41 protein-coding genes (1 of these 41 running past the window's edge) are annotated in these 57,671 nt (G+C 70.1%); 14 read left to right on the forward strand and 27 right to left on the reverse strand.

Annotated elements, in window-relative coordinates:
- Nucleotides 1–63: 63 nt before the first annotated feature.
- Entirely contained in the window at nt 64–690 is a 627-nt protein-coding gene (locus ACFVXA_RS32515; RefSeq protein WP_362033382.1) for a TetR/AcrR family transcriptional regulator, read from the reverse strand.
- A 278-nt stretch (nt 691–968) separates the two neighbouring features.
- On the opposite strand from ACFVXA_RS32515, the gene ACFVXA_RS32520 reads away from it, so the two are divergent.
- From ACFVXA_RS32520 to ACFVXA_RS32535, 4 genes are all read left to right on the forward strand, one after another.
- Nucleotides 969–1,952, forward strand: coding sequence for a tetratricopeptide repeat protein (locus ACFVXA_RS32520; protein WP_362033379.1), 984 nt, complete (start codon nt 969–971; stop codon nt 1,950–1,952).
- Nucleotides 1,953–2,610: 658 nt separating this feature from the next.
- Nucleotides 2,611–3,243, forward strand: coding sequence for a DUF6230 family protein (locus ACFVXA_RS32525; RefSeq protein ID WP_362033376.1), 633 nt, complete (start codon nt 2,611–2,613; stop codon nt 3,241–3,243).
- A 117-nt stretch (nt 3,244–3,360) separates the two neighbouring features.
- Nucleotides 3,361–3,936 (forward strand): DUF6114 domain-containing protein, encoded by a 576-nt coding sequence (locus tag ACFVXA_RS32530; protein WP_362033373.1) that lies wholly within the window; start codon nt 3,361–3,363, stop codon nt 3,934–3,936.
- Nucleotides 3,926–5,254, forward strand: coding sequence for a hypothetical protein (locus tag ACFVXA_RS32535; protein ID WP_362033370.1), 1,329 nt, complete (start codon nt 3,926–3,928; stop codon nt 5,252–5,254). Before ACFVXA_RS32530 ends, ACFVXA_RS32535 begins: the two co-directional genes overlap by 11 nt.
- 92 nt (nt 5,255–5,346) lie before the next feature.
- Here ACFVXA_RS32535 and pyk read toward each other — a convergent pair whose 3' ends face one another.
- The 3 genes from pyk to pta all read right to left on the reverse strand — a co-directional run bounded on the left by pyk (nt 5,347) and on the right by pta (nt 10,170).
- On the reverse strand, nt 5,347–6,777 hold the full coding sequence (gene pyk / locus ACFVXA_RS32540) for a pyruvate kinase (RefSeq protein WP_362033367.1): 1,431 nt from the start codon (nt 6,775–6,777) through the stop codon (nt 5,347–5,349).
- A 73-nt stretch (nt 6,778–6,850) separates the two neighbouring features.
- A complete protein-coding gene (locus ACFVXA_RS32545; protein WP_390028051.1) occupies nt 6,851–8,083 on the reverse strand; it encodes an acetate kinase in 1,233 nt (410 codons plus the stop codon).
- Nucleotides 8,080–10,170: a phosphate acetyltransferase gene (gene pta, locus ACFVXA_RS32550; RefSeq protein WP_362033361.1), complete on the reverse strand. Its 2,091-nt coding sequence runs from the start codon at nt 10,168–10,170 to the stop codon at nt 8,080–8,082. Before pta ends, ACFVXA_RS32545 begins: the two co-directional genes overlap by 4 nt.
- A gap of 382 nt (nt 10,171–10,552) precedes the next feature.
- Here pta and ACFVXA_RS32555 point away from each other — a divergent pair, with 382 nt between their 5' ends.
- Nucleotides 10,553–11,578 (forward strand): ATP-dependent 6-phosphofructokinase, encoded by a 1,026-nt coding sequence (locus tag ACFVXA_RS32555; protein ID WP_362033358.1) that lies wholly within the window; start codon nt 10,553–10,555, stop codon nt 11,576–11,578.
- A gap of 73 nt (nt 11,579–11,651) precedes the next feature.
- Here ACFVXA_RS32555 and ACFVXA_RS32560 read toward each other — a convergent pair whose 3' ends face one another.
- The 5 genes from ACFVXA_RS32560 to ACFVXA_RS32580 form a co-directional block, all read right to left on the reverse strand.
- The gene (locus tag ACFVXA_RS32560) at nt 11,652–12,281 is read right to left on the reverse strand and encodes an XRE family transcriptional regulator (RefSeq protein ID WP_383747648.1); all 630 of its coding nucleotides are present in this window, start codon (nt 12,279–12,281) and stop codon (nt 11,652–11,654) included.
- A 227-nt stretch (nt 12,282–12,508) separates the two neighbouring features.
- Complete coding sequence (locus tag ACFVXA_RS32565; protein ID WP_383747632.1) at nt 12,509–13,354, reverse strand: carbohydrate ABC transporter permease; 846 nt, start codon at nt 13,352–13,354, stop codon at nt 12,509–12,511.
- A 1-nt stretch (nt 13,355) separates the two neighbouring features.
- Nucleotides 13,356–14,249: a sugar ABC transporter permease gene (locus ACFVXA_RS32570; RefSeq protein WP_362033352.1), complete on the reverse strand. Its 894-nt coding sequence runs from the start codon at nt 14,247–14,249 to the stop codon at nt 13,356–13,358.
- A gap of 35 nt (nt 14,250–14,284) precedes the next feature.
- The gene (locus ACFVXA_RS32575; protein ID WP_390028052.1) at nt 14,285–15,655 is read right to left on the reverse strand and encodes an extracellular solute-binding protein; all 1,371 of its coding nucleotides are present in this window, start codon (nt 15,653–15,655) and stop codon (nt 14,285–14,287) included.
- 74 nt (nt 15,656–15,729) lie between these two features.
- Complete coding sequence (locus ACFVXA_RS32580) at nt 15,730–18,678, reverse strand: tetratricopeptide repeat protein (RefSeq protein ID WP_390028053.1); 2,949 nt, start codon at nt 18,676–18,678, stop codon at nt 15,730–15,732.
- Nucleotides 18,679–18,743: 65 nt separating this feature from the next.
- On the opposite strand from ACFVXA_RS32580, the gene ACFVXA_RS32585 reads away from it, so the two are divergent.
- Together ACFVXA_RS32585 and ACFVXA_RS32590 are read left to right on the forward strand one after the other, a co-directional pair.
- Entirely contained in the window at nt 18,744–19,304 is a 561-nt protein-coding gene (locus tag ACFVXA_RS32585; protein WP_362033346.1) for a hypothetical protein, read from the forward strand.
- Nucleotides 19,305–19,351: 47 nt separating this feature from the next.
- Nucleotides 19,352–19,792, forward strand: a complete 441-nt coding sequence (locus tag ACFVXA_RS32590) for a hypothetical protein (RefSeq protein WP_362033343.1) — start codon at nt 19,352–19,354, stop codon at nt 19,790–19,792.
- Nucleotides 19,793–19,926: 134 nt separating this feature from the next.
- Here ACFVXA_RS32590 and ACFVXA_RS32595 read toward each other — a convergent pair whose 3' ends face one another.
- Both ACFVXA_RS32595 and ACFVXA_RS32600 read right to left on the reverse strand, forming a co-directional pair.
- Nucleotides 19,927–20,610 carry a response regulator gene (locus ACFVXA_RS32595; protein WP_362033340.1) on the reverse strand — a complete coding sequence of 228 codons (684 nt, stop codon included), beginning with the start codon at nt 20,608–20,610 and terminating at the stop codon, nt 19,927–19,929.
- Nucleotides 20,607–22,310 carry an ATP-binding protein gene (locus tag ACFVXA_RS32600; RefSeq protein WP_384400877.1) on the reverse strand — a complete coding sequence of 568 codons (1,704 nt, stop codon included), beginning with the start codon at nt 22,308–22,310 and terminating at the stop codon, nt 20,607–20,609. The genes ACFVXA_RS32595 and ACFVXA_RS32600 overlap by 4 nt, the downstream gene beginning before the upstream one ends.
- Nucleotides 22,311–22,579: 269 nt before the next feature.
- On the opposite strand from ACFVXA_RS32600, the gene ACFVXA_RS32605 reads away from it, so the two are divergent.
- Nucleotides 22,580–23,944, forward strand: a complete 1,365-nt coding sequence (locus ACFVXA_RS32605; RefSeq protein WP_383747646.1) for a cation:dicarboxylate symporter family transporter — start codon at nt 22,580–22,582, stop codon at nt 23,942–23,944.
- Between the two features lie 357 nt (nt 23,945–24,301).
- On the opposite strand, the gene ACFVXA_RS32610 is transcribed toward ACFVXA_RS32605, so the two are convergent.
- Complete coding sequence (locus ACFVXA_RS32610) at nt 24,302–24,919, reverse strand: TetR/AcrR family transcriptional regulator (protein WP_390028054.1); 618 nt, start codon at nt 24,917–24,919, stop codon at nt 24,302–24,304.
- Nucleotides 24,920–25,213: 294 nt separating this feature from the next.
- On the opposite strand from ACFVXA_RS32610, the gene ACFVXA_RS32615 reads away from it, so the two are divergent.
- Nucleotides 25,214–25,984: a DUF2127 domain-containing protein gene (locus ACFVXA_RS32615; protein WP_362033331.1), complete on the forward strand. Its 771-nt coding sequence runs from the start codon at nt 25,214–25,216 to the stop codon at nt 25,982–25,984.
- A gap of 127 nt (nt 25,985–26,111) precedes the next feature.
- On the opposite strand, the gene ACFVXA_RS32620 is transcribed toward ACFVXA_RS32615, so the two are convergent.
- On the reverse strand, nt 26,112–27,044 hold the full coding sequence (locus tag ACFVXA_RS32620) for an aldo/keto reductase (protein ID WP_390028055.1): 933 nt from the start codon (nt 27,042–27,044) through the stop codon (nt 26,112–26,114).
- A 1-nt stretch (nt 27,045) separates the two neighbouring features.
- A complete protein-coding gene (locus ACFVXA_RS32625) occupies nt 27,046–27,948 on the reverse strand; it encodes an NAD-dependent epimerase/dehydratase family protein (RefSeq protein WP_390028056.1) in 903 nt (300 codons plus the stop codon).
- A gap of 87 nt (nt 27,949–28,035) precedes the next feature.
- On the opposite strand from ACFVXA_RS32625, the gene ACFVXA_RS32630 reads away from it, so the two are divergent.
- The 4 genes from ACFVXA_RS32630 to ACFVXA_RS32645 all read left to right on the forward strand — a co-directional run bounded on the left by ACFVXA_RS32630 (nt 28,036) and on the right by ACFVXA_RS32645 (nt 31,824).
- Nucleotides 28,036–28,551, forward strand: coding sequence for an Lrp/AsnC family transcriptional regulator (locus tag ACFVXA_RS32630; RefSeq protein WP_362033322.1), 516 nt, complete (start codon nt 28,036–28,038; stop codon nt 28,549–28,551).
- A gap of 46 nt (nt 28,552–28,597) precedes the next feature.
- Nucleotides 28,598–29,026, forward strand: a complete 429-nt coding sequence (locus ACFVXA_RS32635) for a MerR family transcriptional regulator (RefSeq protein ID WP_383747612.1) — start codon at nt 28,598–28,600, stop codon at nt 29,024–29,026.
- Nucleotides 29,023–29,355, forward strand: a complete 333-nt coding sequence (locus ACFVXA_RS32640; RefSeq protein WP_362033316.1) for a thioredoxin domain-containing protein — start codon at nt 29,023–29,025, stop codon at nt 29,353–29,355. The genes ACFVXA_RS32635 and ACFVXA_RS32640 overlap by 4 nt, the downstream gene beginning before the upstream one ends.
- A 141-nt stretch (nt 29,356–29,496) precedes the next feature.
- A complete protein-coding gene (locus ACFVXA_RS32645) occupies nt 29,497–31,824 on the forward strand; it encodes a HelD family protein (RefSeq protein WP_383747644.1) in 2,328 nt (775 codons plus the stop codon).
- A gap of 96 nt (nt 31,825–31,920) precedes the next feature.
- Here the strand turns inward: ACFVXA_RS32645 and glgB are convergent, their stop codons facing one another.
- From glgB to ACFVXA_RS32670, 5 genes are all read right to left on the reverse strand, one after another.
- Nucleotides 31,921–34,374, reverse strand: a complete 2,454-nt coding sequence (glgB, locus tag ACFVXA_RS32650; RefSeq protein WP_390028057.1) for a 1,4-alpha-glucan branching enzyme — start codon at nt 34,372–34,374, stop codon at nt 31,921–31,923.
- 66 nt (nt 34,375–34,440) lie between these two features.
- On the reverse strand, nt 34,441–35,982 hold the full coding sequence (locus ACFVXA_RS32655; protein ID WP_390028058.1) for a maltokinase: 1,542 nt from the start codon (nt 35,980–35,982) through the stop codon (nt 34,441–34,443).
- Between the two features lie 100 nt (nt 35,983–36,082).
- Complete coding sequence (gene treS / locus ACFVXA_RS32660; RefSeq protein WP_384400892.1) at nt 36,083–37,783, reverse strand: maltose alpha-D-glucosyltransferase; 1,701 nt, start codon at nt 37,781–37,783, stop codon at nt 36,083–36,085.
- A complete protein-coding gene (locus tag ACFVXA_RS32665; protein ID WP_390028093.1) occupies nt 37,780–39,777 on the reverse strand; it encodes an alpha-1,4-glucan--maltose-1-phosphate maltosyltransferase in 1,998 nt (665 codons plus the stop codon). The genes treS and ACFVXA_RS32665 overlap by 4 nt, the downstream gene beginning before the upstream one ends.
- 503 nt (nt 39,778–40,280) lie before the next feature.
- Entirely contained in the window at nt 40,281–41,477 is a 1,197-nt protein-coding gene (locus ACFVXA_RS32670) for a S8 family peptidase (protein WP_390028060.1), read from the reverse strand.
- A 596-nt stretch (nt 41,478–42,073) separates the two neighbouring features.
- Between ACFVXA_RS32670 and glgP the strand changes: the two genes are divergently transcribed.
- The gene (gene glgP, locus ACFVXA_RS32675) at nt 42,074–44,701 is read left to right on the forward strand and encodes an alpha-glucan family phosphorylase (RefSeq protein WP_362031093.1); all 2,628 of its coding nucleotides are present in this window, start codon (nt 42,074–42,076) and stop codon (nt 44,699–44,701) included.
- 13 nt (nt 44,702–44,714) lie between these two features.
- On the opposite strand, the gene ACFVXA_RS32680 is transcribed toward glgP, so the two are convergent.
- The 8 genes from ACFVXA_RS32680 to ACFVXA_RS32715 all read right to left on the reverse strand — a co-directional run.
- Nucleotides 44,715–45,215 (reverse strand): DUF1990 domain-containing protein, encoded by a 501-nt coding sequence (locus ACFVXA_RS32680; protein WP_362031091.1) that lies wholly within the window; start codon nt 45,213–45,215, stop codon nt 44,715–44,717.
- 71 nt (nt 45,216–45,286) lie between these two features.
- On the reverse strand, nt 45,287–46,945 hold the full coding sequence (locus ACFVXA_RS32685) for a M4 family metallopeptidase (protein ID WP_390028061.1): 1,659 nt from the start codon (nt 46,943–46,945) through the stop codon (nt 45,287–45,289).
- A 311-nt stretch (nt 46,946–47,256) separates the two neighbouring features.
- Nucleotides 47,257–49,302, reverse strand: coding sequence for a M4 family metallopeptidase (locus tag ACFVXA_RS32690; RefSeq protein WP_390028063.1), 2,046 nt, complete (start codon nt 49,300–49,302; stop codon nt 47,257–47,259).
- 281 nt (nt 49,303–49,583) lie between these two features.
- Nucleotides 49,584–50,828, reverse strand: a complete 1,245-nt coding sequence (locus tag ACFVXA_RS32695) for a hypothetical protein (RefSeq protein ID WP_390028064.1) — start codon at nt 50,826–50,828, stop codon at nt 49,584–49,586.
- An 88-nt stretch (nt 50,829–50,916) separates the two neighbouring features.
- The gene (locus ACFVXA_RS32700; protein WP_390028066.1) at nt 50,917–52,713 is read right to left on the reverse strand and encodes an ABC transporter ATP-binding protein; all 1,797 of its coding nucleotides are present in this window, start codon (nt 52,711–52,713) and stop codon (nt 50,917–50,919) included.
- Nucleotides 52,710–54,455, reverse strand: coding sequence for an ABC transporter ATP-binding protein (locus ACFVXA_RS32705; RefSeq protein WP_390028067.1), 1,746 nt, complete (start codon nt 54,453–54,455; stop codon nt 52,710–52,712). Before ACFVXA_RS32705 ends, ACFVXA_RS32700 begins: the two co-directional genes overlap by 4 nt.
- Nucleotides 54,456–54,636: 181 nt before the next feature.
- Nucleotides 54,637–56,601, reverse strand: a complete 1,965-nt coding sequence (locus ACFVXA_RS32710; protein ID WP_390028069.1) for an ABC transporter ATP-binding protein — start codon at nt 56,599–56,601, stop codon at nt 54,637–54,639.
- A protein-coding gene (locus tag ACFVXA_RS32715) for an ABC transporter ATP-binding protein (protein ID WP_384024717.1) crosses the window boundary here: on the reverse strand, nt 56,598–57,671 show its 3' portion. Its footprint extends 909 nt past the window's final position; the window shows 1,074 of its 1,983 coding nt (coding positions 910–1,983); its start codon lies off the right edge, out of view — the gene reads right to left on this strand; its stop codon occupies nt 56,598–56,600. Before ACFVXA_RS32715 ends, ACFVXA_RS32710 begins: the two co-directional genes overlap by 4 nt.

A 57,671-nucleotide genomic window follows, 5' to 3' on the forward strand; every position in this document is an offset into this window, starting at 1 on the left:
CCGTTCTCGAAAGCCGGAGAGGCTGAGTATTAAGCCACTACCGCGTTCGAGGAGCGGGGGCGTTCAGGCCTCGGCCGTCGCGCCCCTCAGGCCCAGCAGGAGGACTTGGGTGAAGGCGCGGACCCACTCCTCGTCCGCGGGTTCGGCGCTGACGAGGGTGCGGTGGACGACCGCTCCCGCGACCATGTCGAAGATCAGGTCGGCGGTGCGCGCGGCGGCGGCCGGGTCGGACTCCGGCGGGAGTTCGCCGCGGGCCGTGGCGCGCGCCCGGCCCTCCAGGACCAGGCACTTCTGACGGTCGACGATCGACGTACGGATGCGTTCGCGCAGCGGCTCGTCGCGGGTGGATTCCGCCACCACCGCCATCAGGGCCGTCTTCGCCTCCGGGCGGCCCAGGATCGCCGCGAACTGGAGCACCACGCCCTCGATGTCGGCGGCCAGACTGCCCCGGTCGGGGAGCTCCAGCTCGTCGAAGAGGACCGCCACCGCGTCCACCACGAGCTCGTTCTTGCCCGCCCAGCGCCGGTAGAGGGTCGTTTTGGCGACCCCGGCGCGGGTCGCGACATCCCCCAACGTCAGCTTGGACCAGCCCAGTTCGACCAGTGCCGCGCGGGTCGCCTCCAGGATCGCGGCGTCCGCGGCGGCACTGCGCGGGCGCCCCGGACGGGGGGCGGAAGTGCGACTCTGCATTCAGCGACCCTATCCGGCCATGTCTGAGGTGGCTCGGCGGCCATATCCGGCGGTTCTGTGAAGCCGTGAGGGAGATCACCGGGGGATGGCACACGGGGATGCCCCGAGGCAGTTACGCTACGACCCGTAGCGAAAGCTCGTGCACCCTGACCCGTGCGCGAGCGACAACCACTGGCGCCAGGTGGGGACCCGGCGCCGAACATCACGCATCACGTCGTAAAACGCCTGGCTTTCGGAACACTTTTCACGCGCGCGCACAGAAGGGGGAGGATGTACTCATGCAGCCACGGAACATGTCCATGAGCGGAGTCGTCGACCTCGCCGCGGTGAAGGCGGCCCAGGAGGCCAAGGCGAAGGCGGAGCAGGCGCGCGCCGAAGCGGCCAGGCAGGGCGGCGGGGACGGGAGCGGGGCCGTGTCTCCCGCCAGCCTCGTGATCGACGTCGACGAAGCCGGTTTCGAGCGCGACGTCCTTCAGCGCTCCACCGAGGTACCGGTCGTCATCGACTTCTGGGCCGAGTGGTGCGAGCCGTGCAAGCAGCTGAGCCCGGTACTGGAGCGGCTGGCCCTTGAGTACAACGGGCGGTTCGTCCTGGCCAAGGTGGACGTCGACGCCAATCAGATGCTGATGCAGCAGTTCGGGATCCAGGGGATCCCGGCCGTCTTCGCCGTTGTCGCGGGGCAGGCTCTGCCGCTCTTCCAGGGGGCCGCCGGCGAGGCCCAGATCCGCGGGACCCTCGACCAGTTGATCGAGGTCGCCGAGCAGCGCTTCGGCCTCACCGGCCTCGTCGTCGACCCCGACGCCGAGCCCGGCAGCGCCCCCGCGGCGCCCGAGGTGCCGGCCGGCCCGTACGACGCGCTCCTCGAGGCCGCCGTTCAGGCCCTGGACGCGGGTGACTTGGGCGGTGCCGTCCAGGCGTACAAGAACGTACTGAGCGACGACCCGGGCAACACGGAGGCCAAACTGGGACTCGCCCAGGCCGAGTTGCTCCAGCGGGTGCAGAGCGTCGATCCGCAGCAGGTGCGCAAGGACGCCGCCGAGAAGCCCGGCGACGTACCGGCGCAGATCACCGCCGCCGACCTGGACCTGGTGGGCGGCCACGTCGAAGACGCGTTCGGACGGCTCATCGACACGGTGCGGCGGACGGCGGGCGACGACCGTGACGCCGTACGACTGCGGCTGCTCGAGCTCTTCGAGGTGGTCGGGGCCGACGATCCGCGGGTGATCGCGGCACGCCGGGCGCTCGCCAGGGCCCTGTTCTGACCGGTGCCCTGATCGGCGCCGCGACCGGTGTCCTGACCAGTTCCTAAACGCCGGGGCTTGTGATGCCCAGGTGAAAGATTGGCAGACGAGGCGACATGTGGCCGCGCTTTACCAAAACTTGGTAAACGCGGCCGCTGTTACTTGGAGTAAGTCAGAGGCGTCGATCTGTCGGATTCCGTCCAAAGATCAATGTTTTTGTCCACCGGGGTGCTGCCACCCTGCGTCGCCGACCGATACCGCCGGGTCGTTGTTCGGTTATCCGGCCGTTACTAGCGAGTAACGAACCCCCTTGTGCGGGCGGCGAGAATGCACCACGATCGGCGACGCTCGGTCCATTCCCCCCTACTCCGACAGCCAATCGGGTCAAGGGGTTTTCTGGGTCCCCACCGAGTAGAGCCGACGGCAGTGGCGTCGGCTCTTGGGCAGGGGGGTCTTTGCCGTTCGGCAGAGCCTGTCCAGCAGGTTGTGCGTGATGCGTGTCAGGCGCGACCAGTGGTTGTCGCTCGGGGGTGATCGCCGGTGATTCGGGTGCTCTTAGCGCCTCCGAGTACGGGCGCTCTCCTTCCCGAGGACGTAGCACTTCTCCCATCCCTGCCCGGCTGAGCCGCCGTCATGGGGCAGTCAGGGCCAGGAGATGTACGTCCGAGAAGGAGGAAATATGGAGTCCCAGGTGCGTGGCGGGACCAGATGGAAGCGGTTCGCCGTCGTGATGGTGCCCAGCGTGGCCGCCACGGCAGCGATAGGTGTCGCCCTCGCGCAGGGCGCTCTCGCCGCGTCGTTCAGCGTTTCCGGTCAGTCGTTCAAGGTGACGGCGGACCAGCTCCACGGCGAAGGTTTCTCGCAGTACGGAGCCATCGACTCGGGGTACACCCTCGACGGTAAGAAGACGGCTCACCCCGTCGCGGTCTCGGCGTTCAAGTCCGCGTCGATCACCAACATGTGCCAGTCGGTGGTCACCCCGGACATCCCGCTGCTCGGATCGGTCAGCCTGATCCTGAAGGCGGGCGGCGGTGGTACGCCGGTCCAGGCCGAGAACCTGTACATCGACGTCGAGGACCTCGAGGCCAACGCGACGTTCCACAACATCGACATCGGTGTTGCGGCCAAGGACGCCAGCAAGGGTCCGGGCATCGCCAAGGGTGACGCGGCCAACCCGTACGGGTTCGCCCAGCAGGCCGACTCGGCCGACCTGAGCAACGTCAAGCAGACGGCGTGGGCGACCACCGCCGGCACGTTCAAGCTCAGCGGCCTGAAGATGTCGCTGTCCAAGGGCGTCAAGGAGTGCTACTAGGCACTCCAGGGGCGGGCGAGGGGGCCCCGGCTGCTTCGCCCGCCCCGCTCCTTACCTCCGTACGCACACGCCTTACGCGTACTTCTCACAGCAAGCCGTTCCAGGGAGCTGTTTTCCATGAGCGCCGAGACTCCTGCCGCGCCCGGCCAGAACGAGCACTACCTCCGGGTCTTCCGGCGGAACTTCCGAACCTGGAGGGGTGAACGCCCGTTCTGGGCCGGTCTGTTCGTTCTGCTCGGCGGTGGACCCATTGCCTACTTCCCGTATGCGAACCTCCAGATCGGCCATCTGACGCTCGCGATGGCCACCACCGCGGGCGCGGGTTCCCTGATCATCGGCGTGCTGCTCGTCGTGCTGGGCATCAGTCTCTGGTTCCAGAAGCACGTACGGACCTTCGCCGGGGTCGCGGCGATTCTGCTGGCTCTGGTGTCCATCCCGGTGGCCAACCTCGGTGGCTTCCTCATCGGCTTCCTGTTCGCCATGATCGGCGGCGCGATGGCCGTCTCCTGGGTGCCGGCTGATCCCGCCGAGGAGCAGGCCGCGCCCGAGCCCGTCGGCAAGGGTGAGCCCTACCCGAGCGTGGACAGCGCGGCGGCCGGGCCTGCGGCGGCCGCGAACGGTCCGGCTGAGCCGAACGATCTGTCAGGAACGAGCCCGAGCAACGGGGCGAACGGGAGGCACAGTGCCGGCTGACGAGGTGACCCACGGGACTGATGTGGACGAGTCCCGTGTGAGAACCGGGCCGCGCCACGCGGCCCCCAGGAAGCCGCTGTTCACCAGATTCCACGTGCCGGCCGGCAAGGCGATCGCCCTTGCCGCCATGCCCACCGCGGTCCTGATGGGGATGGGCCTCACCCCGACGCTCGCGCAGGCCGAGGACCACCCGACCTCCAAGAGCCTCACGGCCGACGAGTACCAGAAGTGCGTCGAGGCCGTGGACGGCGCGAACGCGTCGGACTCGGCGTCGCCCTCCGCCTCCGCTTCCGACTCGGCCTCACCGAGCGCGAGCGAGTCCACCGACAAGGCCACGCCGACCCCCTCGGCGTCCTCGGGCACGTCCTCTTCGTCGGATTCAGGTTCCGACGACAAGGCCGAGCCCACGCCGTCGGCCTCCTCGTCCTCCGCGAGCACGTCGGACAAGTCGTCGGACAAGTCCTCCGGCAGCGGTACGTCGTCCACGCCGGCCCCCTCGGCGTCCGCGAGCAGCGGCAACGTCCTGGACACCATCGGCGACGCGATCGGCGGCATCCTCACGGGCGGCGGCTCTTCTAAGAGCTCCTCCAGCCCGACGCCGTCCGCGTCCGCCTCCGCGTCCGCCTCCGCTTCGCCGAGCGCGAGCAAGGGCAGCTCCGGCAGCGCCTCCGACACCGTCAAGGACACGACCGACAAGGTCACCGAGACGGTCAAGGACACGGTGAAGGACACCACCGACACCGCGTCCAAGGCGGCCTCGGACGCCACCAAGAAGGTGAAGGCGGCAGCCGACGCGGCCACCGCGTCCCCGAGCCCCTCCGCGAGCTCCGGCACGGACGCCTCGGGGTGCCCGGTCGCCACCGACGACCAGGGCGGCGTCGACAACCCGGTGACGCTGCCCGACGACCCCTGGTACCTGGACGCCAGCTCGCTGCTGCTCAAGGGCGCCGACTACCAGGGCGTCGTGAAGGTCAAGACGGCCAACGGGTCGACCAAGAAGGTCCTGAAGTACGTGATCTCCGGTGGCACGGACATCGGTGACCTGCACCAGACGGTGAAGGACAAGCAGTCCGGCAAGACCTACCACGTGCAGGCGGCCAGTGGCTCGACGTCCACCATCCGCGACGGCGACACGGTCATGTACACGGAGAGCATCTCCGGGAACCTGTTCGGTCTGATCCCGATCACGTTCAGCCCGGACAACCCTCCGCCGCTGAACATCCCGTTGATCTACTTCACCAAGGTGAAGGTCGTCCAGGCCGGCCAGTTCGGCGGGTCTCTGACCGTACCCGGGCTGCACTCGTACCAGACCGACTGAGCGCCCCAGAGCCCGTCCGGGAGCCGCAACACGCTGAGGGCGCCCCCTGCAAGCAGGGGGCGCCCTCAGCGGCGTACGAGGACCGCGCGGGGTCAGGGGCGGCCGCTCTCGCCCAGGTGGTGCACCCGGACCATGTTGGTCGTGCCGGGGACGCCGGGAGGCGAACCGGCGGTCATGACGACGACGTCGCCCTCGTTGAAGCGCTTGAGCTTCTGGAGCTCGTGGTCGACCAGGTCGACCATCTCGTCGGTGCTGTTCACGAACGGCACGACGTGGGACTCGACGCCCCAGCTCAGCGTCAGCTGGTTGCGGGTGCCCTCGTCCGTGGTGAAGGCCAGGATCGGCTGGAGCGCGCGGTAGCGGGACAGCCGGCGGGCGGTGTCACCGGACTTGGTGAAGGCCACCAGGCCCTTGCCGCCGAGGAAGTCGGCGATCTCGCAGGCGGCGCGGGCGACCGAACCGCCCTGCGTGCGCGGCTTCTTGCCGGGGACCAGCGGCTGCAGGCCCTTGGAGAGGAGCTCCTCCTCGGCCGCCACGACGATCCTCGACATCGTCTTGACCGTCTCGACCGGGTACGCGCCCACGGACGACTCGGCGGACAGCATGACCGCGTCGGCGCCGTCGAGGATCGCGTTGGCGACGTCGGACGCCTCGGCGCGCGTGGGGCGGGAGTTGGTGATCATCGACTCCATCATCTGGGTCGCGACGATCACCGGCTTGGCGTTGCGGCGGCACAGCTCCACGAGGCGCTTCTGCACCATCGGGACCTTCTCCAGCGGGTACTCGACGGCCAGGTCGCCACGGGCCACCATGACGGAGTCGAAGGCCGCGACGACGCCCTCCATGTTGTCGACCGCCTGCGGCTTCTCCACCTTGGCGATGACGGGGACCCGGCGGCCCTCCTCGTCCATCACCTTGTGGACGTCGTTCACGTCGTTGGCGTCGCGGACGAAGGACAGCGCGACCATGTCGCAGCCCATCTTCAGGGCGAAGCGGAGGTCCTCGATGTCCTTCTCGGACAGCGCCGGCACGTTCACGGCCGCGCCGGGCAGGTTGATGCCCTTGTGGTCGGAGATCACGCCGCCCTCGATGACGACCGTCTTGACCCGGGGGCCGTCGACCTCGACGACCTTCAGCTCGACGTTGCCGTCGTTGATCAGGATCGGGTCGCCCTTGGAGACGTCACCGGGCAGACCCTTGTAGGTCGTGCCGCAGATGGTCTTGTCGCCGGGCACGTCCTCGGTGGTGATGGTGAACTCGTCACCACGCTCCAGCTCGACGGGGCCCTCGGCGAAGGTCTCCAGCCGGATCTTCGGGCCCTGGAGGTCGGCGAGCACACCGATGGCCTTGCCGGTCTCGGCCGAGGCGGCCCGGACGCGGTCGTACCGCCCCTGGTGCTCGGCGTGCGTGCCGTGGCTGAAGTTGAAGCGGGCCACATTCATGCCGGCTTCGATCAGCGCGATGAGCTTTTCGTGGGAGTCGACCGCGGGGCCGAGAGTACAGACGATTTTCGAACGGCGCATGGGGCGATCCTATCGGTTTGTTTCGCTGCGGAATATTCCGTCTGGTGGAAAATACAAATGGGCGGCCGTGCGCTCAGGCGTGGCTCTTTCCGGCGTTCTTTCCGACCAGCGCATACGTCTGTGTGGCGATCTCCAGTTCCTCGTCCGTCGGCACCACCGCGACCGCGACCCGCGCGTACGGCGGCGAGATGAGCCGCGGCTCGTCGCCGCGTACGGCGTTCAGGTCGCCGTCGACCGCGAGGCCCAGTTCCTCCAGGCCGGCGATCGCGGCCTCGCGCACCGGGGCGGCGTTCTCCCCGACTCCGGCGGTGAAGGCGATGGCGTCCACCCGGCCGAGGACCGCGTAGTAGGCGCCGATGTACTTCTTCAAGCGGTGAATGTAGATGTCGAAGGCGAGCTGTGCCTGCTCGTCACCCTCATCGACACGACGGCGGATCTCGCGCATGTCGTTGTCGCCGCACAGGCCGATCAGGCCGCTCTTCTTGTTGAGAAGAGTGTCGATCTCGTCGGTGGACATTCCGCCAACACGCATCAAATGGAAGATGACCGCCGGATCCATGTCACCGGAGCGCGTACCCATCACGAGCCCTTCCAAGGGCGTGAGCCCCATGGAGGTGTCCACGCAACGTCCGCCCCGTACGGCCGTCGCGGACGCTCCGTTGCCCAGGTGCAGCACGATGAGGTTCACGTCCTGCGGGGCCTTGCCCAGCAGCTGGGCGGTCGCCCGGGACACATACGCGTGCGAGGTGCCGTGGAACCCGTACCGCCTGATCCGGTGCTCGTCGGCGGTCTTCACGTCGATCGCGTAGCGCGCGGCCGACTCCGGCATCGTCGTGTGGAAGGCGGTGTCGAAGACGGCGACCTGGGGGAGGTCAGGGCGCAGCGCCATCGCGGTGCGGATGCCGGTGAGGTTCGCCGGGTTGTGCAGCGGCGCCACCGGGATCAGCCGCTCGATCTCGGCGAGGACGGCGTCGTCGACGACGGTGGGGTCGGTGAAGTACTTCCCGCCGTGCACGACCCGGTGGCCGATCGCCGCCAGCTCGGGGGAGTCCAGACCGAGACCGTCCGCGGCCAGCTCCGTCGCCACGGCCTTCAGGGCGGCCCCGTGGTCGGCGATCGGGCCGATCTGCTCGCGGGACGGACCGCCGGTCAGCGGCGTGTGTTTCAGCCGGGAGGTCTCCTCGCCGATCCGCTCCACCAGACCGACCGCGAGCCGGGAGCTGTCGCGCATGTCGAGCAGCTGGTACTTCACCGACGAGGAACCGGAGTTGAGGACGAGGACGCGGGTGGCGGAGGTGGCGCTCACTGCTGGGAGGCTTTCTGGTCGGGGGTCTGGGACTGGATCGCCGTGATGGCCACGGTGTTGACGATGTCCTGGACGAGTGCGCCGCGGGACAGGTCGTTGACGGGCTTGCGCAGGCCCTGGAGGACCGGGCCGACGGCGATCGCGCCGGCCGAGCGCTGCACGGCCTTGTAGGTGTTGTTGCCGGTGTTGAGGTCCGGGAAGATCAGCACGGACGCCTGTCCGGCGACCTCCGAGTCCGGCAGCTTGGTCGCCGCGACGGAGGGCTCGACGGCGGCGTCGTACTGGATCGGCCCCTCGATCTGCAGGTCGCCGCGGCGCAGTCGCACCAGCTCGGTCGCCTCGCGCACCTTGTCGACGTCGGCGCCGGAACCGGACGTACCCGTCGAGTACGACAGCATCGCGATCCGGGGTTCGACGCCGAACTGCTCGGCGGTGGCGGCCGACTGGATGGCGATGTCGCAGAGCTGCTCGGCGTTCGGGTCGGGGTTCACGGCGCAGTCGCCGTAGACGAGGACCTTGTCGGCGAGGCACATGAAGAAGACGGACGACACGATCTTGGAGTCCGGCTTGGTCTTGATGATCTCGAAGGCGGGCCGGATGGTGGCGGCCGTGGAGTGCACCGAACCCGACACCATGCCGTCGGCGAGACCCTCCTGGACCATCAGCGTGCCGAAGTAGTTCACGTCGGCGACGACGTCGTACGCCAGCTCGACCGTGACCCCCTTGTGGGCGCGCAGCTGGGCGTACTTCTCGGCGAAGGAATCCCGCAGTTCGGAGGTCTGCGGGTCGATGAGCTGGGTGGCGCCGAGGTCGATGCCGAGGTCGGCGGCCTTCTTGCGGATCCGGTCGACGGGCCCGAGCAGCGTCAGGTCGCAGACGCCCCGGCGCAGCAGCACCTCGGCGGCGTGCAGGACGCGCTCCTCGGTGCCCTCGGGGAGGACGACACGGCGCTTGTCGGAGCGGGCCTGCTCCAGGAGCTTGTGCTCGAACATCATCGGGGTGAGCCGGCCGCTGCTGGGCGCCGAGACCCGCTTGAGGAGGTCACCGGTGTCCACGTACCGCTCGAAGAGGCCGAGGGCCGTCTCCGCCTTGCGGGGCGTGGCGGCGTTCAACTTCCCTTCGAGGCCGAACAGCTCGGCCGCGGTCGGGAAGGAGTTCCCGGCCACCGAGACGACCGGGGTGCCGGGGGCGAGGCGGGCGGCGAGGGTGAGGATCTCGTCGCTCGGCGTCTCGTTCAGGGTGAGCAGGACGCCGGCTATGGGCGGGGTGCCCGCGCTGTGCGCGGCGAGCGAGCCGACGACGAGGTCGGCGCGGTCGCCCGGGGTGACCACGAGACATCCCGGGGTCAGGGCGTTCAGGAAGTTCGGCAGCATCGCGCCGCCGAAGACGAAGTCGAGCGCGTCCCGGGCCAGGCCCGCGTCGTCGCCGAGGATCACCTTGCCGCCCAGGGCGTGGGTGATCTGCGCGACCGTGGGCGCGGAGAGCGCGGGCTCGTCGGGCAGCACGTAACAGGGCACGGGGAGCCGGGAGTCGAACCGCTCGAGGATTCCGGCGCGGTCGGCCGCCGCCACCCGGTTCACGATCATGGCGAGCACGTCGCAGCCCAGACCGTCGTACGCACGGTAGGCGTTGCGGGTCTCGGCGCGGACGGACTCGGCGGTCTGGCCCCGGCCGCCGACCACCGGGATGACCGACGCGCCGAACTCGTTCGCCAGCCGGGCGTTGAGCGCCAGCTCGTCGGGGAACTGGGTGTCGGCGTAGTCGGTGCCGAGCACGAGGACGACGTCGTAGTCCCGGGCGACCGCGTGGAAGCGGTTCACCAGGGAGGAGACCAGCTCGTCCGCCCCCTGCTCGGCCTGGAGCGCGGACGCCTCGTGGTAGTCCATGCCGTCCACCGTCGCCGGGTCCTGCGCCAGCCGGTAGCGGGCGCGGAGCAGCTCGAAGAGCCGGTCGGGGCCGTCGTGCACGAGCGGACGGAACACCCCCACCCGGTCGACCTGGCGGGTCAGGAGCTCCATGACCCCCAGCTCGACGACCTGGCGGCCGTCGCCGCGGTCGATCCCGGTCACGTACACGCTGCGCGTCACGCGTGCTCTCCATCCGTTTCGTCGCTGGGGTTGCCTGGGTGTTCCTGGCGGCTGTGCCGCCGTGCCGGTGTGCTCGTGGCGGCCGGGTTCTTCGAAGGCGTTCCTGCGGACGTTCTTGTGGGCGTTCTTGTGGGGCGTTGTTCTGGGCTCTTCGTGGGGTCTTCGTGGGCTCTTTGTGGCGCGAAAAAATAGCCCGCCGGGGTGAGCAGAACCCTCTTGACAATACCTCTGCGGGTAGCTAGGGCGCCCGCCAGGACAAACGCCCTGGTGGGGCGGAGGGAGGCGGCGGTGCCCCGCGGACAGGGAAACAGCGGCGCCCCGCGGGCCGTGAAACAATCGGATCGGCTCACCGGTCCCAACAGCGAGCAGGAGACACAGCACGATGCGCATCGGAGTTCTCACCGCAGGCGGCGACTGCCCGGGCCTGAACGCAGTGATCCGATCGGTCGTGCACCGAGCGGTCACCAACTTCGGGGACGAGGTCATCGGCTTCGAGGACGGCTACGCCGGACTGCTCGAAGGCCGCTTCCGTACCCTCGACCTCGACGCGGTCAGCGGCATCCTCGCCCGCGGCGGCACCATCCTCGGCTCCTCCCGTCTGCAGCGCGACCGGCTTCGCGAGGCCTGCGAGAACGCCCAGGACATGGCCCGCGAATTCGGCATCGACGTGCTCATCCCGATCGGCGGCGAGGGCACGCTGACGGCGGCACGCATGCTGTCCGACGCGGGTCTCCCGGTCGTCGGTGTCCCCAAGACGATCGACAACGACATCTCGTCCACGGACCGCACCTTCGGCTTCGACACGGCGGTGGGCGTGGCCACGGAGGCCATGGACCGTCTGAAGACGACGGCCGAATCCCACCAGCGCGTGATGGTCGTCGAGGTCATGGGCCGGCACGCCGGCTGGATCGCCCTGGAGTCCGGGATGTCCGCCGGCGCCCACGGCATCTGCCTGCCCGAGCGCCCCTTCGACCCGTCCGACCTGGTGGCGATGGTCGAGGAGCGCTTCGCCCGCGGCAAGAAGTTCGCGGTCATCTGCGTCGCCGAGGGCGCCCACCCCATCGAGGGCACCATGGACTACGGCCACGGCGCGATCGACCAGTTCGGCCACGAGCGCTTCCAGGGCATCGGCGCGGCCCTCGCGTACGAGCTGGAGCGCCGCCTCGGCAAGGAGGCCAAGCCGGTCATCCTCGGCCACATCCAGCGCGGCGGCACGCCGACGGCGTACGACCGGGTGCTGGCGACGCGGTTCGGATGGCACGCGGTGGAGGCGGCCCACCGGGCCGAATTCGGCAAGATGACGGCGCTGCGCGGCACGGACATCAAGATGGTGCCGCTCCACGAGGCCGTCACCGAGCTGAAGACGGTGCCGAAGGACCGGATGGACGAGGCGGAGTCGGTGTTCTGACCCCGGCCGGCTGTGGGTCACTCCTCCGAATCCTTTGAATCCTTCAGTACGTACTTCACTTTCCTACGAATCCTCAGTTCGTACTCTTCTGGACCATCGACCAGAAGTGATCGACGATCCGGTCGAGGAACTCCCGGCCGGAGTCGCTGGAGTCGGTGGCGGCCGAGCCGCCGCCCCAGCTCAGACTGGCGACCATCTGCCCCTGATAGTCCGTGTGCATCTCCTGGAGGACGTCCTCCAGGAGGTGGCGGTCCAGGGGAACCATCCTCCCGACCGGCCGCACATACGCCTGCCAGCGCGTCGTCATCGCGCTGCGCAGCAGCTCCGCGAGCTTGTCGTCGCGTCCCGTCACGGTGATGAAGTCGGGCAGCGAGAGTTCGAGGATGTCGGCGAGCGCGGCCGACTGCCGCTCGTTGCCGCGCCACTGGTCCGTCTCCTCCATCCGCTGGTACGCGAGGAGCTCCAGGCCGACGGCGCGGGCGACGTCCTCCTGGGCGAGGCCGCGGGAGATGCGGTGTTCGCGCAGCGTGCGGGGCGCGCCGATGAGCTCGCCGGGCGAGCACCACAGCACGCCGGCGAGGGCGGTGAGCTCGGGCGCGCTCGGCGAGGTGATCCCGCGCTCCCAGGCGGCGACGAGGTCGGGAGTGACGTACGGCAGCCCGTACGAGGCTCTCATCCCGTACGCGACATGCTCGGGCCCCATTCCGAGCGCCGCCCGCAGTCTGCGGGCGGCCGGGGCGTTGAAGGGCGGGGTGGGCTGTTGGGCCTGCGGTCGGTGCACGCGCACAAAGTATGGGTCCGAGACAGCGCTGACTACGGTCTGCTCAGCCACAATCACAGATTGTAGGAACATACGGTTTCAGCCACGGGCCCCGGTGGCGGGAGCGTACGGAGCGACACGTGACCCGGGCCCCACAGCCCCCGGGCTTCTCATCCCTTGACGGCCCCACCCAGGGCGAACCCCCCACCCAACCGCCTCGCCACCAGCACATACAGAACCAGCACCGGCGTCGAATAGATCACCGAGAACGCCGCCAGCTGCCCGTACACCACCATCCCCCGATTTCCGAAGAACTCATTGATGCTCACGGACGCCGGCATCTGGTCCGGAGTGAGCAGCAGCATGAACGGGACGAAGAAGTTCCCCCACATCATCACGAACGAGAAGACCGTCACCACGGCCACGCCCGGCCCCATCAGCGGCAGCACGATCCGCATCAGCGACTGGAACGACGACGCTCCGTCCGTCCAGGCCGCCTCCTCCAGCTCCTTCGGGACGCCGTCCATGAAGTTCTTCATCAGCCAGATGGCGAAGGGAAGCTGAGAAGCCGCGAAGAAGAAGATCGTGCCCTGCATGGTGTCGATCAGATTGACCTGTACGAACAGCGCGTACACCGGGACCATGATCGCGGTGATCGGCAGACTCGTCGCGAAGAGGATCGTCAGCAGGAAAGGGCGGTTGAGACGCGAGCGGAAGCGGGACAGCGGATACGCCGCCAGCGCCGCGCACACCACCGTGAGCAGCGTTCCGCCCCCGCACAGGATCAGGCTGTTGAGGAGCGGGGTGAACGTGATGTCCGGCTTCAGTACGGCGTCGAAGTTGGCCAGGGTGACACCGTCCGGCACCTTCACCTTCAGGTCGGCGTGCGCGTCCAGCGACGACAGGACCACCCAGGCGAGCGGCAGTGCGAACGCGGCCGCCACCACGAGGAGCCCGGCGTCGGCGGCGAGCCGGCGCTGGGTGCGGCGGGACCTCGGAGTCGTACGTCCCGACATGTCAGACCTCCGTCCGCAGCAGCCGCATGTACACCGCCGAGAACAGCGAGCCGACGACCAGCAGCAGGAGCGCCACCGCAGTCCCGTACCCGATCATGCTCTTCTGAAAGGCCTGCTCGTACATGAAGAGAGGGAGGGTCTGGCTGCGATTTCCCGGCCCGCCGCGCGTCATCACCCAGATCAGGCCGAAGACGGACAGGGTCTGCAGGGTGTTCAGCATCAGGTTCGTGCCGATGGAGCGGCGAATCATCGGCAGGGTGATGTGCCACATCCGTCGCCAGCCGCCTGCCCCGTCCACCTCCGCCGCCTCCGTGATCTCCTTCGGGATCTCGTTCAGCGCCGCCGAATAGACCAGCATCGAGAAGGCCGTCCCCCGCCACACGTTCGCGAACGACACCGCCAGGATCGGCAGCGTGAACATCCAGTTCTGGGAGGGGAGATGGAGCCAGTCGAGGATGGCGTTCAAAGTGCCTTCGCGGCGGAAGAAGGCGTACAGCAGGAAGCCCGCGACCACCTCCGGCAGGACCCACGCCGTGATCACGATTCCGCCGACCAGCGTGCGGACCGGCTTCGACGCGCGCTGCATCAGCGCGGCCAGTGCCAGCCCCAGGGTGTTCTGGCCGACCAGTGACGACAGCACCGTGAACACCAGGGTCAGCCAGACGGCGTTGAGGAACGCGTCGTCCTTGAACGCGGCCCGGAAGTTGTCGAAGCCGACGAAGGACGAGTGGGCCTGGCCCGTCAACTGCAGGTCCGTGAAGGCGATGTACGCGCAGTAGGCGATCGGGCCCGCGAGGAAGAGGAGCAGGAGAACCACGGCCGGGGCGAGCGGGAGCGCGCGGGTCAGGGAGCGCAGGTGGCCTCCCCGGCGCGGCGGAGCGACCTTCGTACCCACCGGGCGGACCGGAGAAGCCGCCCGCGTACCCACGCTCACTTCTTGATCACTTGGTTGTCGGTGGCCGTCTTCAGTTCCTCGTCGTAGCCGCTCGCCGCCTTGTCGACCGAGCTGTCGCCCGTCGTCACGCCCTCCATCGCCTCCTGGATGGCGGTCGAGACCTTCGGGTACGCCGGGTACGCGGGCCGGTAGTGCGTGCTCGCGACCAGGTCCGTGAAGAACTTGATGCCGGGCTGCGCCTGCACGTACGCGGGATCGGCGGCCACGTCCTTGCGCACCGCGATACCGGAGTTGGCGATGTACCACTTCTGGGCGTTCGCCTTGGTCTGCATCGTCTCGATGAACTTGAAGGCCAGGTCGGGGTTGGCCGCTTTGGCGGGGATCGACCAGGTCCAGCCGCCGGACATGCTCACCTTGCCGCGGGCCTGGCCGTGCTGGGTGGGCATGGAGGCGAGGCCGAGCTTTTGCGACCACTCGGGCCATTCGTGGCCGGAGCCCTTCAGCCAGTCCTGCGGGAGCCAGCTGCCGTCGAGGTTGATGCCGAGCTTGCCCTGGGGCAGCAGCTCACCGCGGATGCGCGTCTGGATGTTGGGGTCCAGGGCGTCGGCGACATCGAGGCCGAGCTTCTCCTTGTAGACCGTCTCCACGAAGGTGAGGGCGTCCTTGAAGCCCTGGCTCCCGGCGATCCACTTCTTCGATGCCGTGTCGTACAGGGGGTCCGTCGTCCCGTCGCCCGTCCCGTACAGCAGCATCTCGAAGCCCTGCATGGTGGCGGCCTCGCCGGCGGGCTTGCCGGTGTAGACGTTCAGGGGCGTGACACCGGGGACCTTCGCCTTGATGGCGCGCGCGGCGCTCAGCACGTCGTCCCATGTCTTCGGCTGCCAGTCGCTCGGCAGGCCCGCCTTCTTGAAGATCGCCTTGTCGAACCAGAGCCCCCGCGTGTCCGTCCCGTCCGGAACTCCGTACGTCTTCCCGTCCTGCGCCTTGGCCGCGGACTTCGCCGTGTCGATGAACTGACCCCAGTCCGGCCACTTGTCGAGGTAGGAGTCGAGCGGCTTCAAATACCCGCTGGTGATGTCCGAGTTGATCAGGAACGTGTCCTCGTAGACCAGATCGGGCGCCGTCTTGGGCGACCTCAGCATCTGCTGGAGCTTCGTGTAGTACTCGGAGTCCGGAGCCTTGATCGGGACGAGTTCGACCTTCTTCCCCGGGTTCGCCTTCTCGAACTCCTTCTTCATCTGGCCCAGGTAGGTGTCCATCACCCTGATCGAGTTGTCCGTGGACTGTTTGAAGGAGATCTTCACGGTGTCCGGATCGCTCCCGGATCCCGAACCGCAGGCGGTGAGCGCGGTGGCGGTGAGCAGAGTCGCGAGAAAAAGTGGGGCGGCGGTGGGGCGCACGGGCACGACCTCCTACTGACCGACATCGTTGTCGGCCGAGCCGAGTTGTCTGCTCGGTGAACCTAAGAGGTGTGCGGATGTCAGGTCAATGACTCTGCAGTGACTTGGACCTGGGCAGCCTGCGACGAAGCCCCCGCCCGGTTGAACGCCTCGACCGCCTCGAGCCAGGCGACGCGGGCCTCGGTGGGGCGGCCCGCGGAATCGTGGATTCTGCCGAGAGCGGTCAGCGTCTGTCCCGCGCCGTACCAGTCGGAGAACTCCCTGCAGATCTCGAGGTCCTTTCTGTAGGCCTCGATGGCTTCCTCGGTCCGGCCCGTCTCCTGCAGAGCCAGGCCCACGTGGTACCAGGCCATACCTTCGCGGTGCCGGTCCCCTGTGGCCCGGTGCAGGTCGCGGGCGCACATGTGGGCATGCAGCGCCTCCTCGGTCCGCCCCGCCTTCCGCAGGGCGAGGCCGAGATGGTTCCACGCCATGCCCTCGCGATTGAGGTCTCCTGTCGCGTGGTGCAGGTCGCGGGCGCGTGTGTGCGCTTCGATGGCTTCCGCACTCCGGCCCGCCGTGCGCAGAGCGAGGCCCAGGCTGTTCCAGGCTCCCGCTTCGCGATTGCGGTCGCCGGCGGCTCGGTGCAGGTCGCGGGCGCGCGTGTGCGCCTCGATGGCCTCCATGACCTGGCCTGACCCTCGAAGGGCGTAGCCGAGCTGGTTCCAGGCCACGCCTTCGCGGTCACGGTCGTCCCGGCGCCGGGCGGCCTGCTGCGCGGCTTGACTGACTGTCACGTAGTCGTCGAAGTACCGGCGCCAGTCCAGGTAGGCACCCAGCGTCAGGGCGATGTCGGTGGCGGCGAGCGCGTGACGGTCGTCCGCTGCCCACTGCGTTGCCGCGACGAGGTTCGCGCGCTCCGCGTCCAGCCAGGCGAGCGCCGCGGGGCGGTCGTCGAACAGATTCGGCACCGGGTTCCCCGGCAGCCACCGCATGTGATTGTCGGCGGCCTCCGTCCGGCTCAGGTAGAAGCTCAGCATGTTTCCTCTGGCGGTTTCGCCCTCCTCCGTCAACGAGGGGTCGCTTGCCACGACAGCTGCCGCATACGCCCGCACCAAGTCGTGCAACCGCCACCGCACCAGCCCGGACGACGGGACGGGGGTCACGAGGCGGCTGGCCGCCAGCTCCTCCAGAAGGGGGAGGGTCTGCTCGGGCGTGGCGCCGCATGATGCCCCGGCCGCACCGCTGTCGACCTCGGCGGTCGGGGCCAGCGCCAGGAGGCGCAGCAACCTGGCCTGCGCTTCCGGCAGCCGGGTGTAGGCCAGGTCGAATATCGGGCGAAGGGCCAGCGTGGCCGTGGGGTCGGTGGTCGCGCGGATGTCGGTGACCAATGAGCCGATGGTGCGGTATCGGCGTCTGCGCAACATGGCCGCGGCGATCTGGAGGGCCAGTGGATGGTTTCCGCACACCACGGCCAGTTCCGCGAGGGCGGCGGGCTCTTGGGCGGGCCGGTCGTCGCGGTCGTCGCTCAGCCGCAGCGATTTGGTGATGAGGCCGGCGGCGGCGGACGGAGTCAGAGTGTCGAGGTCGATCAGGCGCGCGGGCAGATCGGTCAGCCGGTGACGTGAGGTGATCAGAACCCGGTGACGATCGGTGCCGGGCAGGAGCGGTGTCAGCTGGGCCGGGTCCGAGGCGTTGTCGAGGAGCAGCAACATCGGACGGGGCTGCTGGGTGAGCAGTGTGCGGTAGAGCGCGTACTGGGCCGCTGTGGTCTGCGGCAGGCTGTTGCCGCGCACGCCAAACGCGTCGAGAAGAGCGAGTAGAGCCTGGTCGGCTGTGACGGGGTCGTCGTCATAGCCGCGCAGATCGACGAAGAGAGTGCCGCCGGGGAACCAGCCGTGGGCGACCGCCTTGTGGGAGGCGTGCAACGCCAGAGCGGTCTTACCGATGCCGCCAAGGCCTGAGACCGCGCAGATCACTACAGGTGACTCGGTGTCGGCCGAGGGGTCCAGGACGGGGAGGAGCCGCGCCAGGTCGTCCTCCCGGCCGGTGAATCCGGCGGGCGCGGCGGGAAGATCGGCCGTCGCGACCGGCACCGGGCCATGAGCGTGCCCCACGTCGCGCTCCGGCTCTGCCGGCCTGTGGGAGTCGCGCTCCGGCTCTCCTGGCCTGTGGGACATGGAGACCTGCGTCGGGGCTTGGCCGCCCACCGGCTCACCGGCACGGGACCCCTCCAGCGCGCTGTCCCGGAGGTCGAGGTGGTCACTGTGGCGTGGGGAGCGGCGAAAGGAGCCCTCCTGGGGGTCGCCGGAGATGCCGGAGCCGGCCGTCCGTCCTGTGGCCGGGCGGTGTTTGCCGAGGATGGCGACCGCCGCTGAGGCTGCCGCGTCGGCGGCGCGTGGCTGGGATCCCGACGCGTCGGACCCTGCCTTGCCGACGTCGGCGCAGTCGCTGATTCCCCGGATCACCAGGGTGTCCAACCGACTGCTGAGATGAGCCGCGTGGGCGACCCCGGACCCCTCCATCTCGATGGCGGCGGCGTCGTTGAAGTGATGCCGGATGTGCGCGGCGATCGCCGACTTGGAGTCGGCCAGTACGACATCGCCCACCGCGATCGGCTTCAGGTGCACCTTGCCCCGCAGGGCGAAGCGGGCGGCCTGTTCCAGGCGGTGCGAGGAGCGCCAGGCCTCGGGGCGCACGAGGAAGCCCTCGGGGGTCTGCTTGCCGCCGTGGATTCCGTACACCCTCGTGCCGACCACGACATCCCCGATCTTGATGTCGTCCTTGAGAGCGCCCGCCACTCCGACGAACAGCAAGGCCTCCGGGCGCAGCCAGGCCACGACGCGCTCGGTGAGCACGGCGGCGTTCAGGGCACCTTCGCCCAGCTCGGCCACGGCCACGTACCAGGGGGTGCCGGGGAGCCGGCCCCGCTCCACCCGTGTCCCCTCGGGGTGTTCCAGTTCCTCGGCCTCCGTCAGGTGCTTTCGCACGGCCGCGTACTCGCAAGGAAGTGCGGTAAGGACCACGACGGTGGGTTTTGTCTCCGGCACACTCATACGGTACTGCCAAGTCGCTTGTGCAGAGCAGATGTTGAGCGCGGGAGACGGAGGACTTCGTGCCGGAACAGCCTGTCACCGAGGGGCAGTTGCTGCTCGTCGAGTATCAGAGTGTCAAGGATGAGCAGAAGGCGCGGATCGGGTTTCGGGACAACCTGCTGTACGTGACCCTCGCCGTCGTGGCCGCCGTCGTCGCCGCGGCGGCGCAGGCCAAGCAGACATCCATGTTGCTCGCCCTTCCGCCGGTGTGCGTCGTTCTCGGGTGGACGTATCTCGTCAACGACGAGAAGATCTCCGCGATCGGGGCCTATGTACGAGGCAAGTTGGGGCCTCGGATGGCTGAAATCGCCGGGATCGAGGCCACCTTGGGGTGGGAGAACGCTCATCGCGGGGACGCGCGGCGGGCCTCGCGCAAGGTCATCCAGTGCGGGGTCGATCTGCTCGCGTTCTGTGTCGTGCCGCTCGGGGGGCTCGTCGTGTATTGGGGAAGTGGTCAAGTCGTCCCAGGACTACTGGTGTTGTCGGTGGTCGAGGCGCTGGCGGCGGTGGGGCTGGGGGTGCTGATCGTGTCGTACGCGCAACCTTTCGGGGCGGCCGTGGGTCCCCCTGACGCGAGTTGACATCAGCTACGCGAACAAGTCCGTCTCGTATGTCTGGGGGAGACGTGGTGTCGGACGACAGGGATCGCCGCTTTACCTTCATCGAGAGTGTGCGCCGGTTCTTCTGGCTTCCGCGGGAGGTTCCGCGAGGGCCTGCGCCGATCCTGCCGCTGACGCGGGTGTGGATCTTCGGCGTCGTCGCCGTGGGGGCGGGTTTCGCCGCCCTCGGGTGGGGCGACTGGCTGTATGTGATCGTGATCAGCACGGTGTTCGCCCTGCTCGACGACGTGATCGAGGGGGTGCGGCATCGCTGGCCTGCCTTCGTGGTCGCTCTGCCGGCCGGGTGGGCCGCCGACCGGCTTGTGCGGGCCGTGACATCCGCTCCCCGCGATCCCGACTGGGCTCACTATCCCGGCCTCGTGGTCGGGGCGCTGGTCGCCTTCGCGGTGTTCGTGGTGATCACCCGCCTGCCGGACCGTCGGCGGGCGGTCCGCTCGGTCCCCTCCTGAAGAGATCCGGGTGGGCACGTGTCTCTCCGGGCGGTGGCTCAGCTCGCCGAGGCACCGCACGCGTACGAGTGCGTGCACACCGGGAAGGTGGACGGGCGCGCCGTCATCCCTCCTGGGTGAAGGGCTCACCTCGGTCAGCCCTTCACCCAGCGGTACTGCAACTCGGGTCGGCCCACCTGCCCGTACTGCGGGGCGCGTGCCGCCCGGCCCGCCTCCACCAGGTGCTCCAGATACCGCCGGGCCGTGATCCGGGAGATGCCGACCACCTCGGCGACTCCGGCCGCCGTCAGGCCGTCGGCGCGGTCGCGGAGGGCGACGGTGACGCGTTCCAGGGTCGGGGCGCTGAGCCCCTTGGGGAGCGCGGCCGGGCCCGGGGCGCGCAGGGTCGCCAGGGCGCGGTCCACCTCGTCCTGACCGCTCGCCTCGCCCGCCGCCGCGTGGAACTCCGCGTACCGGACGAGGCGGTCGCGCAGGGTGGCGAAGGTGAAGGGCTTCAGGACGTACTGGACGACCCCGAGCGAGACCCCTTCCCGTACGACCGCCAGATCTCGCGCAGACGTCACCGCGATCACGTCGGCGTGATAGCCGGCGGCGCGGAGGGAACGGGCGAGCTGCAGTCCGTGCACGTCCGGCAGGTGCAGGTCGAGCAGCAGCAGGTCCACCGGCGTACGGTCCAGCGCGCGCCGCGCCTCCGCGCCCGTGTGCGCCTTGCCGACCGCCGTGAAGCCGGGCACCCGGCCGACGTACATGACGTGCGCGTCGGCGGCGACCGGGTCGTCCTCGACGACGAGTACGCGGATGGGACCGGGGTCGGTCATACGTCGCCTCCAGGCAAGGCGGGCTGGACGGGCTGGGACGGGGCGGCTTCGGGCCCGGGCTCGGGCCGGCCACCGGTCTCCTCCGGGGCGTCCTGTGCCGAGCGCACCGTACGCAACGGCAACCGCACCTCGAACTCCGCCCCGCCCCCGGCGGCCTCCCGTACCGTCAGGGTGCCCTCGTGGCGGGCCACGGCCTGGCGAACGAGGGCGAGGCCGAGGCCGCGTCCGGCGGGTCCCGCCGGCTTCGTGGACCAGCCGCGCTGGAAGACCTGTTCGGCGTGGGCCGGGTGCACCCCCGCCCCGGTGTCGGCGACCCGCAGCACCAGGACGGACTTGTCCGTGAACGCCGTCACCGTGACCCGCGCGCCCACCGTGCCCTGCGCCGCGTCCACCGCGTTGTCGATCAGGTTGCCGAGGACGGTGACCAGGTCGCGGGCGGACAGGGACGCGGGCAGCAGGCCGTCGTCGATGGCGCTGTCGTCGGACACCACCAGCTCCACGCCCCGCTCGTTCGCCTGTGCCGCCTTGCCGAGGAGCAGCGCGGCGAGGACCGGTTCGCTGACCGCCGCGACGACTCGGTCGGTGAGCGTCTGCGCCAGTTCGAGTTCGGCCGTGGCGAAGTCGACGGCCTCCTCGGCGCGGCCCAGTTCGATGAGCGAGACCACCGTGTGCAGGCGGTTCGCGGCCTCGTGGGCCTGCGAGCGCAGCGCCTGCGTGAAGCCGCGCTCCGAGTCCAACTCGCCCATCAGCGCCTGGAGTTCGGTCACGTCACGCAGGGTCACCACGGTGCCCCGGCGTTCACCTCCCGAGACGGGGGAGGTGTTCACGACCAGCACGCGCGACGCGGTCAGATGGACCTCGTCCACCCGTGGCTCCGCCGACAGCAGCGCGCCCGTCAGCGGTGCGGGCAGCCCGAGCTCGGCCACCGAGTGGCCGACGACCTCGTCCGTCACACCGAGCAGCTCCCGCCCGCCGTCGTTCATCAGCGCCACCCGGAACTGCCCGTCCAGCATCAGCAGCCCCTCGCGTACGGCGTGCAGCGCGGCCTGGTGGTAGTCGTGCATCCGGCTGAGCTCGGCCGCGTTCATGCCGTGGGTGGAGCGGCGCAGCCGGGCGTTGATGACGTACGTGCCGATGCCGCCCAGCGTCAGGGCGCCCGCCGCGACGCCGATGAGCGCGGTGACCTGGTCCTGGACGCGCTGGGTGATCGCCTCGACCTTGATGCCGGCGCTGACCAGACCGACGATGTGGCCGTTGTCGGAGATCGGGGTGACGGCGCGTACGGAAGGGCCGAGGCTGCCGGTGTAGGTCTCCGTGAAGGATGTGCCGTGCAGGGCGGGGCCGATGTGGCCGAGGAAGTGCTTGCCGATCAGCGTCTCGTCGGGGTGGGTCCAGCGGATGCCTTGCGGGTTCATGATCGTCACGAAGTCCACGCCGGTGTCCCGCTGCACCTGGAGGGCGTACGGCTGAAGATCCTTCGTGGGGTCGCTGGTGTGGATGGCCGCGCGGACGGACGGGGCGTCGGCGACGGACCGCGCGACGGCCGTGGCCTGGCGGCCCGCCGCCTCCTCGGCCTGGCTGCGGTCGCTGACATAGCTGAACAGCGCGTACCCGGCGACGAGGACCGCGATCAGCACGGCCTGCATGGCGAAGAGCTGGCCGGCCAGGCTGCGGGGTCTCGGGAGACGGGGTAGGCGCATGTCGTTCAGTCTGCCTCTCCTGATCAGGCTCCTTCGAGGAGGCTCCGACGAGCGGGCCCGGCGATCGGTGTCCTTATAAGTGTGAACTAAATGAACGGAAGGGTGACCGCCCTCACAAGGCGGGAGATAGTCACCGCATCCCCCGGGAGTCCACGCCTCCCGGATCCCCCGGACGTGAGCCGCACGCCGGGTCCCGCCGGTCGTGAGCCGCACGCCGGATGATGCCGACGACGTCGTCAAGGAGGGCAGCCGTGGCCAGCACACCGCAGATGGCACCTGCCGCACCCGCGGTCAAGCGCGACCGCACCCATTACCTGTACATCGCCGTGATCGTCGCGGTGGCTCTCGGCATCGCCGTCGGGTTCGCCGCGCCGGACTTCGCCGTGGAGCTCAAGCCGATCGGTACGGGCTTTGTGAACCTGATCAAGATGATGATCTCGCCGATCATCTTCTGCACGATCGTGCTCGGCGTCGGCTCGGTACGGAAGGCCGCCAAGGTCGGCAAGGTGGGCGGGCTCGCGCTCGGCTACTTCATCGTGATGTCCTTCGTGGCGCTGGCCATCGGCCTGGTGGTCGGCAACATCATCCACCCGGGCAGCGGGATGCACCTGACCGAGGCCGTGAAGGGCGTCGGCCACACCCAGGCCCAGGCCGCCGCCGAAGGGCCCGTCGACTTCCTCCTCGGGATCATCCCGACCACCTTCGTGTCGGCCTTCACCGAGGGCCAGGTCCTGCAGACGCTGCTGGTGGCCCTGCTCGTGGGCTTCGCGCTGCAGGCCATGGGCCGCAGCGGTCAGCCGATCCTGCGCGGGGTCGAGCACATCCAGAAGCTGGTCTTTCGCATCCTCGGCATGATCATGTGGGCCGCGCCCATCGGTGCCTTCGGAGCCATGGCGGCCGTCATCGGCGAGACCGGCATGGACGCGCTGAAGGCGCTGGGCACGATCATGCTGGGCTTCTACATCACCTGCGCCCTCTTCATCGTCATCGTGCTCGGCACGCTGACGAAGCTGGTGGCCAAGATCAACCTCTTCCAGCTGCTGAAGTACCTCGGCCGGGAGTTCCTGCTGATCGTCTCCACCTCGTCGTCCGAGTCCGCGCTGCCGCGGCTCATCGCGAAGATGGAGCACCTGGGGGTCAGCCGCCCGGTCGTCGGCATCACCGTGCCGACCGGCTACTCCTTCAACCTCGACGGCACGATGATCTACCTGACCATGGCCTCGCTGTTCATCGCCGACGCGATGGACCAGCCGATGAGCGTCGGTCAGCAGATCGGGCTGCTGCTTTTCATGATGGTCGCGTCCAAGGGTGCCGCCGGTGTCTCCGGGTCCGGTATCGCCGTACTGGCCAGCGGCCTGCAGTCGCACAAGCCCGCGCTGGTCGACGGGGTCGGCCTGATCATCGGTATCGACCGGTTCATGAGCGAGGCCCGCGCCGTCACCAACTTCGCGGGGAACGCGGTGGCGACGCTGCTGATCGGTACGTGGACGGGTGAGGTCGACAAGGAGCGGGTGAACCGCGTCCTTGCCGGTGAGCTGCCGTTCGACGAGAAGACCCTGCTGGACGACAACGAGGACGACGTCCCGGTGGAGGTGCCCGAGCAGGGCGGCGAGAAGGAACTGGCCAAGGCGTAGGCGCTCCGCTGGATGCGCGGGCCCTTTCGAGGGGCGGCTTTCCCGAGAAGGCACCTCCCGAGAGGAGCCTCCTGAGAGGAGCCTCCGAGAGAGGGGCCTCCTGAGGGGCGGGAACTGCGGGTCATTCGGAGGCTGCTGGTGGTTCGTGGCTGGTCGCGCAGTTCCCCGCGCCCCTGAAGGGGCACCTTCCGGGGCGCCCGCCGAATCGGGCGCCCCTCCTGAACCGGGCGCGCCTCCCTGAACGGGGCGCGCCCCCCGAGGCGCCGAGTGGTCAGGTCATCCCCCGAGACCTGGCCGCTCGGCCCCTCTCTTTCGGCGGCTTGAGCGGCTTCAGTTGCTTCAGTTGTTTCGGCTGCTTCAGACGCTCAGCTTCGTCACCAGTTCGGTGGCGCGGGAGGCGGGTACGCCCGCCGTGGTCAGTACGGTGATCACGGCGGAGCGGCCCGCCTCTTCGGCTGCCAGGAGGCCGTCGTTCACCGCCTCCATGAGGGTGAAGAGCGTCTGCTCGTGTACCGAGGCGAGTACCGGCGCCGTCAGCGGCGACTCGAACACGCCCTGGTCCAGGCCGCGTTGGAGCACCTCCGCGCACGCGTCGCGCACGGGCGTGAGCCGTTCGCGGATGCCCTGGACGGTGACGCTGCGCTGGGCGAGCCCGACCAGCAGCCGGTAGCGGTCGGCGACCTCCCAGATGGCGAGGGCCGAGCGGATCAGCGACTCGGCGGGGTCCTCGACACCCTCGCGGCCCCGGGCGTGCGCTGCCTCCACCGCCTCCATGGCCTCCTCGAAAAGCGTCCCGATCAGCGCCTCACGGCTCGGGAAGTGCCCGTAGACCGTGCGCCGTACGACGCCCGCGGCCCGCGCGATCTGGTCCATGGACGCGTCGGGGTCGCGCAGCAGCTCGGCGAGCGCGACATCGAGGATGCGGCGGCGGTTCACGTCCGCGCGGCTGGGGCTACCCGTGGTCATGGCTGCCATTCTGCATGCCCCGTGAGGTGAGCGGACGCTCCCGCACAAGGGCTCCACCACCTCCATTTCCTCGATTTGCCCACCCCTGTGCATTCATGTGGACGGCGCACGATCCGCCCGTCCCGGAGGCCGCCCGTGCCGGAGCCCGCCCGTCGCGGAGCTCGCCCGTCCCGGAGTCCGACGCCCCGGAGCCCGACCGCCCGGAACCGTGACCCGCGGGCCGCCGTCTCGTAGAACATGCACTACCGTGCCGTGCCGGACTGACCGGCACGGCACGGCACGTTCTGCGGAGGAAACGGGAGTATGAAGATCGACTGGGACCGGCGTACGTGTGCGCGGCGCGGCCATGTGACGTACGCGCCGGACGAGCCGCAGTTGCGTGGCCGACTGCGCGCCGAGACGGGTCTCGGCGAGGCCTGGCGCTGTCTGCGCTGCGGCGACTTCGCGCTCGGCGACCCGCACGGCTCGGGGCCCGCGGACGAGGCCCCGCTCGTCCCGCGCGGAAAGGTGCTGCGCGATCTGTTCATCCTGCGCTTCCTGGCCATCGAGCGGGCCGTGCGCGGTGTGTTCATCGTGCTGGTCGCGGCCGCCGTGTGGAAGTTCAGCAACAGCCAGGACGCGGTGCGCCGGCTCTTCGACGAGTACCTCGACGTCCTGCGCCCGGTCTTCAAGCACTTCCACTACGACCTCGACCACTCACCCGTGGTCGGCACCATCCAGAAGACCTTCGGCTACAAGCACTCCACCCTGGTGCTGGTGGCCGCGCTGCTCCTCGCGTACGCGCTGATCGAGCTCGTCGAGGCGGGCGGCCTCTGGTACGCCAAGCGCTGGGCGGAGTACCTGACGGTCGTCGCCACCGCCGCGTTCCTCCCTCTGGAGGTCTACGAACTCACCGAGCACATCAGCTACCTGAAGATCGCCACCCTCGTCCTCAACATCCTCGCCGTGCTCTACATCGCCCTCGCCAAGCGGCTGTTCGGGCTGCGCGGCGGGCGCAAGGCGTTCGAGGAGGAGCGGCACAGCGCGTCACTGCTGGAGGTGGAGGAGTCGGCGGGAGTCGTGGCCCACGCCTGAGACCACGCGAACCGGGGGGAGCCGGCTCCCCGGTCGCCGCTTCGGCGTGCCCGGGCGACGGATACCGACGGCCACCCACGTTTCGGTGCGTGGACGGCCACCCACCTTTCGGTGAGCGGACTGCCACTTACCTTTCGGTGGCGCCGGGTCGCTCACCCCGCCCGGCCACCGCCGCACTCAGTCGCTCCACCTCTCCCGGCTCCAGTACCAGATCCGCCGCCTCCGCCGAGTCCCGGATGGTTTCCGGGCGGCTGGCGCCCGGGATCGGGATCATGGCCGGTGATATCGCCAACAGCCATGCCAGAACTACCTGTTGGGAACTCACCCCGTGCTCGTCGGCCACCGTGTGAAAGACGTCGAAGGCGTGGAAGTCGCGGTCGTCGGCCGCCACCGTCGACGGCCCGTCCAGGGAGCTGCGCGAGATGCCGCCGAGCGGGCTCCAGGGGAGGAAGGCGATGCCCAGTTCGGCGCAGAGCCGCAGCTCGGGCTCGCTGTCGCGTACCGCGGGTGAGTACTGGTTCTGGACCGAGACCAGACGGTCGCCGAGGATCGCGTGGGCCCGCCGGATCTGGCCGGTGCTGGTGTTGGAGAGGCCGGCGAGGCGAATCGTGCCCTCGTCGAGGAGGTCGCGCAGGGCGCCGACCGAGTCCTCGAAGGGGACGGCGGGGTCGGGCTTGTGCAGCTGGTAAAGGCCGATCGCCTCGACCCCGAGCCGCTTCAGGGAGGCCTCCGCGGCCGACTTCAGGTGACGTGGGGATCCCGTCACCGTCCAGCTGCCGTCGGCGGGTCTGCCGCGGCCGCCCTTCGTGGTGACCAGCACGTCGCTCGTGTCGCCGCCGTAGGTCGCCAGGGCGCGGGCCACGAGCCGCTCGTTGTGACCGGGCTCGGCGCCGGGCAGGTGGTACGAGTCCGCCGTGTCCAGGAGGGTCACGCCCGCGTCGAGGGCGGCGTGCACCGTGGCCAGGGCCCGCGCCTCGCCGGGGCGGCCCTCGATGGACAACGGCATCGCACCGAGGCCGATCGCGCCGACACGAAGGCCTCCAAGTTGCCTGTCTCGCACCTCAGCTGTCCTTTCCAAGGGTCTCGGCGACCGCGATCGGCAGCCATTCCTTCGCTGTGCCGAACGTGAAACCGAGCTCCGTGGCCCGGGAGTTGTCCATTCCGTACGAGCGGGCGAACGAGAAGGGCGAGACCTCCCCGACCTCGACGTGCTGGAGGACCGTGTGGCCGTTCGGGATGTGAACGGCCACCGCCGCGCACAACTCCTCGGTGGTGAGCACCCCGTGGGAGGCGGCGTTCACGGGCCCGGTGAATTCCGCGCCCGCCACCCAGGCGAGGAAGTCCGCGATCTCCTCGACGTGCACGTACGTCGCGGGGTGGTTGACGGCGGGGACGGCGATGGGCTCGCCGGAGCGGACGCGCTCGGCATAGTGATCCAGCCGTCCGGTGAAGTCGTCGTCCCCGCCCAGGACATGGGCGACCCGGACGGCCACGTAGGGAAACGTCGGGTCGACCGCGAACACCGCCTCGGCCTGCCGCTTGCCCTCGCCGTAGTGCGCGTCCAGGAACTTCTCCTCGTCCCAGGGGAGTGCGAGGTCGATGGCGACCGTACGGGGGTCCACGGCGTCCTCGCGCACGAGGGCCGCCGAGTCCTCGTACTCGTACACCTCGACGGTGGACGTCATGACGTACCGCCGCGTGCGTCCCGCGAACACCCGGCGCGCGATCTGCGCCTGCCTCGGCGTGTAGCAGACCTGGTCGACGACGGCATCGAAAGTCCGTGAACCGAGCGCCTTTTCCAGAGAATGTCCGTCATTGCGGTCGGCGACCAGATGGATCGTCCCGGCGGGCGGTGCCGACGAGCCGCGATTGATGACGGTGACCCGGTCACCGGCGGCCATCAGCCGCGCGATCAGACGCTTTCCGAAATACCGGTTTCCGCCGATGACACATACCTCGCGCACGGCACCCCTCCACGCTTCTCATTTCCCGTGATCCTGCCCTGTGGTCATAATTCTTCCGGCGTACGAGTCAGGTCTGAAGGGGGAGTCATGGGAGATTGGGCCGCGGCACCGAAGGAACCACGGCATCTGCGCGCCGCCGCCGGCGAAACGTCGGTGGCCTTCGACGCGCTGGACCGACAGATCCTGGAGCTGCTCCAGAGCGACGGCCGGATCAAGCTGAGCGAACTCGGCCGCCGCGTCCGGCTGAGCCCGGCGGCCGTCGCCGAACGCGTCCGGCGCCTGGAGTCCGCGGGCGCCGTCACCGGCTACGGTGCCCATGTCTCACCGGCCCGCCTGGGCTACGGCATCCAGGCCTTCATCCGCGTCAACCCGCATGGCGGCTACACCCTGAAGCACCCCAGGACGGTGGAGCTGCTGGCCCGCCCCGAGGTTGTCGAGGTCCACCACGTCGTCGGCGAGGACTGCTGGATCCTCAAGGTCGCCGTCGAGGACACGATCCACCTGGAGGACGTCCTGGAACAGACCTCCGCACTGGGGCGTACGACGACCTCGATCGTCCTGTCGTCGCCGGTGGAGCGGAAGCCGCTGCTGCCGCCGGCCTGAGCTACTTGTTTGCGTTGACGTCGGCGTCAAGGAATACCGTCGACGTATGCGAATCGGCGAGCTGGCGGCGCGGGCCGGGACGACCACGCGGACTCTGCGCTACTACGAGTCGCGGGGGCTGCTTCCCGCGCGGCGGGGTGAGAACGGGTACCGGACGTACGACGAGCACGACCTGCGGCTGCTGCGGCAGATCAGGACGTTGCAGGACTTCGGGTTCGACCTGGAGGAGACGCGGCCCTTCGTGGAGTGTCTGCGGGCCGGGCACCCGGAGGGCGACTCGTGCCCCGCCTCGCTCGCGGTCTACCGCCGCAAGCTCGGTGAACTCGACGCGCTGATCGACGAGTTGGTGTCGGTGCGCGCGAAGGTCGGTGAGCAGCTGGCGCGGGCGGAGCGGGCGCGTGACGAGCTGGCGGCCGACGCGGAGGTTCCGGGCGGCCCGGAACCCGTATGCGAACTGGGAGGGCGGACGCGGTGATCAAGGCAGCGGGCGTGGCGGAAGTGACGGACGCGGACTTCGAGGCGGAGGTGATCGGGGCGGAGCTGCCGGTGCTGGTGGAGTTCACCGCCGACTGGTGCCCGCCGTGCCGGCAGATGGGGCCGGTGCTGAGCGACCTCGCCTCCGAGGAGGGCGACCGGCTCAAGGTCGTCCAGCTGGACGTGGACACCAATCCGCGGACGACACTCGCGTACGGCGTGCTGGCGATGCCCACCTTCATGGTGTTCCGGGGCGGCGAGCCGGTGAAGTCGATGGTGGGCGCCCGGCCCAAGCGTCGGCTCCTCGAGGAGCTGTCCGACGTGCTCTGACCTCGCGCCTCCTCATCGATCTCATCGAGATACAAGAAATCCCCCGAGCGACGATTGCGCTCGGGGGATTTCTTTGCGTATATTCAATGATTCGCGACTTCACGGTAATGCGGTCGCGGAGAAGTTCACTGGGCACAGTATATCCGGGCGGGAGTGGCATTGTCAAACAAGGGCTCACACACAGAATTGCCCGACGATGAATTGCGGCATGAGCAGGAATTCATCGACGGGTTGTACGCGCGCGTGGACGCCCTGCGCGGAGTCACGGAGGCATCCGTCGGGGACGCGCTCGCGCAGGGCAACACGCCCATGCAGGCCAGGCTCGAACGGGACGTCCTGGTCGCCGAGCGCTCGGGCCTGCTCGCCGCTCTGAACGCCGTCGACGGTTCGCTCTGCTTCGGGCGCATCGACCTTTCCCCCGAGCTCTCCGCTTCGGTCGAGCAGGGGGAACCCCCGTCCGGCATCAGCCACCACATCGGCCGCATCGGCATCCGAGCCGACGACGCCGAACACACGCCCATCCTCATCGACTGGCGCGCCCCGGTCGCCCGCCCCTTCTATCTGGCCACCGGCTACACCCCCATGGGGCTGCGCCGCCGCCGGCACATCACCACCGACGGCCGGCGCGTCACCGGCCTGCACGACGAGATCCTCGACCTGGGCGATCACGAACGCACCGGTCACGAGGACCCGACCGGCGACGCCGTGCTGCTCGCCGCGCTGAACTCCGCGCGCACCGGCCGCATGAGCGACATCGTGCAGACCATCCAGGCCGAGCAGGACCGCATCATCCGCGCTCCGCACCGCGGTGTGCTGGTCGTGGAGGGCGGCCCCGGCACCGGCAAGACGGCGGTCGCGCTGCACCGGGCCGCCTACCTGCTGTACGAGTACCGGGAACTGCTGGCCAAGCGCGCCGTCCTCATCGTCGGCCCCAACCCGGCCTTCCTCGGCTACATCGGCGAGGTGCTGCCCTCCCTCGGCGAGACGGGCGTCCTGCTCGCGACGGTCGGCGAACTGTTCCCCGGAGTGAAGGCCACCGCCACGGACCCGCCCGAGGCGGCCGCCGTGAAGGGCCGCGCCGAGATGGCCGACGTACTGGCCGAGGTGGTCCGCGACCGCCAGGCGCTCCCCGACCCGGTGATCGCGATCGAGCACGACCGGGACATCCTGATGCTCGACGCCGGGCTCGTCCAGGTCGCCCGCGAACGCACCCGCGGCGCCGAACTGCCCCACAACGTGGCCCGCGAGCACTTCGAGGGCCACATCCTCAACACGCTCACCGACATGCTGGCCGAGCGCATCGGCACGGACCCGTTCGACGGCTCCAACCTCCTCGACCCGAGCGACATCACGCAGATCCGCGACGAGCTGGCCGAGAACCCCGAGGTGTGGAGCGCGATCGACCAGCTGTGGCCGAGGCTGACCCCGCAGCGCCTGGTCGCCGAGTTCCTGGCCGACCCCGAGGGATATGTGACGGACGAGGACGCGGAGGCGATCCGCCGCCCGGTCACCGGGGAGTGGACCACGGCGGACGTGCCCCTCCTCGACGAGGCCGCCGAACTGCTCGGCGAGGACGACCGGGTGGCCCGGGCGCTGGCGGATCAGGATCGCCGTACCCAAGTCGCCTACGCGCAGGGTGTCCTGGACGTCTCCTACGCCTCCCGCACCTACGAGTTCGAGGACAAGGACGAGGAGGACTCCGAGGTCCTCTCCGCGCACAACATCATCGACGCCGAGCGCATGGCCGAGCGCCACGAGGAGGCGGACCACCGCAGCGCCGCCGAGCGCGCGGCGGCCGACCGCACCTGGGCCTTCGGCCACATCATCGTCGACGAGGCGCAGGAACTGTCCCCGATGGCCTGGCGGCTGCTGATGCGGCGCAGTCCGACGCGGTCCATGACGCTCGTCGGCGACCCCGCGCAGACGGCGGAGGCGGCGGGGGTCGGCTCCTGGTCCGAGATCCTCGCCCCGTACGTCGAGGACCGCTGGGACCACACGCGGCTCGCCGTCAACTATCGGACGCCGTCGGAGATCATGGAAATGGCGGCGGGGGTGCTGCGGGCGGAGCATCCCGGGTTCGAGCCGCCTCGGTCCGTGCGGTCGACGGGCGTACGGCCGTGGGTGCGGGCCGCCGGGGACGACTTGCCCGGCGCCGTCGCCAAGGCCGTCGCCGAGCTGACTCCCGCCGAGGGGCGGCTCGCGGTGATCGCTCCGGTTGAGCTGCATGCCTCGCTGGCGGCTCGCCTCGACGACGTGACGGCGGGGGAGGAGCCCGACCTGACCCGTACGGTCGTCCTGCTCTCTCCGCGTCAGGCCAAGGGGCTGGAGTTCGACTCCGTGCTGGTGGTCGAGCCGGCGTCGTACGGGACCAGCGACCTGTACGTCGCGCTGACCCGAGCCACGCAGGCGCTCGGGGTGCTGTATACGGAGGATCTGCCCGAGTCGTTGCGGGGGGCGGGGTCGGCATAGGGGTTTCCTCGCCCCCTCCGCCCCTACCCGTCCCGTACCTGGGGCTTCCGCCCCAGACCCCGTTGCGCCGGGGGTCTGGGGGCGGGGGCCGGGGTTTCAGGCGGGGCGGAGCCAGATGGTGGCGAGGGGTGGGAGGGTGAGTTGGATGCTGGTGGGGCGGCCGTGGGAGGGGTGGGGTTCGGGTTTGACGGGGTGGGGGTTGAGGGTGTCGCTGCCGCCGTAGCGGGCGGTGTCGGTGTTGAGGCTTTCGTGCCAGGCGGGGATGTCTTCGGGGACGCCGAGTCGGTAGGCGTGGCGGACGACGGGTGAGAAGTGGCTGACGGCGAGGAGGGGGGTTCCGTCGGCGTCGTGGCGCAGGAAGGCGAAGACGTTGTCCTCGGCGGCGTCGCCGGCGATCCAGGTGAATCCGGCGGGGTCGGTGTCGCGTTGCCAGAGGGCGGGGGTGTGGCGGTAGGCGGTGTTGAGGTCGCGGACGAGGTCGCGGATGCCGCGGTGGTCGGGTTCGGCCGGGTAGGCGGGGTCGAGGAGCCACCAGTCGGGTCCGTGGGCTTCGGACCATTCGGCGCCCTGGGCGAATTCCTGGCCCATGAAGAGGAGTTGTTTGCCGGGGTGGGCCCACATGAAGCCGAGGTAGGCGCGGGTGGTGGCGCGTTGTTGCCACCAGTCGCCGGGCATTTTCGACACGAGTGAGCGTTTGCCGTGCACGACCTCGTCGTGGGAGATGGGCAGGACGTAGTTCTCGCTGTAGGCGTACACCATCGAGAACGTCATCTCGTGATGGTGGTACTTGCGGTGGATGGGGTCGTGGGCCACATAGTCCAGCGAGTCGTGCATCCAGCCCATGTTCCACTTCAGCCCGAAGCCGAGACCGCCGAAGCCGCCGGGGCCGGTGTGGTGGGTGGCCCGGGTGACGCCGTCCCAGGCGGTGGACTCCTCGGCGATCGTCACGACTCCCGGATTGCGTCGGTAGACGGTGGCGTTCATCTCCTGGAGGAAGGCGACCGCGTCGAGGTTCTCCCGGCCGCCGTGTTCGTTCGGGCTCCACTGGCCCGGTTCGCGGGAGTAGTCGAGGTACAGCATCGAGGCGACCGCGTCGACGCGCAGTCCGTCGATGTGGAACTCCTCGCACCAGTACACGGCGTTGGCGACCAGGAAGTTGCGTACCTCACGGCGTCCGTAGTCGAATTCCAGGGTGCCCCAGTCGGGGTGGGCGGCGCGCTGTGGGTCCTCGTGTTCGTAGAGGGGGCGTCCGTCGAACTCGGCCAGCGCCCAGTCGTCGCGGGGGAAGTGCGCCGGCACCCAGTCCATCAGCACGCCGATCCCGGCCCGGTGCAGCGCGTCGACCAGGTACTTGAAGTCGTCGGGGGTGCCCAGCCGTGCTGTCGGCGCGTAGAACCCGGTGACCTGATAGCCCCACGACCCGCCGAAGGGATGCTCGGCCACCGGCATCAGCTCCACATGCGTGAAGCCCAGGTCCGAGACGTACGCGGGGAGCTGATCGGCGAGCTGACGATACGTCAGTCCTGGTCGCCAGGACGGCAGATGAACCTCGTAGACCGAGAACGGAGCCTCGTGCGCGGCTCGCGCCCCTCGCCCGGACATCCACGTCTCGTCCCGCCACTCGTGATGGGACGCGTGCACGATGGACGAGGTGTTGGGCGGGGTCTCGGTGCGCCGGGCCATCGGGTCGGCGCGCAGTGTGTGCGTGCCGTCGGGACGGGTGATGTCGAACTTGTAGAGCTCACCCTCACCGATCGCGGGCACGAACAGCTCCCAGACGCCGGAGGAGCCCAGCGACCGCATGGGAAAGCCGGTGCCGTCCCAGAAGTTGAAAGTGCCGGCGAGACGCACGCCGCGTGCGTTCGGGGCCCACACCGTGAAGCGGGTTCCGGTCACACCCTGGTGCACCATCGGTTCGGCGCCGAGTGCCTTCCACAGCTCCTCGTGCCGCCCCTCGCCCAGCAGATGCAGATCGAACTCGCCCAGGGCGGGCAGGAAGCGGTACGCGTCCTCGGTCTCCTGCTCCGACCCCTCGTACGCCACGGACAGCCGGTACGAGTCCGGGACCGCGCGCAGCGGCAGCAGACCCGAGAAGAAGCCTGCCCCGTCGTCGTGCAGTTCGGCGCGCAGGTCGTCGGTCACGACGGTCACCGCCAGCGCGTACGGGCGGAAGGCGCGGAAGGCCACACCGCCCGGCACCGGATGAGCCCCCAGCACTCCGTGCGGATCGTGATGCGTGCCGTTGAGCAGCCGCTCCCGGTCGGCGGGGTCGACGCCGGCGAAGACGGGAGCACTGCCGGTGACCGGCTCCGACGCCTTCTTCGGCACCTTCGCCGTCTTCGTGGGCTTGGCGGCCTTGGCCACCTTGCTCCCGGCCGCCTTCTTGCCGGCGGCGGCCTTCTTGGCCGTTGTCTTCCCCTCGGCAGCCTTCTTCACCGCCGTCTTCTTCACGGCAGCCGACTTCTTCGCGCCGGTCGCGCCGGTCGCGTTCTTCGCGCCGGTCGCACCGTTCTTCTTCGGACTGTCCTCGGACGGAGGGCGGGGCGTCACGGGCAGGGCCTCCTCGGCAGGGTGAGGTGGGGAAGAGGGGGGCGTCGGGGGGACATCACGGGGACATCAGGGCGAAGCGGCGAGTCGCCGGACCGCCGCCATCGGCACCGGCAGCCAGTCGGGCCGGTGCCGGGCCTCGTACAGGACTTCGTAGACCGCCTTGTCCGTCTCGTAGGCGCGCAGCAGAACCGGATCGGTGCGTGGGTCGACGCCGGTGACCTCGGCGTATCCGGTGCAGTACGCGGCCCGGCAGGCATCGGCCCAGCCGGGCGCCGGGGGACGCTGCGAGCGCGCCGCGTAGTCGAAGGAGCGGAGCATGCCCGCGATGTCCCGCGCCGGGGGCTGGGGCATGCGGCGTTCGGCGAGCGGTTTCGAGGGTTCGCCCTCGAAGTCGATGAGGGACCACTCCCCGGAGGGGGAGCGCAGGCACTGGCCGAGGTGCAGGTCGCCGTGTATGCGCTGCGCGGTCCAGGTGTGGCCCTCGGTGGCCAGATCCGCCAGCGCCGCGAAGGCCGTGCGCAGGCCGGGAGCGTACGGGCGCAGCGCGGGCACGGCCTGCGCCGCCACCTCCAGGCGCTCGGTCATGCCGTCGACGAGCGTCCCCATCTGCGTGTGGCCCAGGGTGACCGTGGGCAGCGCGTGGGCGAGCGCCGTGTGCACCTCGGCGGTGGCACGGCCCAGCGCGCGCACCTCGCCACCGAAGCCGCCGAGGCCGTCGAAGCCACCGGCGCCGTCGAACCGGTCCAGGCCACCGGCGCCGTCGAACCGGTCGGAGCCGCCGGCCCCGTCGAAGCCACCGGCCCCGTCGAAGCGGTCGAAGCCGCCGCAGTCCTCGGGGCCGCCCAGGCCGTCCCGCTTGGCCAGCTCCCGCAGCGCCAGCTCCCAGCCGTCCGCCGCACCCCGCACGAAGGGTTGCAGCACGCCCAGGACGTACGTCTCCTCGCCCAGGTCCGTGACCATCCACCCCGTCGGCGCCGGCACCCGTGCGCAGCCCTCCCGGGCCAGCGTCAGCGGCAGCTCCAGGTCGGGGTTGATCCCGGGCACGATCCGGCGCAGGAGCTTCAGAATGAACGTATCTCCGTAGACGATCGACGAGTTGGACTGCTCCGAGGTGACCAGGCGTGGCACCAGATCGTCACGGATCTCCTGGTGCCGGTCGCGCTCGAAGCGCAGCTCGCCGACGCGGGCCCGGGTGCGCAGGGCTTCCAGGAGGACGTCGGCGGGGCGCGGGTCGTACAGCGCCTCGTAGACCGTGCGGCCGGCCAGCGGCCCCTCCTCCAGATGCCCGATCAGCGCGGGCGCGAGCCGTGGTGGCAGCGCCTCGCGGACGCCGATCAGCAGTTGGTAGCAGTCACCCGGGTGCGTGACGGCACCCTGGGCGGGAGTGAGCGGCTGGTGGGCCCGTACGAGCAGGTGGAGCAGGCCCAACGGTGCGGTGGCCGGCAGTAGTTCAACCGCCGCCACCAGGGAGAAACCGGTGACCGGACGCCCTTTGCCCGCGAACCAGCGCTGCCGGGGCAGCCATTCCCGCAGCAGTGGATCGAGGGACGCGAGCAACTCGGGGCGTGCGATCGGGGCCGTGACAGAGTGGGTTGCGGCTTCCGACATGGCGTCGCGTCCTTTCCCCAGGGACCCGGGAGACCGGGCGAGTCGGGGTGTTACTGATGCGTGCCCAGGGCGGGACGGAGGAAACCGCCCCGCCCGGGTTCTACACGGCGTCCTTGCGGAGCCGGAACCAGTAGAAGCCGTGACCGGCGAGGGTCAGCAAGTACGGCAGGTCGCCGATGGCCGGAAAGCGCACTCCGCCGATGAGTTCCACTGGGTGGCATCCGTTGAAGGTGCGCAGGTCCAGCTCGGTGGGCTGTGCGAAGCGGGAGAAGTTGTGCACGCACAGGACGAGGTCGTCCTTGTATTCGCGCAGGAACGCGATCACGGCCGGGTTGGAGGACTGGAGTTCCGTGTAGGAGCCGAGTCCGAACGCCTTGTTCTGCTTGCGGATCTCGATCATGCGGCGGGTCCAGTGCAGCAGCGATGACGGGGAGGACATCGATGCCTCGACGTTGGTGACCTGGTAGCCGTAGACGGGGTCCATGATCGTGGGCAGGAACAGGCGGCCGGGGTCGCTGGAGGAGAAGCCCGCGTTGCGGTCGGGGGTCCATTGCATGGGGGTGCGGACGGCGTCGCGGTCGCCGAGCCAGATGTTGTCGCCCATGCCGATCTCGTCGCCGTAGTAGAGGATCGGCGAGCCGGGCAGGGAGAGCAGCAGGGCGGTGAACAGTTCGATCTGGTTGCGGTCGTTGTCCAGCAGGGGGGCGAGCCGGCGGCGGATGCCGATGTTGGCGCGCATACGCGGGTCCTTGGCGTATTCCGCGTACATGTAGTCGCGTTCCTCGTCGGTGACCATTTCCAGGGTCAGCTCGTCGTGGTTGCGCAGGAAGATGCCCCATTGGCAGCCGGAGGGGATGGCGGGGGTCTTCGCCAGAATCTCGGACACGGGGTAGCGGGACTCGCGGCGCACGGCCATGAAGATGCGGGGCATGACCGGGAAGTGGAAGGCCATGTGGCACTCGTCGCCGCCGGAGGGGAAGTCGCCGAAGTAGTCGACGACGTCCTCGGGCCACTGGTTCGCCTCCGCCAGCAACACCGTGTCCGGATAGTGCGTGTCGATCTCCTTGCGCACACGTTTGAGGAACTCGTGGGTCGCCGGAAGGTTCTCGCAGTTGGTTCCCTCGACCTGGTAGAGGTACGGCACCGCGTCGAGGCGGAAGCCGTCGATGCCCAGGTCCAGCCAGAACCGCAGCGCGGAGACGATCTCCTCCTGCACGGCCGGGTTCTCGTAGTTGAGGTCCGGCTGGTGGGAGAAGAAGCGGTGCCAGTAGTACTGCTTGCGGACGGGGTCGAAGGTCCAGTTGGAGGCTTCGGTGTCGACGAAGATGATCCGGGCGTCCTGGTACTGCTTGTCGTCGTCGGCCCAGACGTAGTAGTCGCCGTAGGGGCCGTCGGGGTTGGCGCGGGACTCCTGGAACCACGGGTGCTGGTCGCTGGTGTGGTTCATGACGAAGTCGATGATCACGCGCATGCCGCGCTGGTGGGCGGCGTCGACGAACTCGACGAAGTCGGCGAGGTCACCGAATTCGGGCAGGACGGCGGTGTAGTCGGAGACGTCGTACCCGCCGTCCCGGAGCGGGGACTTGAAGAACGGGGGCAGCCACAGGCAGTCGATGCCAAGCCACTGGAGGTAGTCCAGCTTCGCGGTCAGGCCCTTGAGGTCGCCGACACCGTCGCCGTTGCTGTCCTGGAAGGAGCGGACCAGGACCTCGTAGAAGACGGCGCGTTTGAACCACTCGGGGTCGCGGTCCTTGGCGGGTGTGTCCTCGAACGTGTCCGGTACGGGCTCGTTGACGATCATGTGGTGGGTGACCCTCCGATCTGCGGTGAGGACGGTCGCAGGACGGTGAGAATGTGCGCGGGCCTATGCCCTGGCTCGAGACGCACATAGTTGGCCCTGCCCCAGTAGTAGGTCTCGCCGGTGAGCTCGTCGCGCACCGGCACGGACTCGTGCCAGTCCAGGCCGAGTTGCGGCATGTCCAACGAGACCGTGGCCTCCTGGGTGTGGTGAGGGTCGAGGTTCGCCACCACCACAACCGTGTTCGAACCGCGTGCGTCCGTGGCGGACTTCGAGTAGGCGATCACCGCCTCCTTGTCCGTGTGATGGAAATGGAGGTCGCGCAACTGGCGCAACGCGGGGCTGCGCCGCCTGATCGCGTTGAGCGTGCCCAGCAGCGGCGCGATGCTCCGGCCGTCACGCTCCGCGGACGCCCAGTCGCGCGGCCGCAGTTGGTACTTCTCGGAGTTCAGATACTCCTCGCTCCCGACCCGCAGCGGGGCGTTCTCGCAGAGTTCATACCCGCTGTACACCCCCCAGGTCGGCGCGAGGGTCGCGGCGAGCACCGCCCGCAGCTCGAAGGCCGGGCGGCCGCCCTGTTGCAGGAACTCATGGAGGATGTCAGGGGTGTTGACGAAGAAGTTCGGCCGCATGTACGCGGCCGCGTCGCCCGACAGTTCGGTGAGGTACTCGGTCAGCTCGTCCTTGGTGTTGCGCCAGGTGAAGTAGGTGTACGACTGCTGGAAGCCGACCGCCGCGAGCGTGTGCATCATCGCCGGGCGGGTGAAGGCCTCGGCCAGGAAGATCACGTCGGGGTCGGTGCGGTTGATGTCCGCGATCACCCGCTCCCAGAACACCACCGGCTTGGTGTGCGGATTGTCGACGCGGAAGATCCGGACGCCATGGCTCATCCAGTACCGCAGCACGCGCAGCGTCTCCTGGATCAGGCCCGGCATGTCCTTGTCGAAGGCGATCGGGTAGATGTCCTGGTACTTCTTCGGCGGGTTCTCGGCGTACGCGATCGTGCCGTCCGGCCGGTGGTGGAACCACTCGGGGTGCTTCTCCACCCACGGGTGGTCGGGGGAGCACTGGAGCGCGAAGTCCAGGGCGACTTCGAGGCGCAGGTCCGCGGCCCGGCGTACGAACGAATCGAAGTCGTCGATCGTCCCCAGATCCGGGTGGACCGCATCGTGACCGCCCTCCGGGGAGCCGATCGCCCAGGGCACCCCCACATCCCAACGGCTCGCCGACAGGCTGTTGTTGGGGCCCTTGCGGAAGGTGGTGCCGATGGGGTGGATCGGCGGGAGGTAGACGACGTCGAAGCCCATCTCCGCGATCGCGGGCAGGCGTTCGGCGGCCGTACGGAACGTGCCGTGCGGCCGCTCAGGGGTGCCCTCCGAGCGCGGGAAGAACTCGTACCAGGAGCCGTACAGCGCCCGCTCGCGCTCCACAAGGAGTGGCAACGGCCCAGAGGACGACACGAGTTCGCGCAACGGATGGCGGGCGAGGATCGCCCCGACCTCGGGGGTGAGCGCGGCGGCGAGGCGGGCCGCGTCGGGGCGGTCGGGGTCGCGCAGCGCCTCGGCGGCCGTCAGGACCGTCTTCCGGCGGCCCTTGCCCTTCGGCACTCCGGCGGCGGCCCGCTCGTGCAGCCGCGCGCCCTCCTCCAGGACCAGCTCGGTGTCGATGCCCGCCGGGATCTTGATGCCCGCGTGATGCCGCCAGGTGGAGATCGGATCGCTCCACGCCTCCACCGTGTAGGTCCAGCGGCCCTCCTTCCCGGCGGACACGGTGGCGCCCCAGCGGTCGCTGCCGGGGGCCAGTTCGCGCATCGGGGTCCAGGGGCCGGCGCGGCCGTCGGGGTCGTGCAGGACGACGTTCGCCGCGACCGCGTCATGGCCCTCGCGGAAGACGGTGGCCGACACCTCGAAGGCCTCGCCGACCACCGCCTTCGCGGGCCGCCGCCCGTGCGCGACGATCGGGCGGACGTCAAGGACGGGGATGCGACCGATGGTCATGGCGTCCGTGGCGTCCGTGGCGTCCGTGGCATCCGTGGCATCCGTGGTGTTAGTGGTGTCCCGGGTGTTCGCAGTGTCCGGGGTGCTCGTGGTGTCCGTGGGGTTCGTGGTCGCCGTGGTGGCGGCGACGGTGCCGGTGTCCGTACCCGTGGCCGCGCGGGTACGGCTGCTGCTGCCGGTGGCGGCGGAGGGTTTCTCCGGGGTGGGCGAACCGGCTTCGGCCCCGCGTGGGGGTGGTGGTGCGTCGGAGGTGGTCGTCGGGGGTGGCGACGTGTGGTGCGTTGCGGGCATGACCGCTCCTGTCCGCGTCAACGTGGGTGGGCGGATGAGGGTGTGGGGAGGTGGGGCCTGCGGGGTGTACCGGAGGAGCCTTCCCACCCTATGCGGGTGGGCATTCCGGCACTTTGTTAACTACTCACGCGTATGTCTACGCACAAGACCGGCCTCGTCCGATGAGGGCGAGGCCGGTCTCGTATGGCCGGATCACCAGGGTCGTACGCGGGTCAGTCGACGTGCAGGAGTTTGTTCGGCGAACCGAGCCCCGCGCCCGAAATCCTCCCCGACACGGCCTGTTTCACCAGTGCTTTCGCCACCTGGGCCGGGGTCGCCCTGGTGTGGTCGGCCAGATAGAGCGCGGCCGCGCCCGCGACATGCGGGCTCGCCATCGACGTACCGGAATAGGTCGCTTTCCCTGTGTCGCTCGCGTACGAAGCTGACGTGATCGCGACGCCCGGCGCGAACAGGTCGAGCGCGGAACCGGTGTTGGAGAAGCTCGCCCGCGCGTCCGTCCTGTCGCTCGCGCCGACCGTGAGGGCCTGGGTGACCCGGGCCGGGGAGTACAGACCGGCCGGCAGTCCGTCGTTGCCCGCCGCCACCGCGTAGGTGACGCCGGAGGCGATGGAGTTGCGGACGGCGGTGTCCAGTTGGGCGTTCGCGTACCCGCCCAGGCTCAGGTTCGCCACGGCCGGCTTCTTCGCGTGCTTCGTCACCCAGTCGATGCCCGCGATGACCTGCGCGGTGGTGCCGGCGCCGGCGTCGTCGAGGACACGGACGGCGACCACCTCGGCCTTCTTGGCGACGCCGTACCGGGTGCCCACGACGGTTCCGGCGACGTGCGTGCCGTGCCCGTTGCCGTCCTTCGCCGTCCTGTCGTTGTCGACGAAGTCCCAGCCGTAGCTCGCCCGGCCGCCGAAGTCCTTGTGCGTGATGCGGATACCGGTGTCGATGACGTACGCGGTCACGCCGGCACCCGCCGACTCGGGCCAGGTGTAGCCCTTGTCGAGCGGCAGATTCGGCTGGTCGATGCGGTCCAGACCCCAGGAGGGCGGGTTCTTCTCGTAGTGGTCGAGCGCCACCCGGGTGTCCTGGACGACCGAGGCCACGCGGGAGTCCGCCGCGAGCCGCCGGGCCTGTTTCTCGTTGACCTGCACGGCGAAGCCGTTGAGAGCCGTGCCGTAGGTGTGGCTGATTCTCGCCCCGTACTTCTCGGCGATGCTCTTTCCCGCCGATGACGGAGCCCTGGTTCCCCCCTTGAGCGTCACGATGTAACTCCCGTTGACGGAACCGGGATCGCCGGCGCCGAGTATCCGCCCCTCGGGGGCGGCGTGCGCGGGCAGGGTGATGGCCGAAAGCACCGCGGCCGTCGTGACCGCGGTGAGGCCCCCCGCCCAGCGCAGACGCCTCTCTCTCGTCTGTGCCATGACTTGGGTTCCCCTCCTCAACTGGACGTACCAAGGCCGGAGCCGGCCGGGATGCGCCGGTTCGACCGGTGTGCGCCGGATCCGGCCGTACGCCACCCGGCGAGCCTCTCGTGCGGTGCGAAGCCCCACAAGGCCGCCCAGGAGGGCGGAATCGGCCATATCGTCCGTGGTGTATACGTGAAGGTTGCGGCGAATTCCCGCCGAATTCACCCGATCTCTCACGGGTTCTCCGCTGCGGTCGTGTGGCGCTTCGCCGGTTGCCGCCGCGGTCGTGTGGCGTTTCGCCGGTCCCGCCGCAGTCCCACCGCGCCTCGCTGGTTCCCGCCGAAGTCGCGGGGTGTTTCGCCGGTCCCCCCGAAGTCCCACCGCGCCTCGCCGGTTCCCCGCCGCAGTCCCATTCCCCGCCGCAGGTTCTCCGCCGACGTCTCGCAGCCGGCCCGATCAACCCCGCCCGCCCCTCGATGCGCCGTGTTGCGAAGGCACCCTCGCCGCTACCGTCGTGGGTGTCGAAGGGCGCACAAGGGCGTGTGTCTCTTCGGGCCTGTTGTCGAACTGGCCCCGACTGCCGCGTACGTCCTCCGTGAAGGTGGAAGCTCGTGAAGGCGATCCGCAGACTCACCGTACGACCCGTACTCCCCGAGGCCCTTCACCCGCTCAGCGACCTGGCGCGCAACCTCCGCTGGTCCTGGCACGCCGAGACCCGTGACCTCTTCCAGTCCGTCGACCCGGAGCGCTGGGCCGCGTCGGACGGCGACCCCGTACGCCTGCTCGGCAGCGTGTCGCCCGGCCGGCTCGCCGAGCTCACCGAGGACCGCCGCTTCCTGCGTCGGCTCGCCGCGGTCGCCGACGATCTGCGCGACTACGTCACCGGCGACCGCTGGTACCAGTCGCAGTCCCAGTCCTCCGAACTGCCCGCCGCGATCGCCTACTTCTCGCCCGAGTTCGGCATCACGGCCGCGCTGCCGCAGTACTCCGGCGGCCTCGGCATCCTCGCCGGCGACCATCTGAAGGCCGCCAGCGACCTGGGCGTCCCGCTGATCGGCGTCGGTCTGCTCTACCGGCACGGCTATTTCCGTCAGACCTTGTCCCGCGACGGCTGGCAGCAGGAGCACTATCCGGTCCTGGACCCGAACGAGCTGCCCCTGGTCCCGCTGCGCGAGTCCGACGGCAGCGTCGCCCAGGTCTCCCTCGCCCTCCCCGGCGGCCGGGCGCTGCGGGCCCGGATCTGGCTGGCCCAGGTCGGCCGCGTCCCGCTGCTCATGCTCGACTCCGACGTCGAGGAGAACGACCTCGGCGAACGCGGCGTGACCGACCGGCTCTACGGCGGCGGCAGCGAACACCGCCTGTTGCAGGAGATGCTGCTGGGCATCGGAGGGGTGCGCGCGGTGCGGACGTACTGCCGGCTCACCGGCCACCCGGGACCCGAGGTGTTCCACACGAACGAGGGCCACGCGGGCTTCCTCGGCCTGGAGCGCATCGCCGAACTCGCCGACGACGGGCTGGACTTCGAGGCCGCCCTGGAGGCGGTGCGGGCCGGCACGGTCTTCACCACGCACACGCCCGTCCCGGCCGGGATCGACCGCTTCGACCGGGAGCTGGTCGCCCACCACTTCGGTCCGGACGCCGAACTCCCGCGCATCGACGTGGAACGCATCCTGGGCCTGGGCATGGAGACCTACCCGGGCGGCGAGCCAAACCTCTTCAACATGGCGGTGATGGGCCTCAGGCTGGGTCAGCGGGCGAACGGGGTCTCGCTGCTGCACGGCCAGGTGAGCCGGGAGATGTTCTCGGGCCTGTGGCCGGGCTTCGACCCCGAGGAGGTGCCGATCACCTCCGTCACGAACGGCGTGCACGCCCCGACCTGGGTGGCGCCGGAGGTCTTCCGGCTCGGCGCCCGCCAGATCGGCGCCCAGCGCACCGAGGACGCGCTGACGGTCGGCGGCTCGGACCGCTGGGACGCGGTGGCCGACATCGCCGACCAGGAGATCTGGGACCTGCGCCGGGTGCTGCGCGAGCGGCTGGTCCTGGAGGTACGGGAGCGGCTGCACGCCTCCTGGCGCCAGCGCGGCGCCGGTACGGCCGAACTCGGCTGGATCGACGGGGTGTTGGACCCCGACGTCCTGACCATCGGTTTCGCGCGCCGCGTCCCCTCGTACAAGCGCCTGACCCTGATGCTGCGCGACCGTGACCGTCTGATGGACCTCCTCCTGCACGCCGAGCGCCCGGTCCAGATCGTGGTCGCGGGCAAGGCGCACCCGGCGGACGACGGCGGCAAACGGCTGGTCCAGGAGCTGGTCCGGTTCGCGGACGACCCGCGGGTACGCCACCGGATCGTCTTCCTCCCGGACTACGGGATGGCGATGGCACAGAAGCTGTATCCCGGCTGCGACATCTGGCTGAACAATCCGCTGCGACCGCTGGAGGCCTGCGGGACGAGCGGGATGAAGGCGGCGCTCAACGGCTGTCTGAATCTCTCCGTCCTGGACGGCTGGTGGGACGAGTGGTTCCAGCCCGACTTCGGCTGGGCGATCCCGACGGCTGACGGCACGGCGACCGACGACGACCGCCGTGACGACCTGGAGGCGGCGGCCCTCTACGACCTGCTCGAACAGCGGGTGACCCCCCGCTTCTACGAGCGCGGCCAGGGCGGACTGCCCGACCGCTGGATCGAGATGGTCCGCCAGACGCTCACCCACCTCGGCCCGAAGGTCCTGGCGGGCCGGATGGTCCGCGAGTACGTGGAGCGCCTGTACGCCCCGGCGGCGCACGCCCACCGCTCCCTCGCGCCCGAGACGGCCCGCGAACTGGCCTCCTGGAAATCCCGGGTGCGTGCCGCCTGGCCCCGGGTCACCGTCGACCACGTCGAGGCCTCCTCCGCCACCACGACCGCCGAACTCGGGAGCACGCTCTCCCTCCGTGTCCGGGTCGGCCTGGGTGAGGAGCTCGTCCCCGACGACGTGGAGGTCCAGGCGGTCGCCGGGCGGGTGGACTCGGACGACCGGATCGCGGACGCCGTTCTCGTCCCCCTCAAGCCGGCGGGCGGCCCTGACCTGGAGGGGCGCTGGGTGTACGAGGGTCCGCTCTCCCTGGACCGTACGGGCCCCTTCGGCTACACGGTCCGCATCCTCCCCACGCACCGCCTCCTGGCATCGAGCGTGGAGCTGGGCCTGGTGACGGCCCCGTCGGAGGAGGCGGGAGAGGGCGCCGGGGTCTTGATGAGGTGAGGGGTGACCCCCTCTATTCACCGAAGGGGGCACACAGGCGGCGGAGGGCCTTGCCGCACCTCTGGGCGTAGGCGTGCTGGAGGCCTCGGGTGGCGGGGCCGCCCGCGCGGGCGTACCACTTGGCCGGGCGGCTGAAGGCGGTGATGGTCAGCCAGACCGTGCCGTCGCCGGTGCGGGTGACCATGAAGGCCTCCTCGCCCGATTCCGGGTGGCCGGAAAGGGTGCCGTACGCCCAGGCGGTGCGGCGGGGCTCCTCGGCCGTCCAGACCACCCGGCAGGGGGCCTTGATCGGGCCGAGGCCCACCGTGACGTCGACGCCGGGGGCCGCCTTCTTCGCCTCGGAGGTGATCCCGACCCCGATCGCCCGGTGCATCTCCCAGGTCATCAGGGCGTCGGAGGCGCGGCGGAAGACGGCATCGCCCTCGCCGATCCGGGAGCGGACGTGCAGTCGGTGGAAACCCGGCGGGCAGCGGTCCTCGCGGGTCGCGCCCACGTCCTCGTACGTGAAGGGCATGGGGAAAGAGTAGGGCGGTACCCGAAGTCGCCTTCTCTCCGGGTACCGCCCGTCGTTCACCTACGCGCGCACTAGCTCACGTTGACCGCGGACCACGCCGCCGCGACCGCGTTGTACTCGGTGCTGCCGGAGCCGTAGAGCGCGGACGCCGCCGAGAGCGTGCCGGTACGGGCGGCCTTGTAGTTGGTCGTCGACGTGAAGTACGTCGTCAGCGCCTTGTACCAGATCTGCAGCGCCTTGGCGCGGCCGATGCCGGTGACCGTGGAGCCGTTGGACGTCGGGGAGTTGTAGCTGACCCCGTTGATCGTCTTGGCGCCGCTGCCCTCCGAGAGGAGGTAGAAGAAGTGGTTCGCCACGCCCGACGAGTAGTGCACGTCGAGGTTGCCGACGCTGGAGGACCAGGCGTCGGCGGAGCCGCCGTCCTTGCTGGGCTTGTCCATGTAGCGCAGCGGGGTGCCGTCGCCGTTGATGTTGATCTTCTCGCCGATGAGGTAGTCACCCACGTCGGACGAGTTGTTGGCGTAGAACTCGACGCCGGTGCCGAAGATGTCGGAGGTCGCCTCGTTCAGACCGCCGGACTCGCCCGAGTAGTTGAGGCCCGCGGTGTTGGCGGTGACGCCGTGGCTCATCTCGTGGCCTGCCACGTCGAGCGAGGTCAGCGGATGGGTGTTGCCCGAGCCGTCGCCGTACGTCATGCAGAAGCAGCTGTCGTCCCAGAACGCGTTGACGTACGCGTTGCCGTAGTGGACGCGGGAGTAGGCCGCGACGCCGTTGTTCTTGATGCCGCTGCGGCCGAAGGTGTTCTTGTAGAAGTCCCAGGTCTCCTGCGCGCCGTAGGCGGCGTCGACGGCCGCGGTCTGGTCCGTGGTGGAGCTGGACGCCGCGCCGGTGCCCCAGGTGTCGTCGGCGTCGGTGAAGAGGGTGCCCGCCGAGGACGACGTGGTGTGCGACTTGTTGTACGTCTTGTGGCCGCCGCGGGTGCCGTCGGTCAGCTGGTACGTCGAGCCCGACAGGGTGGTGTTGAGGCTGACCGTGCCCGAGTAGAGGCTCTTGCCGGTACCGGTCTCGATGCCCTGGTACTCGTAGAGCTTCTTGCCGGTGGCGGCGTCGGTGATGACGTGCAGCTCGTTCGGGGTGCCGTCGTCCTGGAGGCCGCCGACGACGGTCTCGTAGGCGAGGACCGGCGTGCCGCTGCCCGCCCAGATCACCTTGCGGGGCGCCTTGTCGGCGGTGGTCTTGTCCGAGCCCGCGGTCTTCGCGGCGGTCAGCGCCTGCTTCTCCGCCTTGGCGGCGGCGATCTGCGGCTTGAGCGAGGCCACCTTGATGGTCGCCTTGGTCGCCTTCGTCACGCCCTCGCGCTTGCCGGCCTTCTCGTGGACGACGAGGTCGCCGCCGAGGACCGGAAGTCCGTTGTACGTGCGCTCGTAGCGGGTGTGGACCGTGCCGTCGGCGTCCTTGACGACGTCACGGACGACCAGCTTCTCCTTGGCGCCGAGGCCTATCTCCTGGGCCGTCGCGGCACTGGAGGCCTGGGCCTGCTGGATCAGGGACGTGCGGGCCGCCGCGGACAGCTGAACCGGGGCGCCGGCAAGGGTCGTCCCGCCGGCGGGAGTGGCTTCGGTCTGGGCGGAAGCACCGGTGGTCATACCGGTGGCGAGCAGGGCTCCGGCCGCGACTGCGGTGGCGATGGCCAGAGTGGTGCGCTTGTGACGCGCGTAGAGGGGAGTCACGCAAGCTCCTTATGTGGGGGCGTCCGGACGGCGTGGGGTGGCCGTTCGGACGATGTGAAGTTGCGGTGCGGGTGAGCCGTGCGGTGGAAGAGTGCCATCTGGGGCGCGTACATGTCAGGAGGTCATAAGGACCTTGGCCGAAAATCGACCATTGGGTGAACAGTGGGAGGCGCGCGGACGGACTCGACCCCCCTCAAGGGGAGGTCAAAAAAAGGCCAACCCAAACACCTGACCAGGCAAAGAGGGCGCCGCCCCGGGGAGTTGAACCTCCGGGACGGCGCCCTGTCCTTGTGCCGTGTCCGTCAGACGGTCTACGGGAACGTCAGCTTCCAGCTGTTGATGGTGCCGACGTCCTGCGCCGCCTGGTCCTGGACCTTCAACTTCCAGGTCCCGTTGGCGGCTTCGGAGGACGCGTTGACCGTGTAGGTGTCGGTGACGTTGTCCGCCGAGTCGGAGGAGCTGAAGTTCTTCAGGCGGTACGTCGAGCCGTCCGGAGCCACCAGATCGATGACCAGGTCACCGCGCCAGGTGTGCGTGATGTTCGGCGTGACCTGAAGGTTGCTCGGCGCGTTCCCGGTGCGGCCGCTGACCGTGATCGACGACGTCACCGCCGCTCCGTTGTCCGGAATCGATACCTTGGTCGTCGACTCGTACGACGTGCCGCCGCCGGTACCGCCGCCGGACCGCGCGCCGACCGCGACGGCCGCCCAGGCGTCCTGGACCGCCTTGTACTCGGCGCCCGTGGTGCCGTACAGCTCACCCGCCGCCGCGAGCGTGCCGGTGCGGGCCGCCGCGTAGTTGGTGGTCGAGGTGAACTTCGTGGTGAGCGCCCGGTACCAGATCTGCAGGGCCTTGTCGCGGCCGATGCCGGTGACCGGAAGGCCGTCCGAGGTCGGCGAGTTGTAGCTGACGCCGTTGATGACCTTGGCGCCGCTGCCCTCCGACAGGAGGTAGAAGAAGTGGTTGGCGACACCGGACGAGTAGTGCACGTCCAGGTTGCCCACGCCCGAGTACCAGGAGTCGGCGGAGCCGCCGTCCTTGCTGGGCTTGTCCATGTAGCGCAGCGGGGTGCCGTCGCCGTTGATGTCGATCTTCTCGCCGATGAGGTAGTCACCCACGTCGGACGAGTTGTTGGCGTAGAACTCGACGCCGGTGCCGAAGATGTCGGAGGTCGCCTCGTTCAGACCGCCGGACTCGCCCGAGTAGTTGAGGCCCGCGGTGTTCGACGTGACACCGTGGCTCATCTCGTGGCCCGCGACGTCCAGCGAGGTCAGCGGATCGGCGTTGCCCGACCCGTCGCCGTACGTCATGCAGAAGCAGGTGTCGTCCCAGAACGCGTTGACGTACGCGTTGCCGTAGTGGACGCGCGAGTACGCTCCCACGCCGTTGTTCTTGATGCCGCTGCGGCCGAAGGTGTTCTTGTAGAAGTCCCAGGTCTCGGCGGCGCCGTAGTGCGCGTCGGCGCCGGCGGTCGCGGCGTTCGACGTGGTGCCGTTGCCCCAGGTGTCGTTCGTCTGCGAGAACAGCGTGCCGGTGCCCGACGTCCCGTGGTTCAGGTTGTACGTCTTGTGGGCGCCGCGCGCGCTGTCGTTCAGCGTGAAGTTGGAGCCCGACTGCGTGGTCGTCAGGGTCACCTGGCCGCTGTACTGGGTGTTGCCGATGCCGTTCTTGATGCCCTGCCACTGGAAGAGCTTCTTGCCGGTGGCGGCGTCGGTGATGACGTGCAGCTCGTTCGGGGTGCCGTCGTCCTGGAGGCCGCCGACGACCGTCTCGTAGGCGAGGACCGGCTTGCCGCTCGCCGCCCAGATCACCTTGCGGGGCGCGCGGTCCGCGTCGGTCTGCTTCGACCCGGCGGCCTTGGCGGCGGACAGGGCCTGCTTCTCCGCCTTGGTGGCGGCGACCGCGGGCTTGAGCGTGGCGACCTTGATGGTGGCCTTCGTCGCCTTGTAGACGTGCTCGGTCTTACCCGACTTGGCGGTGTCGACCACCAGGTCGCCGCCGAGGACCGGGAGTCCGGCGTACGTCCGCTCGTAGCGGGTGTGGACCGTGCCGTCGTGGTCCTTGATGACGTCCCGGGCGGCCAGGCTCTCCTTGGCGCCGAGGCCCAGGTCCTTGGCGGTGGTCGCCTTGGCGGCGTTGGCGTCGCGTATCAGCTCGGCGCGCTGCGAGGCGGTGAGCTTCAGGGCGACGGCGCCCGGGTTGACCTTGCCCGCCCGAGGTGCCTTCTGCGGGGCGGCGCTCGCGGCGCCCGACTGGACGGCCGCGGCCAACAGGGCGGAGACGCCGACGAGGGCGACACCGGCGATACGGCGCTTGGTGATGTGGGAGGCGCGTCTGTGGGAGGAACTGCTACTCAACACTGACTCCTTCTGCGTGGCCGCGGGTCGCGCGGCCAGGGGAGACCGGACGATGGGTGACCCGTCCGGGCAGAACAGGCGGTACGCGGAACCAGGTGCATGGGGGTCGTACGGCGCGACACAGCGGTAGCACTGTGAGGTTGCTGTGCGGCAGCCGAGGGAAGAGTGGCAGCAGATTGCGCTGTCTGTCAGGAGCGCATCAAGAACTTGGCCGGAAACAGTTCGTTGTCCGGATGGTCATGTTCGGTAAACGAACCGTCAAACTTCGACCCCTATCGGTCTCAGGCCAGGCCCAGTTCCCGGCGCCAACGCCACGCCAGGGTCAGGCATGCCTGGCCCGCCGGCAGGGTTCCGGCGTCCCCGGCGTAGCCCAGCACGTTGTCCGCGGTGAAGGGAATGCCCCGGTAGCCCTCCGCCGCGCGGGTGCCGACGACGAGGACGCCTTCCTCGTTGCGATCCCCCATCGTGCTGAAGAGCTCGTCGAAGACCGCGGCGTCCCACACGCAGACCAGGCAGATCTCCGGCTTCCAGGTCAGCGGATCGAGCCCGAGCCCGAGGAACCGCACACGGGCGTGGCCCTCGCGCACCGCTCGTCCGAACTCGGCGTAGGGCGCGTCGCGCGCGTAGTCGATGGTCACCCCGCCGCTCCCGGTGGCATCGGAGGCGCCCAGGAACTCCTCGGCGTACTCGCGCATCGTGTTGCGCCACACATCGAGGTCGGACCGCCACACGGGCAGGACATCGGCGTGCGGCTGGAATTCCCCGGCGGGGGCGACATGCGTGGTGTTCATGGCCACGGCGACCTTGGCGGCCTCGCGCCGGTGCATGAAGAAGTACGCCTCGCCGTCCTCGACCCGGACCGTCAGGGCGCTCACCCCCGGGAGCGCGGCTCTCCTGTCCAGCGCGAAGGGACTTCCAAGGCTCCGCCGGAACGGGCCCCGCAGCGGCCTGATCTCGCCCTTCAGCTGCCGCAGCGCCTCTTCGTAGGCGAGCGGCTCGGTGGTGTCGAGGCCGTCGAAGTAGCGGCCGAGCGCGAAGGTGAGGCCGAGCCCGTCCTCGGGCTGTTCCGTCGGCGGGGCGGCGACCTCGAGCAGCCGGTAGGAAGGGCCGTTGAACCAGACCGCCGGCCGGTCGAAGGCCTCGATCGCGGCCGAGTAGCTCTCCGCACCCCGGGCCCCCTGGCCGTGCGGCCAGTACCGGCTCACCTCCGCGCGGCTGCGGTCCAGCCGCTCGTCCGACCGGGGTTCGCGCAGCGTCATGCGCAGGGCGTCCAAGGGGAGCGGGCGGGGCGGGATCCAGCCCGGCCGGGTCAGCAGCGCCAGTTCCGCGTCGGAGCGGTGTTCCGACTGCGCTTCGGCGCACACGGTGCTCAACTCGGCGCGATGGGACTTGAGATGGCTCCGGGTCCGCACGAAAAGGTCGACGCCGCGGTCCCGGCTCGCCAGCCGCTGAGGCGCCCAGGCGAGCGCCGCCGCCACGATCCCCACCAGCAGTCCCACCACGGCGACGGTCATCTCCGGCCCCATGTCTCCCCCTCGTCGATGGGCTGATCATTCAACCAGGGAAGGCGCGCAGGGGCGGGCTGTTCGCGGTGGGCCGCCGGCAGGGCGCGGGTCACTTGCCCGAAGGGCGGGGGTCCCCGTGCCATGAGTGCCAGAGGGCCGCGTAGGCGCCGTCCGCCGTCACCAGGTCCTCGTGTGTGCCCAGTTCGGTCAGTCGGCCGTTCTCCATCACGGCGACGCGGTCGGCGTCGTGGGCGGTGTGGAGGCGGTGGGCGATGGCGATGACCGTGCGGCCCTTCAGTACGGCGGCCAGGGCGCGCTCCGTGTGGCGGGCGGTCGTGGGGTCGAGGAGGGCGGTGGCCTCGTCGAGGATCAGGGTGTGCGGGTCGGCCAACACGACTCGGGCGAGAGCCAGTTGCTGGGCCCGGGAGCCGTCCACGACGGGAGTTCCCGCCGACCCGGCGCCGCCGGACGTGCGGGGGAGGGCCGCAGGGCCCAGCTCGGTGTCCAGGCCGTCCGGCAGTTCCGCCACCCAGTCGTCGGCACCGACCACCGCCAGCGCCGCCCACAACTCGGCGTCCCCGGCCGACGGTTCGGCGATCAGCAGGTTGTCGCGGAGCGTGCCGAGGAACACGTGGTGTTCCTGGGTGACCAGGACCACCTGCCGGCGCAGCTGTTCGGGGTCGAGCGCGACGATCGGCACCCCGCCGACCGTCACCGTGCCGGCCCCCGGCGCGTCGACACCCGCCAGCAGCCTGCTCAGGGTCGTCTTCCCGGCGCCCGAAGGCCCGACGACGGCCAGCCGCTCCCCGGGCCGCACCGTCAGGTCGACGCCGCGCAGCACCTCGCCCCCGCGGTCGTACGAGTAGCGCACGCCGGTCACGTCGATCCGGTCGTCCACCGGGGTGGGGGAGCTGGACGGCGCGGCCTTCGGGGCCCCGGCGAGACCCTCCACGCGGGCGAAGGAGGCGCTGCTGCTCTGGAGTTGCTCGACCCGCATCAGGATCTGGTCGAGCGGGTCGACGAGCTGGCGCAGATACAGCGTCGCGGCGACCACCGCCCCCAGGCTCATCGCACCCCGTGCGTGCAGCACGCCGCCCACCAGGAGCACGCCGACGACGGGAAGGACGTACGCGATCTCCACGGCCGGGAATAACACGCTGCGCAGGTACAGCGTCCACATCCGCTTCTGGCGCGAAATCTCCAGGGCGTCCCGGCTCGCCTCGATCCGGCGCCGCTGGAGCCCGAACGCCTCCACGGTGCGGGCGCCGGACGCGGTGGCCGCGAGGATCTCGGCGACCTCCGACGTGGCGGCACCCTCGGCGAGATAGCCGGTGCGCGCCCGGCGCAGATACCAGCGCAGCGCGAACCGGATGCCGATCAGGCCGAGCACTCCGCAGCAGCCGAGCAGCGGGTCGATGGCGAAGACCGCGCCGAGGATGAACAGCGCCTGCGCCGAGGCGATCAGCAGCTCGGGCCCCGCGTCGCGCAGCGTGTCGCCCACCACGGTGACGTCGGCGGTGCCGCGCGCCGTCAGATCGCCCGTCCCCGCCCGCTCCACCACCGAGGCCGGCAGCGCCAGTGTCCGCTCCACGAACTCCTCCCGCACCCGCGCCAGCGTGCGCTCCCCGAAGCGGTGTCCCACGTACCGGGCCCACCGCGCCAGCAGCAACTGCGCCAGCGAGCACACCAGGATGCCGAACGCCAGCCGGTCCACCACGTCCACACCGGCCCCGGCCCGTACGTCGTCGATGATCCGCCCGAGCAGCCAGGGACCGACCAGACCGGCCCCGGCGGCCAGCGCGTTGAGGCCGAGCACGGCGGCGAAGGCCCGCCGGTCCGCCCGGATCAGCCGCACCGACGCCCGGCGCACCTCGGCGGCCTCGGCGATCGGCAGCTGCGCGCTCATCGCGCGGCCTCCTCGGCGTCGACGGCCGTCTTTGAGGGCGAGTCCGCGTCCGCGTCGCGGGCAACCAGCGCCCGGTATCCCGGCTCCCCGTCCAGGAGTTCACGGTGGCTGCCGCGCGCGGCGACCTTGCCGTCCACCAGGAAGTGCACCGTGTCCACCTGGTCGAGCAGGAGCGGCGAGGTGCTGGTCACCACCGTCGTACGGCCGGCCCGCGCGGTGCGCAGCCGGACCGCCACGGCCGCCTCGGTGTGCGCGTCGAGGGCCGAGGTGGGTTCGACCGCGAGCAGCACCTCGGGGTCGGCGAGGAGCGCCCGCACCAGCCGTACGCGCTGCCGCTGGCCGCCGGAGAGACTGCGGCCCTGCGCGTCGACCGGCGAGTCGAGACCGTCCGGCAGGCCGAGGACGATGTCGTCCGCCACGGCCGCGTGCACGGCCCGCGCGATGGCCTCGTCGTCGTGGTCCCGGCGGCCGCACACCAGCTCGCGCAGGGTGCCCGCGAACAGGTCGGCCTCGTTGTCCGCGACCAGGATCCGCTCCCGCACCTGCGGCAGGGCGATCGCGTCGAGCCGTACGCCGCCCCAGGTCACCGCCGACTCCGTGTACCGGCCGAGGCGGTCGACCACCGCGGCGGACTCCGCGGGACGGGCGCCGACCAGTGCGGTCAGCCGCCCCGGGAGCACCCGGACGCCGGACTCCGGGTCGTGCAGAGGCGCCGGGGAAGACGGCGCGTCCAGCGCGTCGGCGCGACTGGCCGGCGGCTCCAGGGCCAGGAAGCGCGCGACGCGCCGGGCGGCGACCACGCCCCGGCTGAGCTGGTAGCCGCCTTCGATGAAGAAGGACACCGGCATCACGAGGACCGCGACATAGCCGTACACGGAGACCAGCTCGCCGATGGTGATGTCCCCTTGGGCGGCCTGCCGGGCCGCCAGCCAGGTCACGACGGCGAGGAACAGGGACGGCAGCCCCATGCCAAGGGCCTGGATCCAGCTGGTCACCGCCCCGACCCGGTACCCCTGGGCGCGCAGCTCCTGCGAGTCCCGGCGGAAGGCCTCGGCGAACAGCCCCTTGCCGCCCAGCCCGTTGAGGACGCGCAGACCGCCCGCGAGGTCGCCGATCCGGGCGGTCAGCACACCCTGCCGCTCGCGGTACTCCGTCTCCGTCCCCTGCAACCGTCTCATCAGCGGTCCGACCAGCAGGGCGATCAGCGGCACGCCCAGCAGGATCACCACGGAGAGCTGGAGCGAGACCGACAGCAGCAGCGCGGCCACGACGGCGTAGGTGAAGACCGCGGCGAGACCGGGTCCGACGACGGTCAGCGACGTACTGATCGTCTGTACGTCCCCGACGCCGATCGTGACGACCTCCCCGGCCCCCACCTGGCGCGCCAGCGCGGACCCCAGCCGGGCCGACTGCTGGACCACGACCTTGACCGTACGGAAGTTGGCGTCCATCCGGACCTTGGTCATGGTGCGGTGCCGCAGTGTGCCCAGCCAGGCGTTGAACACCCCGACGCCCAGCACGGCGGCCGTCCAGGCGACCAGCGCGGAGGTATCGCCCGGCTCCAGACCGTCGTCGATCGCGCGGGCCAGCAGATACGGCGTCAGCGCCAGCAGCGCCATCCAGACACTCGCGATCACCGCGCCGGTGACGGACCGGCCGGCCTGCCGGGTGACCAGCCACCACAGGTACCACCAGCCGCCACGACAGTCCGGCGTTCCCGGATCCTCGTACGCGTCGATCATGGGCTCCCTCTTCCTTTTTCGCCCCCTCCGCCCCTTCCCGTCCCGTATCTGGGGGCTGCCGCCCCCAGACCCCCCGCTTCGGCCTGGACGGCCTCGTCCTCAAACGCCGGACGGGCTGACACCCAGCCCCTCCGGCGTTTGAGGAGCGGAGTCTGGGGCGGAGGGGGCGAACGAACCTTCCTCAGGCCAGGCTGTCCCGCCAGGCCCTGTGCAGATCCGCGAACCGTCCCGTCCCCGCGATCAGTTCGGCCGGGCCTCCGTCCTCGACGATCCGGCCGTGCTCCATCACCAGCACCCGGTCGGCGATCTCCACCGTCGACAGGCGGTGCGCGATCACCACCGCCGTACGGCCGCGCAGCACCGTCGACATGGCCCGCTGGACGGCCCGTTCGCCGGGGATGTCCAGGGAGCTGGTCGCCTCGTCGAGGATGAGGACGGCCGGGTCGGCGAGCAACGCCCGTGCGAACGCGACCAGTTGGCGTTGGCCGGCCGAGATACGGCCACCCCGTTTGCGTACGTCCGTGTCGTAGCCGTCGGGCAGGGCGGTGATGAAGTCGTGGGCGCCGATCGCCTTCGCCGCCCGCTCGATCTCCTCGCGGGAGGCGTCGGGGCGGCCGATCGCGATGTTCTCCGCGACCGTGCCGGAGAACAGGAACGCCTCCTGGGTCACCATCACCACCCCGCGCCGCAGTTCGGGCACGGAGAGGTCGCGCAGATCGACGCCGTCGAGCAGGACCCGGCCGTCCGAGGGGTCGTAGAAACGGGCCAGGAGCTTGGCCAGGGTCGACTTGCCCGCGCCGGTCGAGCCGACGACGGCCACCGTCTGCCCGGCGGGGAGCGTGAGCGAGAACGCGGGGAGGACCTCGCCGCCGGTGCGGTACGCGAAGCGGACGTCGTCGAAGACGACCTCGCGGCCGGGGTGCTCGGAGGCGAGCGCGGGCAGCTGCTTCGGCGCGGCCGGCTCCGGCACGGACGGGGTCTGGGCCAGCAGACCCGCGATCTTCTCCAGCGAAGCCGCCGCGGACTGGTACGAGTTGAGGAACATGCCGAGGCGGTCGATCGGGTCGTACAGGCGGCGCAGATACAGGACCGCGGCGGCCAGCACACCCAGCGCCAGCGAATCCGAGGCCACCCGGTAGGCGCCCCACAGGACGATGCCCGCGACCGCCGTGTTGGCGACCAGGCGGGAGCCGACGACATAGCGGGCCATCTCCAGCAGGGCGTCGCCGTTGGTCCGCTCGTGCCGCTCGTTGAGCACCCGGAAGTCCGCGTCGTTGGCGGCCTCGCGGCGGAAGGCGCGCACCGGGCGGATGCCGTTCATCGTCTCCGCGAACTTCACGATCACGGCGGCGATCGCGGTCGAGCGGAGGGCGAAGATACGGCCCGCGCGGCGCTGGTAGAGCCGGATGAGCAGATACAGCGGCAGGAAGGACGCCACCGCCACCGCGCCGAGGCCGAGATCCAGCCACAGCAGCATCGCCGAGATGTAGACGAAGGACAGGATGACCGTGACGAGCTCCTGGAGGCCCTCGCTGAGCAGTTCGCGCAGCGACTCGACGTCCGTCGTGGAGCGGGAGATCAGCCGGCCCGAGGTGTAGCGCTCGTGGAAGTCGACGCTCAGCGCCTGCGCGTGCCGGAAGATCCGGCCGCGCAGGTCCAGCAGCACGTCCTGGTTGACGCGGGCCGAGGCGATGATGAAGGCGTACTGGAGTCCTCCGGAGACCAGCGAACACAGCAGGTACGCGACGGCGACGGCGACCAGCGGGCCGTGGTCGCCCAGCCGGAACGCCGGTACGGCGCGGTCGAGGGCGTACGCGACGATCAGCGGGCCCGCCTGGACCGCCGCCTGCTGGAGCAGCAGCAGGACGGAGGTCACGACCACGCGGGCCTTCAGCGGGGCGAGCAGCGAGCGCAGGAGCGCGGCGGTGGCGCCCGGGGGAGTGGGGAGCGTGTCCCGGTCGAAGGGGTCCTTGTAATCCGCGGGACCCCGCGCGTGGCTGTCCTCGCCGGTGCCGGTGCCGGTGCCGGTGCCGGTGTTGGCGCCGGGGCCGCTACCGGTGTTGGCGCTGGTGCCGTTGCGGGTGTTCCCCTTGCCGTCGTCCTTGTCCTTGTCCTTGTTCGGCGCGGATGTGGTGGGCGCCGTCATCGCTGGGCCTCCTCGTCGCCTGACATCAGATGGGCGTATTCGGCGTTCGTACGCAGCAGTTCGTGGTGGGTGCCGACCGCGGCGATCCGGCCGCCGGAGAGCAGGGCCACCCGGTCGGCGAGCAGGACCGTGGACGGGCGGTGCGCCACGATCAGGGCGGTCGTCTCCGCGAGAACGCGGCGCAGGGCGGCCTCGACGGCGGCCTCCGTGTGGACGTCCAGGGCCGACAGGGGGTCGTCGAGCACGAGGAAGCGGGGGCGGCCGACCACCGCCCGGGCCAGGGCGAGGCGTTGACGCTGGCCGCCGGAGAGGCTCAGGCCCTGTTCGCCGACCTGTGTGGCGGTGCCCTGGGGGAGGGCGTGGGCGAAGTCGGCCTGGGCTACGGCCAGGGCGCGGTCCAGTTCCGCCTCGCCCGCGGTGTCCTGCCCTCCCATGAGGACGTTCTCGCCGACGGTGGCCGAGAAGAGGGTGGGTTCCTCGAAGGCGACGGCGACGAGTTCGCGGAGTTCTTCGCGGGGCATGGCCGTGATGTCCCTGCCGTCCAGGGTGATGCGGCCGGACGTCACCTCGTGGAGGCGGGGGACGAGGGCGGTGAGCGTGGTCTTTCCCGTGCCGGTCGCGCCGACCAGGGCCATGCTTTCGCCGGAGCGGATGTGGAGGTCGACGCGGTCGAGTACGGGGTCCGTGTCCGCGGGGGCATCCGGGTAGCGGAACCGCACATCGTCGAACCGGAGTCCGTCGGCCGTCCCAGCCGCGGACGATCCAGCCGCTGGGGCGGCACCCGTCCCCAGGAGAGCGCCCGTCCGCAGGAGAGTGGCACCCGTCGCCGGGAGAGCGCCCGTCCCCGGGAGAGTGGCACCCGTCCCCGGGAGAGCGGCACCTCGCAGCGCCGAGTCGCGCTCCCGGTCCGCGGGCGGCGCCGGCTCCGGGCCGCTGGAGTGCTCCGGCGCCGCGTCCATCACCTCGAAATACCGCTCCGTGGCCGTCGCCGCCTCCTGGCTCATGGCGAGGAGGAAACCGATGGAATCGACGGGCCAGCGCAGGGCGAGGGCCGTCGACAGGAAGGCCAC

Origin of the sequence: Streptomyces sp. NPDC058246 (assembly GCF_042881985.1) — a bacterium.
Classification (GTDB): Bacteria; Actinomycetota; Actinomycetes; order Streptomycetales; family Streptomycetaceae; genus Streptomyces.

What these genes read in the sequence shown, in the direction of transcription:
- ACFVXA_RS32615 (WP_362033331.1), top strand. Translation starts at nt 25,214, where the DNA reads ATGAAGATCGACTGGGACCGGCGTACGTGTGCGCGGCGCGGCCATGTG.
- ACFVXA_RS32710 (WP_390028069.1), bottom strand. Translation starts at nt 56,601, where the DNA reads ATGACGGCGCCCACCACATCCGCGCCGAACAAGGACAAGGACAAGGAC.
- ACFVXA_RS32655 (WP_390028058.1), bottom strand. Translation starts at nt 35,982, where the DNA reads ATGTCGGAAGCCGCAACCCACTCTGTCACGGCCCCGATCGCACGCCCC.
- ACFVXA_RS32595 (WP_362033340.1), bottom strand. Translation starts at nt 20,610, where the DNA reads ATGACCGACCCCGGTCCCATCCGCGTACTCGTCGTCGAGGACGACCCG.
- ACFVXA_RS32630 (WP_362033322.1), top strand. Translation starts at nt 28,036, where the DNA reads ATGGGAGATTGGGCCGCGGCACCGAAGGAACCACGGCATCTGCGCGCC.
- pyk (WP_362033367.1), bottom strand. Translation starts at nt 6,777, where the DNA reads ATGCGCCGTTCGAAAATCGTCTGTACTCTCGGCCCCGCGGTCGACTCC.
- ACFVXA_RS32635 (WP_383747612.1), top strand. Translation starts at nt 28,598, where the DNA reads ATGCGAATCGGCGAGCTGGCGGCGCGGGCCGGGACGACCACGCGGACT.
- ACFVXA_RS32515 (WP_362033382.1), bottom strand. Translation starts at nt 690, where the DNA reads ATGCAGAGTCGCACTTCCGCCCCCCGTCCGGGGCGCCCGCGCAGTGCC.
- ACFVXA_RS32695 (WP_390028064.1), bottom strand. Translation starts at nt 50,828, where the DNA reads ATGGGGCCGGAGATGACCGTCGCCGTGGTGGGACTGCTGGTGGGGATC.
- ACFVXA_RS32530 (WP_362033373.1), top strand. Translation starts at nt 3,361, where the DNA reads ATGAGCGCCGAGACTCCTGCCGCGCCCGGCCAGAACGAGCACTACCTC.
- ACFVXA_RS32560 (WP_383747648.1), bottom strand. Translation starts at nt 12,281, where the DNA reads ATGGGGCCCGAGCATGTCGCGTACGGGATGAGAGCCTCGTACGGGCTG.
- ACFVXA_RS32525 (WP_362033376.1), top strand. Translation starts at nt 2,611, where the DNA reads ATGGAGTCCCAGGTGCGTGGCGGGACCAGATGGAAGCGGTTCGCCGTC.
- ACFVXA_RS32600 (WP_384400877.1), bottom strand. Translation starts at nt 22,310, where the DNA reads ATGCGCCTACCCCGTCTCCCGAGACCCCGCAGCCTGGCCGGCCAGCTC.
- treS (WP_384400892.1), bottom strand. Translation starts at nt 37,783, where the DNA reads ATGATCGTCAACGAGCCCGTACCGGACACGTTCGAGGACACACCCGCC.
- ACFVXA_RS32665 (WP_390028093.1), bottom strand. Translation starts at nt 39,777, where the DNA reads ATGACCATCGGTCGCATCCCCGTCCTTGACGTCCGCCCGATCGTCGCG.
- ACFVXA_RS32670 (WP_390028060.1), bottom strand. Translation starts at nt 41,477, where the DNA reads ATGGCACAGACGAGAGAGAGGCGTCTGCGCTGGGCGGGGGGCCTCACC.
- ACFVXA_RS32520 (WP_362033379.1), top strand. Translation starts at nt 969, where the DNA reads ATGCAGCCACGGAACATGTCCATGAGCGGAGTCGTCGACCTCGCCGCG.
- ACFVXA_RS32700 (WP_390028066.1), bottom strand. Translation starts at nt 52,713, where the DNA reads ATGAGCGCGCAGCTGCCGATCGCCGAGGCCGCCGAGGTGCGCCGGGCG.
- ACFVXA_RS32555 (WP_362033358.1), top strand. Translation starts at nt 10,553, where the DNA reads ATGCGCATCGGAGTTCTCACCGCAGGCGGCGACTGCCCGGGCCTGAAC.
- ACFVXA_RS32565 (WP_383747632.1), bottom strand. Translation starts at nt 13,354, where the DNA reads ATGTCGGGACGTACGACTCCGAGGTCCCGCCGCACCCAGCGCCGGCTC.
- ACFVXA_RS32605 (WP_383747646.1), top strand. Translation starts at nt 22,580, where the DNA reads ATGGCACCTGCCGCACCCGCGGTCAAGCGCGACCGCACCCATTACCTG.
- ACFVXA_RS32610 (WP_390028054.1), bottom strand. Translation starts at nt 24,919, where the DNA reads ATGGCAGCCATGACCACGGGTAGCCCCAGCCGCGCGGACGTGAACCGC.
- ACFVXA_RS32680 (WP_362031091.1), bottom strand. Translation starts at nt 45,215, where the DNA reads ATGCCCTTCACGTACGAGGACGTGGGCGCGACCCGCGAGGACCGCTGC.
- ACFVXA_RS32705 (WP_390028067.1), bottom strand. Translation starts at nt 54,455, where the DNA reads ATGATCGACGCGTACGAGGATCCGGGAACGCCGGACTGTCGTGGCGGC.